General features: G+C 67.8%; 57 protein-coding genes (1 of these 57 running past the window's edge). 38 read left to right on the top strand and 19 right to left on the bottom strand.

The genetic code is table 11. From position 1 onward, the window contains the following. Positions 1–482, top strand: partial view of a GumC family protein gene (locus tag VOI27_RS07870; protein ID WP_323764768.1) — the end only. Its footprint begins 1,651 nt before the window's first position; 482 of the gene's 2,133 nt are visible here — the last part of the coding sequence; its start codon lies beyond the left edge, outside the window; its stop codon occupies positions 480–482. A gap of 49 nt (positions 483–531) precedes the next feature. Here VOI27_RS07870 and VOI27_RS07865 read toward each other — a convergent pair whose 3' ends face one another. Beyond that, positions 532–1,386: an SDR family oxidoreductase gene (locus VOI27_RS07865; RefSeq protein WP_323764767.1), complete on the bottom strand. Its 855-nt coding sequence runs from the start codon at positions 1,384–1,386 to the stop codon at positions 532–534. Between the two features lie 402 nt (positions 1,387–1,788). Here VOI27_RS07865 and VOI27_RS07860 point away from each other — a divergent pair, with 402 nt between their 5' ends. From VOI27_RS07860 to VOI27_RS07830, 7 genes are read left to right on the top strand one after another with little or no spacing between them, the layout of a single operon-like run. After that, the gene (locus VOI27_RS07860) at positions 1,789–3,258 is read left to right on the top strand and encodes a glycosyltransferase (protein ID WP_323764766.1); all 1,470 of its coding nucleotides are present in this window, start codon (positions 1,789–1,791) and stop codon (positions 3,256–3,258) included. Continuing rightward, positions 3,255–4,196, top strand: a complete 942-nt coding sequence (locus tag VOI27_RS07855) for a glycosyltransferase family 2 protein (protein ID WP_323764765.1) — start codon at positions 3,255–3,257, stop codon at positions 4,194–4,196. Before VOI27_RS07860 ends, VOI27_RS07855 begins: the two co-directional genes overlap by 4 nt. After that, entirely contained in the window at positions 4,193–5,230 is a 1,038-nt protein-coding gene (locus tag VOI27_RS07850) for a glycosyltransferase (protein ID WP_323764764.1), read from the top strand. The genes VOI27_RS07855 and VOI27_RS07850 overlap by 4 nt, the downstream gene beginning before the upstream one ends. 59 nt (positions 5,231–5,289) lie before the next feature. Continuing rightward, positions 5,290–6,129 (top strand): UTP--glucose-1-phosphate uridylyltransferase, encoded by an 840-nt coding sequence (locus tag VOI27_RS07845; protein ID WP_323764763.1) that lies wholly within the window; start codon positions 5,290–5,292, stop codon positions 6,127–6,129. Between the two features lie 59 nt (positions 6,130–6,188). Next, positions 6,189–7,343: a glycosyltransferase family 4 protein gene (locus VOI27_RS07840; RefSeq protein ID WP_323764762.1), complete on the top strand. Its 1,155-nt coding sequence runs from the start codon at positions 6,189–6,191 to the stop codon at positions 7,341–7,343. Beyond that, a complete protein-coding gene (locus VOI27_RS07835) occupies positions 7,343–9,538 on the top strand; it encodes a glycogen debranching N-terminal domain-containing protein (protein WP_323764761.1) in 2,196 nt (731 codons plus the stop codon). Before VOI27_RS07840 ends, VOI27_RS07835 begins: the two co-directional genes overlap by 1 nt. A gap of 24 nt (positions 9,539–9,562) precedes the next feature. Continuing rightward, entirely contained in the window at positions 9,563–9,829 is a 267-nt protein-coding gene (locus tag VOI27_RS07830) for a hypothetical protein (RefSeq protein ID WP_323764760.1), read from the top strand. A 3-nt stretch (positions 9,830–9,832) separates the two neighbouring features. Here VOI27_RS07830 and VOI27_RS07825 read toward each other — a convergent pair whose 3' ends face one another. Further along, a complete protein-coding gene (locus VOI27_RS07825) occupies positions 9,833–10,522 on the bottom strand; it encodes a zinc transporter (protein ID WP_323764759.1) in 690 nt (229 codons plus the stop codon). 7 nt (positions 10,523–10,529) lie between these two features. Beyond that, the gene (locus tag VOI27_RS07820) at positions 10,530–11,267 is read right to left on the bottom strand and encodes a hypothetical protein (protein WP_323764758.1); all 738 of its coding nucleotides are present in this window, start codon (positions 11,265–11,267) and stop codon (positions 10,530–10,532) included. 169 nt (positions 11,268–11,436) lie between these two features. Between VOI27_RS07820 and VOI27_RS07815 the strand changes: the two genes are divergently transcribed. Then, on the top strand, positions 11,437–11,847 hold the full coding sequence (locus tag VOI27_RS07815; RefSeq protein WP_323764757.1) for a CBS domain-containing protein: 411 nt from the start codon (positions 11,437–11,439) through the stop codon (positions 11,845–11,847). Between the two features lie 66 nt (positions 11,848–11,913). Here VOI27_RS07815 and VOI27_RS07810 read toward each other — a convergent pair whose 3' ends face one another. Next, entirely contained in the window at positions 11,914–12,360 is a 447-nt protein-coding gene (locus tag VOI27_RS07810) for an A24 family peptidase (RefSeq protein WP_323764756.1), read from the bottom strand. A gap of 133 nt (positions 12,361–12,493) precedes the next feature. Here VOI27_RS07810 and VOI27_RS07805 point away from each other — a divergent pair, with 133 nt between their 5' ends. Continuing rightward, positions 12,494–14,065 carry a DUF4331 domain-containing protein gene (locus VOI27_RS07805; protein WP_323764755.1) on the top strand — a complete coding sequence of 524 codons (1,572 nt, stop codon included), beginning with the start codon at positions 12,494–12,496 and terminating at the stop codon, positions 14,063–14,065. 15 nt (positions 14,066–14,080) lie between these two features. Further along, entirely contained in the window at positions 14,081–14,290 is a 210-nt protein-coding gene (locus tag VOI27_RS07800; protein WP_323764754.1) for a hypothetical protein, read from the top strand. 151 nt (positions 14,291–14,441) lie between these two features. Here the strand turns inward: VOI27_RS07800 and VOI27_RS07795 are convergent, their stop codons facing one another. The 7 genes from VOI27_RS07795 to gspL form a co-directional block, all read right to left on the bottom strand. Continuing rightward, positions 14,442–15,302, bottom strand: coding sequence for a hypothetical protein (locus tag VOI27_RS07795; RefSeq protein WP_323764753.1), 861 nt, complete (start codon positions 15,300–15,302; stop codon positions 14,442–14,444). Beyond that, positions 15,299–15,838, bottom strand: a complete 540-nt coding sequence (locus tag VOI27_RS07790; protein ID WP_323764752.1) for a type II secretion system protein GspJ — start codon at positions 15,836–15,838, stop codon at positions 15,299–15,301. The genes VOI27_RS07795 and VOI27_RS07790 overlap by 4 nt, the downstream gene beginning before the upstream one ends. Next, positions 15,835–16,899 (bottom strand): ABC transporter substrate-binding protein, encoded by a 1,065-nt coding sequence (locus VOI27_RS07785; RefSeq protein WP_323764751.1) that lies wholly within the window; start codon positions 16,897–16,899, stop codon positions 15,835–15,837. Before VOI27_RS07785 ends, VOI27_RS07790 begins: the two co-directional genes overlap by 4 nt. A 67-nt stretch (positions 16,900–16,966) precedes the next feature. Beyond that, positions 16,967–18,175 (bottom strand): type II secretion system F family protein, encoded by a 1,209-nt coding sequence (locus VOI27_RS07780; protein ID WP_323764750.1) that lies wholly within the window; start codon positions 18,173–18,175, stop codon positions 16,967–16,969. Between the two features lie 3 nt (positions 18,176–18,178). Continuing rightward, positions 18,179–19,645 (bottom strand): GspE/PulE family protein, encoded by a 1,467-nt coding sequence (locus VOI27_RS07775; protein ID WP_323764749.1) that lies wholly within the window; start codon positions 19,643–19,645, stop codon positions 18,179–18,181. Beyond that, a complete protein-coding gene (gspM, locus tag VOI27_RS07770) occupies positions 19,642–20,100 on the bottom strand; it encodes a type II secretion system protein GspM (RefSeq protein ID WP_323764748.1) in 459 nt (152 codons plus the stop codon). Before gspM ends, VOI27_RS07775 begins: the two co-directional genes overlap by 4 nt. Further along, the gene (gspL, locus tag VOI27_RS07765; protein WP_323764747.1) at positions 20,097–21,173 is read right to left on the bottom strand and encodes a type II secretion system protein GspL; all 1,077 of its coding nucleotides are present in this window, start codon (positions 21,171–21,173) and stop codon (positions 20,097–20,099) included. Before gspL ends, gspM begins: the two co-directional genes overlap by 4 nt. Positions 21,174–21,339: 166 nt before the next feature. On the opposite strand from gspL, the gene gspG reads away from it, so the two are divergent. From gspG to gspD, 5 genes are read left to right on the top strand one after another with little or no spacing between them, the layout of a single operon-like run. Further along, entirely contained in the window at positions 21,340–21,825 is a 486-nt protein-coding gene (gene gspG, locus VOI27_RS07760; protein ID WP_416374657.1) for a type II secretion system major pseudopilin GspG, read from the top strand. Further along, entirely contained in the window at positions 21,822–22,283 is a 462-nt protein-coding gene (locus tag VOI27_RS07755; protein ID WP_323764746.1) for a prepilin-type N-terminal cleavage/methylation domain-containing protein, read from the top strand. Before gspG ends, VOI27_RS07755 begins: the two co-directional genes overlap by 4 nt. Beyond that, entirely contained in the window at positions 22,280–22,627 is a 348-nt protein-coding gene (gene gspI, locus VOI27_RS07750) for a type II secretion system minor pseudopilin GspI (protein ID WP_323764745.1), read from the top strand. The genes VOI27_RS07755 and gspI overlap by 4 nt, the downstream gene beginning before the upstream one ends. Before the next feature lie 13 nt (positions 22,628–22,640). Next, complete coding sequence (locus VOI27_RS07745; protein ID WP_323764744.1) at positions 22,641–23,543, top strand: type II secretion system protein N; 903 nt, start codon at positions 22,641–22,643, stop codon at positions 23,541–23,543. 9 nt (positions 23,544–23,552) lie between these two features. Continuing rightward, a complete protein-coding gene (gene gspD / locus VOI27_RS07740; RefSeq protein ID WP_323764743.1) occupies positions 23,553–25,472 on the top strand; it encodes a type II secretion system secretin GspD in 1,920 nt (639 codons plus the stop codon). 18 nt (positions 25,473–25,490) lie between these two features. On the opposite strand, the gene VOI27_RS07735 is transcribed toward gspD, so the two are convergent. Beyond that, positions 25,491–27,020, bottom strand: a complete 1,530-nt coding sequence (locus tag VOI27_RS07735; protein ID WP_323764742.1) for a sulfatase — start codon at positions 27,018–27,020, stop codon at positions 25,491–25,493. Between the two features lie 129 nt (positions 27,021–27,149). On the opposite strand from VOI27_RS07735, the gene VOI27_RS07730 reads away from it, so the two are divergent. The 5 genes from VOI27_RS07730 (at position 27,150) to VOI27_RS07710 (ending at position 32,019) form a co-directional block, all read left to right on the top strand. Continuing rightward, positions 27,150–28,370 carry an ABC transporter substrate-binding protein gene (locus tag VOI27_RS07730; RefSeq protein ID WP_323764741.1) on the top strand — a complete coding sequence of 407 codons (1,221 nt, stop codon included), beginning with the start codon at positions 27,150–27,152 and terminating at the stop codon, positions 28,368–28,370. A gap of 68 nt (positions 28,371–28,438) precedes the next feature. After that, entirely contained in the window at positions 28,439–29,308 is an 870-nt protein-coding gene (locus VOI27_RS07725) for a sugar ABC transporter permease (RefSeq protein WP_323764740.1), read from the top strand. Continuing rightward, the gene (locus VOI27_RS07720; protein ID WP_323764739.1) at positions 29,305–30,186 is read left to right on the top strand and encodes a carbohydrate ABC transporter permease; all 882 of its coding nucleotides are present in this window, start codon (positions 29,305–29,307) and stop codon (positions 30,184–30,186) included. Before VOI27_RS07725 ends, VOI27_RS07720 begins: the two co-directional genes overlap by 4 nt. Beyond that, positions 30,183–30,941: an SDR family oxidoreductase gene (locus VOI27_RS07715; RefSeq protein WP_323764738.1), complete on the top strand. Its 759-nt coding sequence runs from the start codon at positions 30,183–30,185 to the stop codon at positions 30,939–30,941. The genes VOI27_RS07720 and VOI27_RS07715 overlap by 4 nt, the downstream gene beginning before the upstream one ends. 1 nt (position 30,942) lies before the next feature. Beyond that, entirely contained in the window at positions 30,943–32,019 is a 1,077-nt protein-coding gene (locus VOI27_RS07710) for a sn-glycerol-3-phosphate ABC transporter ATP-binding protein UgpC (RefSeq protein WP_323764737.1), read from the top strand. A gap of 255 nt (positions 32,020–32,274) precedes the next feature. On the opposite strand, the gene VOI27_RS07705 is transcribed toward VOI27_RS07710, so the two are convergent. Further along, entirely contained in the window at positions 32,275–33,126 is an 852-nt protein-coding gene (locus VOI27_RS07705; RefSeq protein WP_323764736.1) for an SMP-30/gluconolactonase/LRE family protein, read from the bottom strand. A gap of 96 nt (positions 33,127–33,222) precedes the next feature. On the opposite strand from VOI27_RS07705, the gene VOI27_RS07700 reads away from it, so the two are divergent. From VOI27_RS07700 to VOI27_RS07685, 4 genes are all read left to right on the top strand, one after another. Further along, entirely contained in the window at positions 33,223–33,924 is a 702-nt protein-coding gene (locus tag VOI27_RS07700; RefSeq protein ID WP_323764735.1) for a GntR family transcriptional regulator, read from the top strand. A gap of 167 nt (positions 33,925–34,091) precedes the next feature. Continuing rightward, positions 34,092–34,796: an ABC transporter permease gene (locus VOI27_RS07695; protein ID WP_323764734.1), complete on the top strand. Its 705-nt coding sequence runs from the start codon at positions 34,092–34,094 to the stop codon at positions 34,794–34,796. Further along, entirely contained in the window at positions 34,793–35,506 is a 714-nt protein-coding gene (locus tag VOI27_RS07690; RefSeq protein ID WP_323764733.1) for an ATP-binding cassette domain-containing protein, read from the top strand. Before VOI27_RS07695 ends, VOI27_RS07690 begins: the two co-directional genes overlap by 4 nt. Further along, positions 35,503–36,324 carry a substrate-binding domain-containing protein gene (locus tag VOI27_RS07685; RefSeq protein WP_323764732.1) on the top strand — a complete coding sequence of 274 codons (822 nt, stop codon included), beginning with the start codon at positions 35,503–35,505 and terminating at the stop codon, positions 36,322–36,324. The genes VOI27_RS07690 and VOI27_RS07685 overlap by 4 nt, the downstream gene beginning before the upstream one ends. Before the next feature lie 180 nt (positions 36,325–36,504). Here VOI27_RS07685 and VOI27_RS07680 read toward each other — a convergent pair whose 3' ends face one another. The 4 genes from VOI27_RS07680 to VOI27_RS07665 are packed head-to-tail and all read right to left on the bottom strand — an operon-like array spanning position 36,505 to position 38,947. After that, positions 36,505–36,999, bottom strand: coding sequence for a DUF6505 family protein (locus VOI27_RS07680; RefSeq protein WP_323764731.1), 495 nt, complete (start codon positions 36,997–36,999; stop codon positions 36,505–36,507). Continuing rightward, entirely contained in the window at positions 36,996–37,700 is a 705-nt protein-coding gene (locus tag VOI27_RS07675) for a biotin/lipoate--protein ligase family protein (RefSeq protein WP_323764730.1), read from the bottom strand. The genes VOI27_RS07680 and VOI27_RS07675 overlap by 4 nt, the downstream gene beginning before the upstream one ends. After that, positions 37,697–38,752 (bottom strand): iron-sulfur cluster carrier protein ApbC, encoded by a 1,056-nt coding sequence (gene apbC / locus VOI27_RS07670; RefSeq protein ID WP_323764729.1) that lies wholly within the window; start codon positions 38,750–38,752, stop codon positions 37,697–37,699. Before apbC ends, VOI27_RS07675 begins: the two co-directional genes overlap by 4 nt. Positions 38,753–38,755: 3 nt before the next feature. Then, a complete protein-coding gene (locus VOI27_RS07665) occupies positions 38,756–38,947 on the bottom strand; it encodes a DUF6494 family protein (protein ID WP_323764728.1) in 192 nt (63 codons plus the stop codon). A gap of 49 nt (positions 38,948–38,996) precedes the next feature. Between VOI27_RS07665 and VOI27_RS07660 the strand changes: the two genes are divergently transcribed. Then, positions 38,997–39,734 (top strand): hypothetical protein, encoded by a 738-nt coding sequence (locus VOI27_RS07660; protein WP_323764727.1) that lies wholly within the window; start codon positions 38,997–38,999, stop codon positions 39,732–39,734. Here VOI27_RS07660 and VOI27_RS07655 read toward each other — a convergent pair. Continuing rightward, positions 39,728–41,671, bottom strand: a complete 1,944-nt coding sequence (locus VOI27_RS07655; RefSeq protein WP_323764726.1) for a 4Fe-4S binding protein — start codon at positions 41,669–41,671, stop codon at positions 39,728–39,730. The genes VOI27_RS07660 and VOI27_RS07655 overlap by 7 nt on opposite strands. 373 nt (positions 41,672–42,044) lie before the next feature. Between VOI27_RS07655 and VOI27_RS07650 the strand changes: the two genes are divergently transcribed. The 12 genes from VOI27_RS07650 to preA all read left to right on the top strand — a co-directional run bounded on the left by VOI27_RS07650 (position 42,045) and on the right by preA (position 55,302). Then, on the top strand, positions 42,045–42,578 hold the full coding sequence (locus VOI27_RS07650; protein ID WP_323764871.1) for a DUF3305 domain-containing protein: 534 nt from the start codon (positions 42,045–42,047) through the stop codon (positions 42,576–42,578). Then, positions 42,575–43,222 (top strand): DUF3306 domain-containing protein, encoded by a 648-nt coding sequence (locus tag VOI27_RS07645; RefSeq protein ID WP_323764725.1) that lies wholly within the window; start codon positions 42,575–42,577, stop codon positions 43,220–43,222. Before VOI27_RS07650 ends, VOI27_RS07645 begins: the two co-directional genes overlap by 4 nt. Next, positions 43,223–43,822 (top strand): molecular chaperone TorD family protein, encoded by a 600-nt coding sequence (locus tag VOI27_RS07640; protein ID WP_323764724.1) that lies wholly within the window; start codon positions 43,223–43,225, stop codon positions 43,820–43,822. Between the two features lie 64 nt (positions 43,823–43,886). Then, the gene (locus tag VOI27_RS07635) at positions 43,887–44,072 is read left to right on the top strand and encodes a twin-arginine translocation pathway signal protein (protein ID WP_416374656.1); all 186 of its coding nucleotides are present in this window, start codon (positions 43,887–43,889) and stop codon (positions 44,070–44,072) included. Between the two features lie 147 nt (positions 44,073–44,219). Then, a complete protein-coding gene (locus tag VOI27_RS07630; protein ID WP_323764722.1) occupies positions 44,220–47,336 on the top strand; it encodes a formate dehydrogenase subunit alpha in 3,117 nt (1,038 codons plus the stop codon). A gap of 12 nt (positions 47,337–47,348) precedes the next feature. Beyond that, on the top strand, positions 47,349–47,942 hold the full coding sequence (gene fdh3B / locus VOI27_RS07625; protein WP_323764721.1) for a formate dehydrogenase FDH3 subunit beta: 594 nt from the start codon (positions 47,349–47,351) through the stop codon (positions 47,940–47,942). A gap of 125 nt (positions 47,943–48,067) precedes the next feature. Beyond that, positions 48,068–49,297: a formate dehydrogenase subunit gamma gene (locus tag VOI27_RS07620; protein WP_323764720.1), complete on the top strand. Its 1,230-nt coding sequence runs from the start codon at positions 48,068–48,070 to the stop codon at positions 49,295–49,297. A 2-nt stretch (positions 49,298–49,299) separates the two neighbouring features. Continuing rightward, a complete protein-coding gene (locus tag VOI27_RS07615) occupies positions 49,300–50,649 on the top strand; it encodes a c-type cytochrome (RefSeq protein WP_323764719.1) in 1,350 nt (449 codons plus the stop codon). Beyond that, positions 50,646–50,771 (top strand): hypothetical protein, encoded by a 126-nt coding sequence (locus tag VOI27_RS07610; protein ID WP_323764718.1) that lies wholly within the window; start codon positions 50,646–50,648, stop codon positions 50,769–50,771. Before VOI27_RS07615 ends, VOI27_RS07610 begins: the two co-directional genes overlap by 4 nt. A 7-nt stretch (positions 50,772–50,778) precedes the next feature. Next, positions 50,779–52,119 carry a sigma-54-dependent transcriptional regulator gene (locus VOI27_RS07605; RefSeq protein ID WP_416374655.1) on the top strand — a complete coding sequence of 447 codons (1,341 nt, stop codon included), beginning with the start codon at positions 50,779–50,781 and terminating at the stop codon, positions 52,117–52,119. 429 nt (positions 52,120–52,548) lie between these two features. Next, on the top strand, positions 52,549–53,859 hold the full coding sequence (locus VOI27_RS07600) for an NAD(P)-dependent oxidoreductase (protein ID WP_323764716.1): 1,311 nt from the start codon (positions 52,549–52,551) through the stop codon (positions 53,857–53,859). A 135-nt stretch (positions 53,860–53,994) separates the two neighbouring features. Beyond that, positions 53,995–55,302 carry an NAD-dependent dihydropyrimidine dehydrogenase subunit PreA gene (gene preA / locus VOI27_RS07595; RefSeq protein ID WP_323764715.1) on the top strand — a complete coding sequence of 436 codons (1,308 nt, stop codon included), beginning with the start codon at positions 53,995–53,997 and terminating at the stop codon, positions 55,300–55,302. A gap of 10 nt (positions 55,303–55,312) precedes the next feature. On the opposite strand, the gene VOI27_RS07590 is transcribed toward preA, so the two are convergent. Continuing rightward, on the bottom strand, positions 55,313–55,724 hold a 412-nt coding region (locus VOI27_RS07590), incomplete at its 5' end, for a TetR family transcriptional regulator C-terminal domain-containing protein (RefSeq protein ID WP_323764714.1).

The raw sequence follows: 55,724 nt of genomic DNA, 5'->3' as shown, positions 1-55,724 counted from the left end.
GGACCTTTGCCGAGTATTTCGATTTCGGCGCCAGCCCCGGCGGGCTGGTCACCGCGCTCACCGAAGGCCGGCCGCTGTCGGAACTGGTGGTGCGGGCACCCGGCATGGATGTCGATGTTCTTCGCGGCGAAAAAGCCAGCATCAACGCCGCCGACCTGTTTTCCTCGGACCGCTTTCAGGAGTTCCTGCAGGAGCTGCGCCAGGCTTATGACTACATCGTCATCGACACGCCGCCGGTGCTGGTGGTGCCGGATGCGCGGGTCATCGGTCAGTTCGTCGATGCGGTGATCTTTTCGGTCGCCTGGGACCGCACCAGCAAGACCCAGGTTACTGAGGCGCTGCGTCAGTTCCAGTCGGTCGGCATCCGTGTGCACGGTCTGGTCATGGCACAGATCGATCCCAGAGGGATGAAGCGCTACGGCTATGGCGGCAAATACGGCGCCTATTCCTCCTACGGCAAGGGCTACTACGACGCCAGCTGAGCCCCGCGTTCAGGCCCCGGGGTCGCCCCCGAAGCCCGCTGGCCGAAGCCTACATCATCGCCTGGCCGCCGATCACCGCCACGGTGGCGCCGGCGGTATAGCTCGACAGCGGATCGGCCAGCATCACGTAGGCGGTGGCCAGTTCCGCCGGCTGCGCCGGGCGGCCGATCGGATAGTTTTCGCCGAAATGGCTGACCGAGTCCTCCGGCAGGGTTGCCGGGATCAGCGGCGTCCAGACCGGACCGGGCGCGACGCAATTGACCCGGATCCCGCGCGGCGCCAGCATCTGCGCCAGCCCGACGGTGAAATTCTGGATCGCGCCCTTGGTGGTGGCATAGGCCAGCAGCCCGGGGTTCGGCTTGTCCGAGTTGATCGAGGCGGTGTTGATGATCGCGCCGCCGTCTTCCATCCGCGGCGCGGCGGCCTTTGACAGGTAGAACATGGCGTGGATGTTGGTGCGGAAGGTGCGCTCCCACTCCTCGTCCGGGATCTCTTCGAAGCTGTCGAAATGCATCTGGTGCGCGGCATTGTTCACCAGGATGTCGAGCCGGCCGAAGGTCTCATGCGCCTCGCGCACCAGCGCGCGACAGTGCTCGGCATCCTGCAGGTCTCCGGGTTTGACCAGCGCGGTCTGACCGGCCTCCTCGACCAGACGTTTGGTTTCCTCCGCCTCCTCGTGCTCATCGAGGTAGGAAATCATCACGTCGGCCCCCTCGCGCGCATAGGCCAGAGCCACGGCCCGGCCAATGCCGCTGTCGCCGCCGGTGATCAGCGCGGCCATGCCCTTGAGTTTCTCCGAGCCGCGATAGCTCTCTTCGCCGTGGTCGGGGCGGGGCTGCATCTTGTCGGTGCGGCCCGGAACCGGCTGGCTCTGCTTGGGGAAGGGGGGTTTTGGAAAGGTCATCTGACGAGCTCCTGTTGCCGTTCAGAGGGGGAAACACGGGCGCTGCCGGGAAGTTCCTGACCGTCCCTGTCGGCCGCCGGCCACGGTCGCGAAGGCGAGCGCCGTGGAACCTTTCAGGATTTGTGCTGTTTACTTTTCGCGAGCCAGGGGAGTTTGCCCCGTCGATCCCTCGCCCCTTTTCGAAAGTACGAGGTATCCTTCCATGTTCTCAGTCACCCGACACACGACCGCTGGCGCGGCGCGCCTGGCGGGCGGATCGCTGCTGACCGCAACACCCGATGTCCGCCCATGAGAGACACCAGCTTTGACCCCGAGGATCGCGATGCCGGTTTTTTTCCGCCCGACTGCGCCGCCTTCTCTCCGGCCCCCGCATCCCGGGCCTCCGCGCTCCCGACGTCTCCGGTGCCGTCCGACCGCCGCCGCCTCTGGCTGGCAGCGTTCTGGGCCGGTTGGCTGATCGCTGCCGCGTTCCTCGGCAACCTTGCGCTCGCCGCCGCTGCCGCGGTCTTCCTGCTGGCGCAGATCGCGGTGACGGTGATGCAGTTCATCTGCTCTGCCAGATTGCAGCCCGCCACACCCCCGGCCGCGCGCCGCATCGTGCCGCGCGCTGAATTTATCTCGGTGCAGGTCGCCACCCACGCCGAGCCGCCGGAGCTGGTGATCCGAACCCTCGAGGCGCTCCTGAACCAGAAGGACGCGCCCCCCTACGAGATCATCGTGATCGACAACAATACCGACGACGAGGCGCTCTGGCGTCCGGTCGAGGCCTTTGCCAACCGCCATCCTCTGGCCCTGAGGTTCGTCCATGCGATGGGCGTCAAGGGGGCCAAGGCCGGGGCGCTGCGGATTGCCCGCCAGATGGCCGATCCGCGCACCACGCATATCGCGGTGGTGGATGCCGATTATGTCACCACCCCGGATTTCCTTGCCCGCGCGGCCGAGCGGCTCAGCGCGCAGTCGCTGGATTTCGTGCAGTTTCCGCAGGCCTATCGCGGTGAAGGCGCCGCCGCCGGCCCGGCACAGGACCTCTCCGATTACTTCTGCCGTCACGCCTGCATGGCCGATGGCGCCCGGGCGATGCTGCTGACCGGCACGCTCAGCGTGATCAGCCTGCGCGCGCTCGATGCCGCCGGCGGCTGGCAGCACACCAGCTCGACCGAAGATGCCGAGCTGGGCGTGCGCCTGCAGATGGCAGGCTTTGACGGCGGCTATGTCGATGCGCGGGTCGGCGAGGGGCTGCTGCCGCTCTCGGTTCGGGCACTGGGACAACAACGGGCGCGCTGGGCTGCCGGAAACTTCCGCACGCTGCTGCTGCATGCGCCGTTCAAAGGGCTCGGACTGCGCCGCCGGATCGCTGTCGCGGCACAACTCAGCGCCTGGCTCAATTTCGCGGTGCCGGCCGTGGCGGGCCTGCTCTGGGGGCTGGCTGCACTCTGGCTCGACGCGCCCCTGGCCGGGGTGATCCTTGGCCTGTCGCTTGCAACCTTGGGCTTTGCGCTGCTCTCGGCGGTGCTGCCGGTCGGGCGCAACGCGCTGACCCGGGGCCTCAGCTCGCGCGCCGCGGCGCAGGCGGTGCTGTCGCGGCTTTCGGTGCTGCCGGCGGCGGGTTTTGGCACCTTGTCGGCGCTGATGCCGCTGCCGCAGGGGTTCACCGTCACCCCCAAGACATGGCGCCGGCCCAGTGGGCCCGGCACCGAGGCGAGCCTGACCATCCTCGCCTCCTTCGGCCTTGCGGGCCTCGCGGCCCTCTCGGGCCTGCCACTGGTGGCCATCGCCGCCGCGCTTGCCGCGCTCGCCATGAGCGCCGCCAGCTTCGCCACCGCGCAGGCGCTGCGCAGCTATCGTATTGCACTGAAGGATAACGCAAAATGACCACTGTCTCGATTGTCATCCCGACCTACAACCGCGCCGCTCAGATCGTCGCCGCTGTGAAATCCGCCCTCGCGCAGTCGCATCCCCACACCACCGTCATGGTGATCGACGACGGCTCCAGCGATGGCACCCGCAAAGCGCTGTCGCGCTTCTTCGATGACGAACGGTTCGTCTATGTCCGGCTGGCGCGCAACATGGGCACTGCGGCGGCCAAGAATGTCGGCATCCTGCTGTCTGAATCCGACGCCGTCACCTTTCACGACAGCGACGACATCCCGCACCGCGACAAGGTAATGATGCAGGCGCGTGTGATCGGCAACCCGCAGATCGAAGCGCATCCCATCCTCAACTGGAAGATGAGCGGACGCGAGCCCGGCACCAAGATCCAGGTCGGCGCCGTGCTCACCCATCACGAGCTGATCCTGCCCGATGGCTGCCGCGTCGAGATCCGCCGCGCGCTGTCGCTGGTGGATGACTTCTTCCCCAATCTGCAAATGGCGGCCGGCGTGCCGGGCGACTGGACTCATGTGAATTCCGGCCTGTTCCACCGCGGCGTCTTTGAGCGTCTGGGCGGGTTTTCCGACTGCATCGAAGAGGACCGCGAGTTCCGCAACCGGCTGATCATGGCCGGCGAGGTGCTCTGGGTGATCCCCGAGATCCTGCTGACCAAGATCGAGACCACGGATTCGCTCACCCAGTCGGTCAGCACCGATTACGACAGCGCCCGCCGCAAGGCCGACCGCCGCCGGGTCTGGCAGGCGGCCGAGCGCTGGATGAAGGACCGCACCGTCGATCCCGAGCCCATCGACATGCCCGACCTCGAGATTGCCGAGATCACCAACCCCGGGCTTTGTGGCGTTTCCGGCGCGCTGGCCAGCCCCGCCACCCGCGACCGGTTGATGGCCGCACTCTCGCGCGAGGTCGAGCAGGTCGCATGAAGGTCGTCCGTCACACCCCCGAGGTCTGTTTCGTCGACCCCTGCGCCCCGCGCCCCTATACCACGCAAGCCTCCAGCCTCGCCGGGCTGGGCGGCACCGAAATGACCCTGGCGGCCTTGGCAGGCGAACTGTCGCGCCGGGTGGGGGTCGAGGTGCGGCAAAGCGCCCGCCGCGGCCGGATCCATGAATCCCACGTGCGGTTTGCGCCCTTCGACGTCAACGACCGGATCGCCGCGCCGGTGATCGTGGTGATCAACTCCTACAAGGTCGCGCTCAAGCTCGCGCGGACCCACCCCGAGGCGCGAATCTTCCTCTGGTTGCATGTGGTTCCAGGCAAGCACTGCCGCAAGATGGGCCGGCTGCTGCATGACGCGGGCGTCACAGTGGTCTGCGTCTCGCAGGCCCATGCCGACATTCTGAGGTGCTATCTGCACGCGCCCCTGCCGCGGCTCGAGGTGGTCTACAACATGATCCCGGACATGCTGCGCCCGGACGACACACCGCGCGATCTGGACCGGCTGTTCTTTGCCAGCGCGCCGCACAAGGGGCTCGATCAGGTCTACGAGGCCTTTGCCGAGATGCGCCGGCGCATCGCCACGCTCACCCTCTGCGTGGCCGATCCCGGCTACCTGCGCTGGGACAGCGGGCGGGTGCCCGAAGGCGTCACCGTTCTCGGCCGACTCGACCGGCAGCGGGTCTGGCATCACATGCGCCGCAGCCTCTGCCTGTTCTATCCGCAACGCCGCTTTGCCGAGACCTTCGGCATCGTTCTGGCCGAGGCCAACGCGGTGGGCTGCCCGGTGCTGGTGCAACAGGGGCTCGGCGCCAATGACGAGGTGGTCTCGACCGCCGACCAATGCATCGACAGCACCGACATGGACCTGCTCGAGGCCCGCCTGCGGACCTGGCGCGAGACACCGCCCGACATCACCGGGCGGCGCGACTTCAGGTTGTCGATGGTCACCGAACGCTGGCTGTCGCTGCTCGAGGCCGCAGGCCGGGCCGAGCCGGTGCGCCAAGTCGCCGAAGCCTGACCGGGAGGCGGCAGTTTCCGCCCGTGATTCTGGAACTTCGGAGGACGTCCGTTGTTCAGATGATGACACGACGACGACCTAACAGGAGAGAGACATTTAACATGATGGGAATTGATACAGTGGTGCTTCCGGTTGCAGGCAATGGGTCGCGGATGCGCCCTGCGACCGACGCGATCGCCAAGGAAATGCTGCCGATCTACGACACGCCGCTGTTGCAGTTCGCGCTGTCAGAGGCGGCCGCGGCCGGAGCCCGGCGCATCGTGCTGGTGACCCGCGCCTCCAAGCCGGGGTTCGACAAGTACATCGACCATCTTGCGGCGCAGCCCGACTCCTTTCTGGCCGGTGTCGACGTGCAGTTCGTCGAGCAGGACGAGCCGCTGGGTCTGGGCCATGCGGTACTTTGCGCCCGCCGGTGCACGTTGCCCGGGGCCATCGGCGTGATCCTGCCAGACGACCTGATCCTCGGCGAGCCGGCCTTGGCGGAAATGGCCGCCTCTTTCGATCCGCGGCGGATGAAATCCCTGGTCGCGGCGCAAAAGGTCGACCGTGCCAGCGTCGGCAGCTACGGCATCTTTGACATCGACGGCGACGACTCGATTGCCCGCGTCATGCCGGCGCATGATCTGGTGGAAAAGCCCGATCCTGAAAAGGCGCCGTCGCAATATGCCGCCGTCGGTCGCTACGTGTTGGCCGAGGAAATCTGGGACCAGCTCGAGCGCACCGGCCCCGGTGCGGGCGACGAGATCCAGCTGACCGATGCGATCACGGCACTGGGCGGCATTCATGGCTTCCGGTTCTCCGGCCGGCGCTATGACTGCGGCAACAAGGAGGGTTGGTTCGCGGCGACCGAAGCCTATCGCCGCAGCTGCCTGCAGTCCGAACTGACCGCGGCGGAATAAGCCTCTCTCCCGGCGGGTCGCCCACCGGCCCGCCGTCGTTCAAGGAAAGGGACACGACAATGAAGATTGCACAGGTTGCGCCGCTGTTCGAAAGCGTGCCGCCCCAGCGCTATGGCGGCACCGAACGGGTGATTTCCACCCTGACCCAGGAGCTCAGCTTCATGGGCCACGAAGTCACCGTCTTTGCCACCGCCGACAGCGCCGTGCATGGCGAATTGGTGGCCTGCCGGCAGACCCCGCTGACCGCCGGTTCCGGCGACGACATCGAAGCGGCCGAGCACGTTCTGGCGCTCGACAAGGTGTTCCGCCTGTTCGGTGAATTCGACATCGTGCATTTTCACACCCGGTTCCTGCATTTTCCGATGTTCGAGGATGTCGCCCGGCGCACCGTCACCACCTGCCACATGCGGGTCGACACGCCCGAGCTGTCACGGTTCTACGACCGCTACCGCGACTTCCCCCTGATTGCCCTGTCGGAGGCGCAGAAACGCACCCGCCCCGGTGCCAACTGGGCCGGGGTGATCCCGCATGGCTTTCCGCGCGATCACCTGCCGGCCTACAACCGCCCGGAGGCCCGCGACGGCTACCTCGCCTTCCTTGGCCGCATCTGTCCCGACAAGGGCGTGCTTGACGCGATCCGCATCGCCAAAGCCACCGGCAAGCAGCTGAAGATCGCGGCGCGGATCAACAAGGTCGACCAGGAATACTGGGAGGCGCGGGTCGAGCGTGAGATCGACGGCGACCAGATTCAGTATGTCGGCGAGATTGCCGATCCCCAGAAGCCCGAATTCCTCAACGGCGCCGCGGCGCTGGTCTTTCCGATCCAGTGGCCAGAGCCTTTCGGGCTGGTGATGATCGAGGCGATGGCCTGCGGCACGCCGGTGATCGGCTATGACTGCGGCTCGGTGCCGGAGGTCATCGAGGAAGGTCGCAGCGGGTTCGTGGTCAACGATGTCGACAGCGCCGCCGCTGCCGTGGCGCGGCTCGGCACGCTCGACCGCACCGAGGTGCGCGCCAGCTTCGAGGAGCGCTTCTCCTCGCGGGTGATGGCCGAACGCCACCTCAGGCTCTACAGCGAAATCATTCACGGCAGGCTCAACCGCAAGCTGGGCACGATGATGCGCCCGCGCAGCCAGCCGCGGCCCAGCGGCGCCCGCAGCCTGCCGGATCGTACATCGCCGACCACCGGCGGCGCCATGGCGAAACCTGTCTGATGCCAGCCGAGACCCGCAAAGCCATCCCCAACGATTTCGGTCCCGACACCAGGGACGATTTCCACGTGCTCAAGTACCAGAGCGCTTTTGCCGTCTTTCCCGCCACCGGCTGCATGAACGGTGGCGAGGCCGGCGTGCCAGAACTCAACTGCAAGGACGGGCTCTTTGTCGGCGACACCCGCGCCCTGTCGCGTTTCATCCTCCGGCTCAACCGGACCCGGGTGACCTCGATGGGCGCTGTGGTGGGCGAGGGGGCCTCGGTGTTCTCGGCCAGCATGGCCAACCGCCGGCTGCATGACAGCGCCGGGCGTGAGGTCGGCGCCTACGGTATCCATATCGACCGAGAGCGTTTTCTGCGCCATTCGCTGCATGATCGTCTGCGGATCACCAACTACAGCGCCGGCCCGGTCGATCTTGATGTGACGCTCGATTGCTGGGCTGATTTCCGTGACATCTTCGAGGTGCGCGGCGTCGAGCGGCCGAAACGCGGCCAGTTGCACGCGCCGCAGCTTGAGGGCCGCAACCTGATCTTCGGCTACCGCACGCTCGACGACGTCGAAATGCGCACGACCATCGCCTTTGACCGCGATTTCGACACCGAGGGCGGCCATGCGCATTTCCGCGTTCAGCTCGCGCCCGGCGCAGGCGACCAGTTCGGCGCCCGCATCCATGTCGAGGCCGAGGGTCCGGCGGTGGCCCTGCCGCGCCCCGGCGAAGTCGACGCCGATTACGAGGCCTGCAAGCAGCAGACCGTCAGCGAGTACCGCGCCCGGCGCGACCGGTTGAACCTGCTGCGGACCAACCGGCCGGCGTTTGACGAATGGCTGGGCGATTCCGCCTCCGATCTGGCGCTGCTGATCACCGAACTCGACACCGGTCCCTATCCCTTTGCCGGCCTGCCGTGGTTCGCGGCGCCCTTCGGCCGCGATGCGATCATCACCGCGATGCAGGTCTCCTGGCTCTACCCCGACCTGGCGCGCGGCGTGCTCGACTACCTCGCCGCAACCCAGGCCGACCGGATGGACGTCGTGAACGAGAGCGCGCCGGGCAAGATCATCCACGAGGCCCGCGAGGGCGAGATGGCGCGGCTGGGCGAGGTGCCCTTTCACCGGTATTACGGCGGCATCGACCAGACGTTGCTGTTTGTCATGCTGGCCGAGGAATACTATCGCCGGGTCGGCGATCTCGACTGGCTCAAGCGGTTCCGGCCGGCGATCGACCGGGCGCTGACCTGGGCTGACAGTTTTGGCGACCGCGACGGCGACGGGCTGCTCGAGTACCTGCAATCGACCGAGAAGGGCCTGCGCAATCAGGGTTGGAAAGACAGCGGCAACGCCGTGTTTCATGCCGACGGCTCGCTGGGCGAAGGCGCCATCGCGCTGGTCGAGGTGCAGGCCTACAGCTATGCCGCCCGCCGTTCCGCGGCGACGCTCTACCGCGCGCTCGGCGACGAGACCGCGGCCGCGCTCTGCGACAGCAAGGCCAAGCAGATCTTCTCCAAGCTTGAGACCGCCTTCTGGGATGATGGCCTTGGCGCCTGGGTTCTCGGGCTCGACGGCGCGAAGGCGCCAATGCGGGTGCTGTCGTCGAACGCCGGCCACGTGCTGTTTGCCGGAGCCGCCTCGAACCACCGCGCCGATACCTTTGCCGCTCGGTTCGACGGGCCGGATTTCCTCGTCGACTGGGGGCTCAGGACAATCGCGGCGGGCACGCTGCAGTACAATCCGATGGGCTATCACACCGGCAGCATCTGGCCGCATGACAACTCCATCGTCGCCGCCGGCCTCTGCCGCTACGGCCAGAAACCCCGCGCCGCCCGTCTGCTCGAGGGGCTGTTCGCCGCCTCGCATGATGTCCACAAGCGCGGCCTGCCGGAGCTTTACTGCGGTTTCGACGCCTCGGGCATTCCGCACCTGGTCTCCTACCCCTCGGCCTGTTCGCCGCAGGCCTGGGCCGCAGGCAGCCCCTTTCTTTGCCTCAAGGCGCTGGCCGGCGTCGAAATCGACATGACCCGCGAGGGCGACAAGATCACCCTGACCGATCCCTACCTGCCCAAGGCGCTCGATCGGCTGGTGATCGAAAACATCCCGGTTGGCCGCGAATGGGCCACCGTCCATGTGGAGCGGCGCGGCGAAGACGCCTTTGAGGGCCATATCGACCTGTCGGACGGCCAGCGCCGCCGCGCCGCATCCTGACCCCACCGACCAAAGGAGCACGTGATGAGCGAAGCCAGCACCACCACCGACCACGAGGTGATCCGGAAATGGGTCGAGGCGCGCGACGGCAAGCCGGCGCGGGTCAAGGACGCCAAAGGGTCAGGCGACCTGCTGCGGATCGACTTCGACCCGCCGGAAGACAGCCTGGAAGAGATCAGCTGGGAGCAGTTCTTCGAAACCTTCGAGGCGGAAAAGCTGGCCTTTCTGCACCAGGACCTCACCGAGGACGGCCAGCCCAGCCGGTTCAACAAGCTGATCGACCGCGACTAGGCGTCATTGGCTGAGCAGCGCCGCGCCGACCACCCCAAGGGCGCTGCTGACGCCGGTCAGATCGTCATCGCCGCGATAGGCCTCGGGGAAAAGCTCGGTCACCAGCGCGGCGGTGATCGCCCCGGCGGTGAAGGCGCGGATCAGCCCCAATGTCTCGGCCCCGGCGCCGTCGAGCAGCAGATTGCCGGCCAGCGTCACCGCCGAGAGCAGCAAGGCCGCGCAACTCCAGATCGACAGAATTTTGCGGTTCGACCAGCCGCTGGCCGCCATTCTCTGCGCGCCGCCGGCCGCCTCTGGCAGGTTCGACAGGAAGATGGCCGCCGCCAGCGCCAGAACCTCGCGCAGAGAGGCGCCGATCAGCTCGACCCCCAGAACCAGATTTTCCGGCAGGCCGTCGAGTGAGACCGCCACCAGCAACCCGACGCCGCTGCGCGCGCCCCAGACCTCATCGACGCAATGGTCGACCAGCGCAAAGATCACCGCCCCGGCCAGAAGCGCCAGTGCTGCAGGCCCCGCCCCGGTGATGTCGATCGCCGGCTGGAACAGCTCGAGGATCAGCGAGGACAGCAACGCCCCGCCGCCAAAGGCCAGACCATTGGCCTTGAGACGGGCGGGCAGCGGCAGGTAGAGGCTCCAGGCCGCGCCGACCACCAGCGACAGCGCGACGGCCGCGACAACCAGCAGGACGGTCATCCCCGGCTCATGGCAGCAGACCGTCGTCCCAATGCTCCACACCCTCGGGCGCATCACCGCGGATCAGCGCTGCCACCGTCCGGGTCGCCTGTCGGGCGCTGCCGATCGGCAGGCCGAACCGGTCCCAGTTGTCGTGTCCCTCACCATCGTGCAGCGGCACCACATGGTCGAAGCGGCAGGCCTGCTGACACTCGCCATAGGCCGCTGTCGCACGGGTCTCGATGTTTTCCAGATCGCCCAGCGACATCGTGCCTTCCTCCTGCGAGGTGCGATGCAGCAGCTTGCGGCGCTGCACCTGCGCAAAGAGCTCAGGCAGATCACTCCCCAGTGCCTTGGCCGCGCAGATCTCCTCGCGGCTCAACGGCGTCAGGAAGATCGACAGGCTGTCATGCCGGTCGAGCACACCCGCGTCGCGCAGCCGCGCCGGCAGGCCCGGGTTGCCCTCGTAGAGCGCATGGCTTCCGCTCTCCAGGATGCGGTCGATCTCGGCCAGCTCCAGCGCCTGAAGATCGCCGCGGTTGTCCACCAGAACGACCCCCTCCTGCTCACCCAGTTTCTCGATCTCGGCGCGCTCGCGGAAATGATAGTCTACGCCATCCTTTTCGTCGGGCCGCATCTCGCGGTCGTTGAACAGCACCAGCTCCTCGATGTCCTGCCCCAGTTCGGGGTCGACCTGCGCCAAGGCCCGGGCCAGCGGGCTCTTGCCGATGCCCGAGGGGCCGGAGATGAGGATCAGTTTCGGCATGGGGCGGGTCCTCCCTGACGTGGCGTTCCCTTGGCCAACCGGCAGCCGGCAGAGATGTTCCGGACCGGCAGCGCGGCGACGACTTTGGAACATCTGGGCGAGGCGCGTGGTTGCAGGGGGAGAGGGGCGGCAACCGACGTGCCGCGCCCCAACCCGTCAGGAGGATACCATGCAAGTCAGCCAAGTGATGACAGCCCACCCCGTGACCGTGACACCGGACCAGAGCCTCCGCGAGGTGGCCGAGATCATGAAGCGCATCGACACCGGCTTCGTCCCGGTCGGCGACAATGACCGGCTAGTCGGGATGATCACCGACCGCGACATCGTGATAAATGGCCTGGCCTGCGGCAAGGATGCCGACTGCGCCGTCTCGGAGGTGATGACCCGCGAAGTGCTCTATTGCCGGCAGGACGAGGAGGTTGCCGCCGTGGCCCGCAACATGGGCGCAAACCAGGTGCGCCGCCTGCCGGTGGTCGACGCTGACAAGCGGCTGGTGGGCATCGTCTCTCTCGGCGATCTCTCGACCGATGGCGACCCCTCGGCCGCCGGTGTCGCGCTCGAGCAGATCTCGGAAGAGTAAACGCCCACGCGCCGGCCTTGTCGCCGGCGCACTGACTTGCGGTCGCGGATGTCCGCGGCCGCGCCATCAGCCCGCCAGCCGCAGACCGGCAAACCCCAGGCACAGCCAGAGACCAAAGGCGATGCGATCTTCGCGGCCATGGCGCGTGAGCAGGGCAAACAGCAGCGCCGGCAGGCTGGCCGCCAGCACCAGCCAGGGCAGCATCTGCCAGCCCAGCCAGGCCCCGGCCGCCGCCAGCAATTTGGCGTCGCCCATCCCCAGCCCCTCGACCCGGCGCAGCCGGAAATGCACTGCCCCAAGGGTCCAGAACACCGCAAAGCCGATGACTGCGCCAAGCGCCGCGTCCAGCGGCGGCGGCCCGTGACCGGCCAGCGCCAGCCCGAGGCCGATGACGATCAGCGGCAGGGTCAGCGCATCGGGCAGTCGGAACTGCCGCAGGTCGACCCAAGCCAGCGCCCCAAGAAAGCCCAGCAGGACGGCGTCGGCGATCAGGTCGACGGAAATAATCGGCATGATCTGAGAATAATCTCCATCTTTTGTGAAACTATCTGTCCGCGCGCTACGTAGCCTTAGATGCGCGACGAAAATTTTCACGCGCACCCGCCCGTGCCTGCCGCGGCGGACCATAGCCAAAAGGGAGTGAATTATGAAGATCAATACTCTGACGATGCGCACGGGGGCTGCTGTCAGCCTTCTCGCCGTCGCTGCCACCGGCGCGATGGGCGCATCACACCGCGAAGCGCCGGCGATTGCCCATACGCCCAAGATCGACGGCACCGATTTTTACATGTTCCGCAGCTACGAGCCCGGCCGCCAGGGCTATGTGACCTTCATCGCCAATTACCAGCCGCTCCAGGCGCCCTATGGCGGCCCGAATTATTTCACCATGGACGAGGATGCGATCTACGAGATCCACATCGACAGCGATGGTGACGCGGTCGAGGACCTGACCTTCCAGTTCGACTTCGACAACACGCTGGCCAATGACGGCAAGGGTGTCGCGCTCAATATCGGCGGCGTCGACGTGGCGATCCCGCTCAAGACCGCGGGCCAGGTCAGTGGCGCCGCCGATGCCACGATCAACGAGATGGAGCATTACGCGCTCAACGTCGTCACCGGCGACCGCCGCAGCGGCGAAATCCGCCAGATCACCTCGGGGGGCAACGACCGGTTCGTCAAGCCGCTCGATTACATCGGCGAAAAGACCTTCCCTGACTACGAGGCCTATGCCAACAGCTTCGTCTATGACATCGACATTCCCGGCTGCGCCACCCCGGGCCGTGCCTTTGCGGGCCAGCGCGAAGAGGCCTTCGCCGTCAACCTCGGCGAGATCTTCGACCTGGTGAACCTGGTGCCGCTGGCAGGCTCGATCCCCAACGATCGCAGCAACGACGACCTGGTCGACCAGTTCAACGTCACCTCCTTGGCGCTGGAAGTGCCGATCGACTGCCTGGTCGGGTCCGGCAATGGCGTGATCGGCGCCTGGACCACTGCCAGCCTGCCGCAGGCCGAGATCGAGGATCCCTCGCCCACCTACGAAGACCCTTCGGTCTATGGCGGGGCCTGGGTGCAGCAGTCGCGGCTCTCCAACCCGCTGGTCAACGAAGTGGTGATCGGCCTGCCCGACAAGGACCTGTTCAACGCCGCAGAGCCGACCCAGGACAGCGCACTGGCGGTCTATGTCACCAACCCGACCCTGCCGGCGCTGATCGACATCCTGTTCCGCCAGGCCCTCGGCGCCACCGACAATATCGCGCCCTCGAACATCCCGCGCGATGATCTGGTCGCGGTCTTCCTGACCGGTCTGGCCGGGCCGAACGGCACCTTCACCCAGCAATCCACCGTCACCGCCTCGGAGATGCTGCGTCTGAACACTGCCGTGCCGCCGACCCCGCGGGCCACCCAGCACCCTTACGGTGTCGTGGCCGAAGACCTTGCCGGCTTCCCCAATGGCCGTCGCCCCGGCGATGACGTGGTCGACGTCGCGCTGCGCGTCGTCATGGGCGCGCTCTGCCACAACGTGCCGCTCGGCGCCGAACTGGGCATCCAGGGCGCGGTCGAGGACACGGCGAGCGATTTCGTCAACCTCGGGTTCTGCGTGCCGGCCGATGCGCCGGTGGGAGACGAACCCTTCATCGATGGTGCCCCGATCGACGCACGCGAGATGGGCGATGCCTTCCCCTATCTCAACACGCCGCTTCCCGGCTCAGAACTGTAAGCGGGAGGAATGATGATGAGACGTAAACTCACTGGCGTGGCGATGGGTGCGGTGCTGCTGCTCTCGGCCTGCGAAGGCGACGGAGGCGGCAACAGCGTCAACGGCATCGCGACCCTGGGCCAGGCCTTCGTCAGGGCCTTCAACCAGGCGCGCAACTCGACGCCGATCAACGCCCAGAGCGCAAACCTGAAGCTGACCCCGACCAAGACCCCCTTCAACCCCTGATCGGGCCGCTCACAGCAACGAAAAAAGCCCCCCGCGTCCAACCGCGGGGGGCTTTCTGAAAAGAGACCCTGCTCAAACTTCATCTTGCCAAATAAACCTCCGGGGGGCGCCGAAGGCGGGGGGCAGAGCCCCCATCTGACGCGCCGCCGGCTCAGGGCCGCTCGGTCTCTTTCATCGGCGCCACCGGCGCCACGATCCGGCGCGAGATCAGCCGGATGGTCTTTTGCCCCAGCTCTGATTTGCGGTAGATCACGGTTCTGAGCCGGACCTGCGCCGCGCCGCTTTCGGCCAGGATGTCGACCTCCCAGTTGTCAGAGGCAAAGTCGGTCAGACCCGGCCGCAGCGCGCCCATCGCCGACAGCATCTCGCGGGTCACCCGGCCTTCCGCTTCGCGCCGGAACAACACCTGCGAGGTGATGCCGGGGTTTTGGAACAGCACCCCGAGCAGCAGCGGCCCGACGGTGTTGAGATTGATTGTCGCCGGCAGCGGCAGCGCGGTGACATGTGGCTCTAGCAACGCCAGGGTCTCCGGCGCCGTGCCGCCGCGTTCCAGCGCCTGCAGGCTGTCGATCCGGCCAGACAGCAGCAGCGTCTCGACGATGCGCCGTGCCTCGGCCTCCTCGATCCCCAGCCGGGCGGTCAACCGCAGGAACAGCGTCTGCGGCCCGACCGCTGGGGCGATCAGCAGGTTGATGTCGAACTTCGCCTGACGGTCGCGCACCGAGACCGAGAACCGCCCGTCCGGCAGCGCAACCTCGTCCTGGATCACCCCGGCCCAGGGTTCGGCGAAATGGTCCTCGTCCGGGGCGGTGTCGAGATCGCTGCGCAGCGCTGCCAGCACCGAGGCCTCGGCGCCAAGCGCGATCTGCTCGGCCTGGGCCAGTGCGGCGGCACGGCCGATGCTGTCCTGCCCCGCCTCCTGCTGGCGCAGCAGCAGCACCACCAACCCCGAGGTGATCGCCAGCACCACCAGCACGTTGATCAGCGTCACCCCGGCGTCACGACCTCTCATGGGGTGGCCCCGGCGGGCATCGGGAACAGCCGCGTCAGCTCGGCCACCGCGTTCTGTTCCGGCAGCTCCAGCCGCAGGGTCAGCTCGGCCGCCCGCGGCACCTGTTCGGCATCGGGCCAGGCGGTCTGCCAGCGCCGCCCGCCGTCAAGCAGTCGCCAGCGCGCCGCGCGCACCCCGGTCAGCAACTGTTGCGGCTCGGGCGGCGCGCTCTGGCGGCCCTGCTGCACAAGCCGGGTCAGCCGGCCGTCGTCAAGCCCGATGCGCAGGCCCAGCGGCGCGTCCTCGGCGGCCCGCAAAAAGCTCAGCCCGGTCTCGTCCAGCGCGGTGAACCCCGGCGCGGCGGTGGCCAGGTCGCGGCGCAGCACGGTCAGCGCGCGGTCAATCTCCGCCACCCGGTCAAGCCGCCCCTCGGTGCGGCGCTGCACGTTCAGCGTGGTGTCGAGCATGGTGAGCCCGGCAAGGCCGATCACCGACAGGATCGCCAGCGCCACCAGCATCTCGACAAGCGTCATGCCGGCCTCGGCGCGGCGTCTCATATCGAGGTGGAGCCGATCAGGTTGATGTCGCCGGCGCCGACTTCGAGCACCGCCAACCCGCGTTCGACCAGACCCGAGGCGAGGAAGCGGTAGGGGCCGAGGACGCCGGTGAAGCTCTCCTTGCGGGTCAGCCCGCGGCGGCTTTGCCGGCCGGTCTGGCCCAGCACCCGCATCAGCTCGGCGCCGTCATAGGCCAGCCCGGCGATGATCCCGGCGGGCTGGCCGGTCTGCTCTTCATAGGCGCGGGTAAAGGCGGCGAAGCGCAGCGGATCGGGGGCGGCGAACCAGGCGCCACGCAGGGCGCGCACCGCCTCGAGATCGCGGGCAGCCCATTGGGTGGAGCCGAGGATCTGCGTCTCCCGCCCCGCGAGCGCCTCGGCAAACGGGATCAGGCTGGCGCCGGCCGAGGGCAGGTAGACGCCGGCCGGGATGCCGCCGCCGGCCTCGAGCTCTGCGATCACTGCGCCCGGCGTGTCGGTGATCACCGGCGCCCGCAGGGTGATCCCCAGCGCCTGGGCGACCGGTGCCGCCTCGGCGGCGCTGCGGGCACCAAGCGCGCCGGGCGGCGCCACGATCGCCACCTCGCGGATGTTGCGCTGCGCCGCCAGGGCCAGGACCGCGCGGGCCGATTGCGCCGGGGTGACGCCGAAGACAAAGGTGTCGCGCCCGGCCAAGGTGGTGTCATTCGACAGGGTGACAACGGGGATGTTGACGGCCGCGGCGACCGCCCTGGTCTGGGCCGAGAACACCGGGCCGATAAGGATTCTTGCCCCGGCCGCCTCGGCTGCCTTGGCGGCAAGGACGGCGGTGTCCGGCGAAGAGCCGCTGTCGCGGATCTCGATGCCGATGCCGGGGCCGCCGCCCAGCCGCACCGCGGCCTCGAGCGTCCGGCCCAGCTGCGCCTGCTCGCCGGTCAGCGGCAACAGGATCGCGGATTGGCCGGGCCCGGCGCTGCCACCGATCTCGCCCAGGCCCTCGAGCGAGGCACAGCCCGCCAGCCCGGCAAAGCCCGAGGCGGTGAGCAGGAAGCGGCGGCGGGAGGGGCGAAGCAATGCGGACATTCGGGGCCTTCCTGAAAGGGGTTGCTGTCTTGCTATCAGGTCGCGGGGAAGGGGGCCATGCACCGCCTCATCCGACCAGCGAATTGAGCTGCATGATCGGCATCAGGATCGCCAGCACCAAGAGCATCACGATCCCGCCCATCACCAGCAGCACCCCGGGTTCGACCAGCGCCACAAGGGTGGCCACCGAGGCCTTGAGCTCGCGCGCCTGGTCGCCGGCGGCGCGGTCGAGGCTGGCACCCAGGGTGCCGCCGGCTTCGCCGCTGGCGATCATCGCGATCAGCATGGGCGAGAAGATGCCGGCGCGTTTCGCGGCCGAGGACAGCGCGGCGCCATCCTCGATTTCGCGGGTCATGGTGGCGATGCGGGCGCGCAGGTGCAGGTTCGACACGGTGCCGGCGGCGGCGCGCAGCGCCTCGGCCAGCGGCACGCCGCTTTGCAGCAGCATCGCCAGCGTGCCGGTGAACTGCGCCGCATTGACCCGCTGCACCAGCCGGCGGGTCAGCCGCCCGGTCGCCAGCATCCGGTGCCAGGTGGCGCGCGGCCCCGGCCGGCGCAGCAGCGCCATCGTCCCCAGCACCAGCGGCAGGGCCGCGGCGGCGGCGATCGGACCAAAGCGCTGCAGCGCGTCCGACAGGGTGATCAGATAGCGCGTCAGCGCCGGCAGATCGGCGCCGCGGGCGGTAAAGACCCGCACGATATCGGGCACCACGAAGCCCAGAAGTGCCAGGATCACCCCGATCGAGACCACTGCCAGCAGCGACGGATAGATCAGCGCCAGCTGGATGCTCTGGCGATTGCGAGACTGCGCCTCGATGTGGTCGGCCAGCTGGTTCATCACGTCGGACAGCCGCCCGGCGCGTTCACCGGCGCGCACCGACGCACGGTAGGCCGGGCTGAAACTGCCCGGTTCGGCATCGAGCGCATCGGCGAGGCTCTGGCCGTCCTGCACCGCGCTGCGCAGGTTCAGCAGGAACGAGGCGTCGCGCGGTTTGACCTGCTGGTCTGCGACGATGCGCAACGCGTCGTCGATCCGCACCGAGGCACCGATCAGCGTCGCCAGCTGCCGGGTCACCAGTGTCAGCCGCCGAAGCGAGAGCTTGTAGCGAAACAGCGAGGTCCGCACACCGGGGCGGGCGCGCGTCGCCTCGACACTCAGCGGCAGCAGCGCGCGGGCGCGCAGCTGGGCCCGGGCCTCAGCCGCGCTGGCGGCGTCCAGCAGGCCCTTGGTCCGCTTGCCGCTCTGGTCGACGGCGGTATAGAGAAAGGCCGACATCGGTTACGTCCGGTCCCGCACCGCGCGGGCGACGTCTTCGGCGCTGGTCAGACCGGCGCGTATCTTGGCAATGCCGTCGTCGAGGATGCTGCTGGTGGCGCGCCGCGCCTCGGCGAGCAGTTCGGCCTCTGAGGCGCCATCGTGGATCATGTGTTCCAGCGCCGTCGTGCCGGCGACCACCTCGTAGATCGGCAGCCGCCCGCGATAGCCCTCCTGCGCGCAGGCCTCGCAGCCCGGCGCGTGATAGGCCGGCGCGCCTTCCTTCATCGCGTGGCCCAAAAGCGCCGCGTCGCGGGCGCTGAGCGGGCGCGGCTCGCGGCAACTCTGGCAGAGCCGGCGCACCAGCCGCTGCGCCACCAGCCCGCGCAGCATCGGCGCCAGCAGGTAGCGCTCGACCCCCATGTCGAGCAGCCGCGACACCGCGCCAACAGCGGTGTTGGTGTGCAGGGTCGACAGCACGAGGTGGCCGGTCATGGCGCTTTCCACCGCGATCTTGGCGGTCTCGGCGTCGCGGATCTCGCCCACCATGATGACATCCGGATCCTGCCGCAGCAGCGCGCGCAGCCCGCGGGCAAAGGTCAGCCCGGTCTTGGCCTCGACCTGCATCTGCCCGACACCGTCCATGGCATATTCGATCGGGTCCTCGACCGTCAGGATATTGCGCGCCCGGTCGTTCAGGTGCGACAGCGCGGCATAAAGCGTCGTGGTCTTGCCCGAACCGGTCGGCCCGGTCACCAGCACCAGCCCCTCGGGCGACGAGATCATTCGCTCGAACCGCGCGCGATCCTCGTCGGACAGGCCCAACGCCGGGATCCCCAGCCGGGTCTGACCCCGATCCAGCAGCCGCAGCACCACCCGTTCGCCATATTGCGACGGCAGGGTCGAGATCCGCACGTCGAGCGCATAGCCGCCGACCTTGAGCGAGACCCGGCCATCCTGCGGCAGGCGCTTCTCGGCGATGTCGAGCTTGCCCATGATCTTGAGCCGGCTGGTCAGCAGCGGCGCCAGCGCCCGGCGCGGCTCGAGCACCTCGCGCAGGCTGCCGTCGATCCGCAGCCGCACCACGAGGCGGTTTTCTTCCAGCTCGATATGCACGTCAGAGGCGTTTTCCTTGACCGCCTCGAGCAGCAGCGCATTGATCAGCCGCACCACCGGGGCGTCGTCCTTCTGGTCGAGCAGGTCGTCGACCGAGGCGGCGGTCTCGGCCAGTGCGCTCAGGTCGGTGTCATCCTCGGCGGCGATCTGCGCGGCTTGGGTGGCGGAATTGCTGTAGAGCCCCGAGAGCGCGGTGTCGAAGGCATTGGCGTCGATCTGGCGAAAGCTGATCGCGCCCGAAGTGCAGCGCTGCGCCTCGAGTAGCGCCGAAAGCGGCGCCTTGGCGAGATGGGCGCATTCCGGCGCGCCGTCGTCGCCGGGCTGCAGGATCACCCCGTGGCGGCGGGCGAAACCATAGTCGAGACGGGCGGTCATGGCAGCGGCTCCAGCGCAAGGGTCAGGGTGACGGCGCCGGGGGTGAGGCGGCGGGCCATGTCGAGCTCGGCCACCTTCAGGCCGTGGTCGGCGCGCAGCGCAGCGATCCATTGCAGGGCGGCGTCGAACTGCAGCTCCGAGACCGCGACGCGGAACTGGCGGCCCTCGGGCTCCAGCCGGGTGAGGGCGATGCCGGCGGCGGCGGCGCTTTGCGAGATGCGTTGGCTGGCCGGGCGCGGATCGACCGCGGCCATGGCCGGGCGCTCGGCGCTGCCGGCCTGGGCCGCCACATGGATCAGCGCGTCGAGCCTGGCGATCTCGGTCAGGGTGGCGGTGCGCTCGGCCTCGAGCGGTTTCCAGGCGAACTGCCAGATCAGCGCGGCCGGCAGCACCAAGGCGGCCAGCCCGATCAGCAGCTGTTCGCGACGGGTGAGGGCGGTGAAGGCGGCGATCATCGACCGGCCCTCACGGTCAGCGTCATCCGCGCGCTGCCACCGCCGGCGGTCACCGCACCGGCCGCGACCTCGAGCCCCTCGGCGCGCAGTGCGGCCTCGGCGGCCTGCAGCTGGTCGATGCCCGGCGCCTCGGCCTCGAGCGTCAGGGTGCCCTCGCGACCCGACCAGCCGAGGTTCGACAGTTGCACCGGTGTGTCGGCCAGCGCGCCGGAGGCCCGCGACAGCACCGCAAGGAAACCCGGTGCCTCCTGGGCGCCCGCCGACAGCCGACGATAAAGCAGGCGCGGATCGTCGGTGACACTGGCGCCGGGAAGGTTGCTGGCCAGCAGCGCGGTGGCCTCGGCGCGGAGCGCCTCGGCGGTGGCGCGCTGGCGCTGCAGATCGGCAAAGGCCAGCCCGAGATGGCCGCCAAGCGCCAGCAGCAGGGTGACGACCAGCGCAATGGCCGGCGCGCGCAGCCGTTGCGGCGGCGCAAAGGCGCCTTGGCGCAGGTCGGGCAGCGGGCCGGTCGGTGCCAGACGCACGTCCTCGCGCGCCTCGGCCGGAAACCCGGAGGGCAGGGCAGCGCCGTGGCTGTCGAGGCCGGGGCGTCCGGCGGCAGCCCAGAGATGTGCCAGCATGTCGACCCGCGCGCCGAAGCCGGTGCCGTCAGACGCCCGCACCAGCGCCCGGTCGCCGTGGCGCCAGACGGCCCAGCGCACGGTTTCGCCCTCGGCCGGCCGGGGGACCGGCAGCAGAAATTGTTCCGGCGTCACCGGTTGCGGGCCGGCGACTGCGGCCATTGCCGCGCGAGACAGGGTGGCGGCCAGCGCGCCGCCATCTGGCGCCTCGCCGCAGAGCGCATGGTGGGTCTCGCCCACCGGCTGGCCCAGGTCTTCTTCGAGCGCATAGGGCAGGGCGGCCAGTTTCTGCGCCAGCCCGCGCACCGGAAGCTGCACCGAATGCAACGTAACGCTGAGCGCCGGCAGGACCGACACAGCCTTGCCTTGCAACCGCTGAGAAATCACTGACTCCGGCAGGATCAGCGGTGGCAGGTTTCCGCCATCGGCGTCGGCCGGACGGGTCGCAGGCACAGCTTCATCCCCCGTCGAAACGGCGGCGATATCAGGAATAACGTCCTGTGAAGCTTGCATTTTTCGTTTCTCTCCGGCCATGGAGCGTGCTATGCTCCTGTATATCTCCTCCGCACGGTTTTTCTAACACCCAATTACAGATACGCTACCCGGGGAGAAAAGTTGCATGGGAACACTGCTCAATATGCGCCGCCGTAGGCCGCGGCGCAAATCACGCCGCAGCGGCGAGGCCGGCGTCACCCTGATCGAGATGATGGTGGTTTTGGTGATCATCGCGGTGGTCGCCGCCATGGTGGTGCCCAACGTCATCGGTCGTCCCGACGAGGCCCGCGTCACTGTCGCCGAAACCGACATCCGCTCGATCGCCAGCGCGCTTGAGCTTTATCGGCTCGACAATCGCCTCTATCCGTCGACCGAACAGGGCTTGCGGGCGCTGGTGGAACGGCCGACCGCCGCGCCGGTGCCGCAGAACTGGGCACAGGGCGGTTACCTGGCGGCGATGCCGGCCGACCCTTGGGGCAACGACTACCTCTATCGCTCGCCGGGCGAGACCGGCGCCTATGATCTCGTCAGCCTCGGCGCCGACGGTCAGAGCGGCGGCGAGGGGGTGAATGCCGATATTGCACACGGGGTGCAAGTGAGCGCGAAATGACCGCCGCAACCCGCAGCCGGGAGGCCGGCGTGACGCTGATCGAGACGCTGGTGGTGCTGGCAATCCTCGGCACGGCGGTGGGCGCGGCGATGCTGGCACTGCCGCAGCGCAACAGCGCCCCCACCGCGGCGCGCGAGGCGCAGCTGTTGCAGGCGCGGCTGACCCGTGCGGTCGAGGCCAGCCTCGGCGCGCTCGCCCCGCTGCGGATGCGCTGGGACGCGCGCGGCTACAGCTTCGAGCAGTGGGACGAGACCGACTGGCAGGCGCTCGCGGTGCCGATACTCTCGGCGCGGCATGAGTTCACCGGCGGGGTGACGCTCGAGGGCGAGGGCGAACTGCGGATCACCCCGGAGCTGCTGCCGCCGGAGGGCGGGCCGCTGCGGCTGACCCTGCAGGGCGGGGGGGCGGCGGTGCTGCGCTTCGATGGCTACGCCGCGACCCTGGAGACGGGCACATGAGCCGCCAGCCCCAAGACCGCGAGGCCGGCTTCACCCTGATCGAGACTTTGGTGGCGCTGGCGGTACTGGCCACCGGGGCGGTGGCGCTGATGGGCGTGGTCGAGGATCACGCCGGCCGCATCGGCGGGCTCGAGGAACGCGTCACCCTGCGCTGGGTGGCCGAGAACCGGCTGGCGGCGCGGCACCTCGGGCTCGAGCCGCAGCCCGAATGGGACCGGGTCTTCGGCACCCGCCCGGCGGTGCAGGAGGCCCGGCGTCAGCTGACCGAGGCCGGGCTGACCGAAGAGATCGTAACCGTCACCGGCGCGCGGGGCGGCGTCGTGCTGCGGGGCTACACGTGGTAGAAAGGAGAGAGCGATGACCGCAAGACAGCTCTGGGCGCTCACTGTCCTGGCCTTTGCCGCCACCCTGGCCAGCCTTGCCTGGCAGGCCGAGGAGCGCGGCTGGCTGCGCCTTGCGCGGGTCTCGACCCTGCCGCCGGACATCCTGCGCCCGCTCGATACCGGCCGCGCCGCGGCACCCGATCTGGGGGCGATCCACGCCTTCGCGCCCTTTGGCCGCCCCGACAGGGTTGTGGCCCAGGGCGACACGCCGGAAAAACCGGCGCCGACCAAGGTCAATTTCGTCCTGCGGGGCGTCCTGGCCTTCGATGACGCAAAGGTCTCGCGCGCCTTCATCTATAACGGCACCACCACCGACACCTATCACCTCGGCGACAGCATCGAGGAGGGCGTGGTGCTGGTCGACGTGCGCGCCGCCTCGGTGATACTCGAGATCGACGGGATCGAACACGAGCTGGGCTTTGACGGCTTCATCCGCGACGACCCGGCGGTGGCCCAGGCCGATCTGCCTTTGCCGGGTCCGGACCAGGCGGTGCCCGCCGACAGCCCGCTCGACCGGCTGGCCGCGGCGCTTACTGTCGGGCGTGGCTCGCTCGATCTGCGCCAGGCGCCGCCGGAAACCGTCGACGACTACATCTCGAAATGGCGCGGCCGGATCCAGGCCGACCCGGCCGAGGTGATGGAGACCATTGGCCTCGAGCGCACCGACCGCGGCTACCGGATCAAGCCCGATCCGGACATCGGCGTCACCCTCGCGGGGTTGCAGCCGGGTGACATTGTCACACGGTTGAACGGCCAGGAGGTCGGAAACATTGACAGGGACCGCGAACTCTATGACCAAGTAGCAGCAGCGGGAGTGGCACGGTTGGAAGTCGAGCGTTCGGGAGAAACGCTGCTGATGACCTTCTCGCTGAGATAAGGGACGGTGATGCGGGCAATCTGGCAGGTCTTTCACGCGGTGGCGCTCGTCTGGGCGCTGCTGACCGGCGGGCCGCTGCTGGCGCTCGAGGACGATGGCGAGACCTTCGTCGTCAACCTGCGCAGCACCGAGATCACCGTGCTGGCCGAACAGGTGTCGGAAATCACCGGCCGGACTCTGGTGATCGATCCTGGGTTGCAAGGCCCGGTGACCGTGGTCTCGGCCGAACCGCTCAGCCGCCCCGAGGTCTGGTCGCTGTTTCAGTCGATCCTGCGGGTGCGCGGCTTTACCGCCGTCGAGAGCGGCGTGATCTGGGAAATCATCCCCGAAGCCGAGGCCCGCGCCAAGGGCGGCACCCTGACCGGCGCCGTCGAGGCCGGATCGCAGGACGTGGTGACCCGCCTGCTGGCGCTCGAGCGTCTGCCCTCGGGGGAAGCGGTGCGGGTGCTGCGGCCGCTGGTGGCCGAGAGCGGCTATATCGAGGCGCTCACCGATCCCAATGCGATTATCGTCTCGGATACCCGCGCCAATGTCGACCGGATCGCCGCCATCGCCGCCACCTTCGACAGCCCCGAAAGCCGCAAGACCGAGGTCATCCGCTTCACCTATGCCGATGCCTCTGCCGTGGCCACCGCGATCACCGAGGTGCTGGGTTCGGCCGGCACCGGCGCGCGGGTGTCGGTCGATCCGCAGGCCAACGCGCTTCTGGTGCGCGGCAGCGACACCGACCTGACCGAGATCCGCCTGCTGGCACAGAGCCTCGACCGGGCGCCGCGCGCCAGCCCGCAGGCGGTGCTGCGCACCCATATCTACCAGTTGAAATATGCCGACGCCGAAACCGTGGCCGAGATCGTCAGCAACACCCTGCAGGGCGGGGCCGATCTGGCCAACCCGGTGGCCGATGCCGAGGCGACCGGCACCCCGGTGCTTTCGGGCCCGGCCACCGAGGTCTCGGTGCAGCCTTCGCCGGAGACCAATGCGGTGGTGATCCGCGGCACCGAGCGCCAAGTCACCGAGGTCACCCAGCTGGTTGCCGCACTCGACAAGCGCCGGGCGCAGGTGGTGATCGAGGCGGCCATCGTCGAGGTGTCCGGCGAGGTCGCCGACCGGATCGGTACCCAGCTCGGCATCGGGCCGGACCTGCCGCAGGGGGTATTTGCCGCCTCGTCCTTTGACAGCGGCGGCGCGCCGCTCTCGGCGGTGCTGACCGCGCTTGGCGTGGCGCCGGCCGGGGCGCTGGCCTCCGGGCTGACGCTGGCCGGCACGATCGATGATTTCGCCATCCTGGTGCAGGCGCTGTCGCAATCCTCGCGTGCCAACCTGCTGTCGACGCCCTCGATCACCACGATGGACAACCGCGCCGCCTCGATCGTCGTCGGCCAGAACGTGCCGTTCCGCACCGGTTCGTTTGCCACCGACGGCAACACCGCCGAGCCCTTCACCACCATCGAGCGCCGCGATGTCGGCATCACCATGGAGGTGCTGCCACGGGTCACCGCCGGCGGCATCGTCAGGCTCGACATCACCCAGGAGGTCTCGTCGCTGGTCAATACCAACGTCCAGGGCGCGGCCGACCTGATCACCAACCGCCGGGTGATCGAGACCACGGTGCAGGCCCGCGACGGCGGCACGGTGGTTCTGGGCGGGCTGATCACCGACGACAGCCAGGCGCTCGACAGCAAGGTGCCGGGCCTCGGCGACGCGCCGCTGATCGGCAAGCTCTTCCGCTCGAAGAGCCGCCAGCAGACCCGGCGCACGCTGTTCGTGTTCATGCGTCCGACGGTGATCGACAGCGAGCACAAGATGGAGGGGGTGGCGCAAAGGCGTTATCAGCGGCTGCGTCAGGCCGATGCCGACGAGCTGCCGCGCAACCTTTTGAAATCGCGCAAGGTCAAGCGCATCCCGCTGGAGATCGACGGGCTCTATTGAGCCCGCTCTGCGCGCCCCTCAGTGCCAGCCGACCCGCGGCGCCACCGGGATCGTGTCGTCCGGCCGGGCACGGATCATATCGCGATGCTCTGCGCGGATGCGGCGGTAGTCGGGATCATCGAACCGGTTGATCCTCTCTTCCGGGTCCTCTTGCATGTCATAGAGCTCGCCGGTCTCGGTGCGGGTGTCGACCGACATCCGGTAGCGGCCGCTGCGCACCGTCATCAGGTCCATGTCGACCGCCGAGCGCTGGCTGTCGACCTCGTATTCCGACAGCGCGAAGTCGCGGCTTTCGGTCCCGTCCCAGAGTCCGCGCCAGGACCGTCCGTGCCCCTCGGGCGCGGCCAGCCCGGCCATGTCGCAGGCGGTGGCAAGGACATCGACGGTGTTGACCGGGTCGTCGATCACCCGGCCCGCCGGCACCTCCGGCCCGCGAATCAGGCAGGGCACCCGCAGCAGCCCGTCATAGAGCATCGGCCCCTTTAGCAGCAGGCCGTGATCGCCCAGCCATTCGCCGTGATCGCTGATGAAGATCACATAGGTGTTGTCGAGCTCGCCGGCCTGCCGCAGCGCCTCGAGAATGCGGCCAACCTCGTGATCGACCGAAGAGATCATGCCGAAGTAGATTGCGGTGATGTCGCGCAGCGCCTGCTCGGTCAGCTCGCCCTTCTGCCCCCAGTCGACGCCGCCGGCGTTGTGTTCCGAGCCCTGCTTGATCGGCTTGGCGCGGTCTTCGACAAAGGCGCGGTGCCACCACGGGCGGCTGTCCAGGTCGAGCTCCAGATGTTTCGCGATGGTCACCTCGTCCGGGCCATACATGTCGCACCAGGGCTTCGGTGACAGGAACGGCGGGTGCGGATCGGGAAAGGAGACCCAGGCCATCAGCGGCCTGTCGCCGTTGGCTTCGATCATCTCGACCGCGCGGTCGCCGATCCAGGGCGAGGAATGCCACTCGGCCTCGAGCCCCGAGCGCCAGGCCTGAAAATGCGCCGTCTCCGGCGCCAGCCGGTCCTTGGCGCGGTCCCAGCGCTCTTGCCCGCGGCCGTCCTGATCGAGCCAGTATTCATAGTGCAGCGCCTCGTCAGGGGCATACCACTGGGTGTGGTGATGCGGCCGCAGCATCATCTGCACGTTGTCGAAGCCCATGTAGCGGCCCGAACAGTCCGGCGCGAAATCCTTGGCGCTCTTGTAGCACTCGGGCCGGCCGGTTGGCGCAAAGGTCTGCTGGCTGGAGAGATGCGCCTTGCCGATAAAATGCGTGTCATAGCCGGCGCGGCTGAAGGTGCCGCCCAGCCCCGCCTCGGCCAGCGCCTCATCCAGATCGCGGCCGTTGTCGCGGACACCGTGGCTGTAGGGCAGCTTGCCGGTGAGGATCGAGCCGCGCGCCGCCTGGCACATCGGGTGCGGGGTGATGCACGTCGAAAAGCGCACGCCATTGGCGCCGATGCTGTCGATATGCGGCGTGCGGACGCCACGGCCCTCGGGGCCGATGCAATCGCCGCGCTGCTGATCGGTGGAAATCAGGATGATGTTCGGTGTCTTGCGCATACGGGGGGCCCCTTCAGTGTCTGGATTCGCCACGGCGGGCGGTGCGGAAAATATGCCGGTACAAATGAGGATGTACAATAAGAAACGAATAATGTACGATTTTGAAGGGAAGAGAGGAGCATCCTGAAAATGATTCGTAGCCTTTTCATCACCCTGACCGCGGCCCTGCTGGCCTCGACCGCCGGCGCGCAGACTGTGCTTGACGTCGTTGCCTGGAAGGGCAACGAGGCCGAGCCGGCGGGCCTGCCAGAGCTGATCGAGAAGTTCGAAGCCGCAAACCCCGACATCGACGTCGATCTGACCTATGTGGCGCGCAAGGACGTGGACAAGGTGATCCCGCCGCGACTGCAGGGCGGCAACCCGCCGGATGTGACCATGGTCGACAGCGCGCTGGTCGATCTCTGGGGCAATGCCGGGTTCCTCACCGATCTGGGCACCGACACCGAATGGTACGACCGCATGGTGCCGGCGGTGCGCGAGGTGATGACCTCGGAAGGCGAGATGCGGGTGTTTCCGCTGGAAGTCATCGGCATGGGCAATTTCGTCAACATGGACCTGCTGGCCAAGGCGGGCATCGACACCGCGCCGGTGACCCTCGACGCGTTGAAGACGGCCTGCCAGGCACTGGCCGCCGAGGGCATCGCGCCGATGATCTTTGCCGGCGGCTTCCCGGCGATGCTGTTTGTCGGCGCCAACGGCATCGACCCCGACGGCACCTCGCCGGCCGAGTTCGGCACCGGCGCGCGGACCTTCGTCGACGACGAGAACTTCAACGCCTCGCTCGACGCGGTGCGCGATCTGGTGGCGGCAGAGTGTTTTGATCCCGAGCTTCAGGCCGGGCTCGACCCTTGGGCCACCGCGCCGCAGGAGTTTCGGTCTGGCAATGTCGCCATCCTGCCGCAGGGCGCCTGGAACATCGGCAATTTCTCGGCCGTCGAGGGGCTGAACTACCAATTCGCGCCGATGCCCTCGCTCTATACAGAGCAGGGTCTGGCGCTCGACCTCGTCGGCCCCGGCTGGGCCATTCCGCGGGATGCCGAACACAAGGAGGCGGCGCGCAAATGGGTCGACTTCTTTGCCGAGGAGGAAAACCTCAATGTCTTCCTCACCGCCGAGGGCGCCTATAGCCCCTATACCGGCGGCGTCTCGACCATGCCGGACCTGGCCCGGCCCTATACCGAGGCGCGCGAGCAAGGCAGCCTGATCCTCTGGCCGTTCTCGACGCTGGAATTCCCCAAGCCGCTGCAATCGGAGTGGGAAGACAGCCTCACCGGCTTCCTGCTGAACATCGACAAGCCCAACGAAGACACGCTGCAGCGCTGGGATGACGTGGTCGAAGACAACCTCTGACACCGTCCTGACACCGCGAGGCCCGGCACGGCCCGGGCCTCTTCACGCCGCAACCGACGGGGGAGACCATGCGCGCGAGATATTCACTCTACTGGTTCACGCTGCCGGCGCTGGCGGTGATCGGGCTGTTCTTTATCCATCCGATCGTCCTGACCTTCGACATGAGCCTGACCAGCTTCAAGGGCATCGGCGAGGCCAAGGAGGTGGGCTGGCGCAACTACGAGCGCATCTTCAGCCGCGAGCGGTACCTGCGCGAGATCTGGCTGACCCTGTGGTACACGGTGATCGTGGTCTCGGCGCTGACCGTCACCGGCCTGTTCTTTGCCGCGATGCTGCACCGGCTGCCGCTGATCCGCAACTTCAGCCGCGCCGCGCTCTATACGCCTGCGATGATGTCTTTCGTGGTGGTGGGCTATGTCTGGCAATTCCTCTATTCACCGCTCAACGGCGGCATCAACGTGGCGCTGCGCGATCTGGGCCTTGGCGCGTTCGAGCAGAACTGGCTCGGCGACCCGGCGCTGGCGCTCTATTCCGTGGCCTTCACCCAGATCTGGATGTTCACCGGCTTTACCTGCGCCATCTTCCTGGCGGGCTTTGCCGGCATCCCCGAGGAGATCGGCGAGGCCGGCCGGCTCGAGGGCGCGACGTCGTGGCAGCGCTTCCGCTATCTTGAACTGCCGCTGCTGGGGCCGTCGATCACCGTCTCGGTGATGCTCACCACCATCGGCACGCTCAAGACCTTCGAACTGCCCTTCATCCTGACCAAGGGCGGGCCTGACGGCGCCACCCGGCTTTTGTCCATCGACATCATCGACAACCTCTTCGGCCAGTACAAGTTCGGCTTTGCCAGCGCCTTGTCGATCGTGATGCTGGTGATCGTGCTGGGCGTGGCCTTCCTGCAGAACAAGGTCCTCCGCGACCGGGAGAATGCATCATGAGCCTCTCTGACGCACAGACCGCGACCCGCGCAGGCACCGGCCCCGACTGGGACCTGCTCCGCCGCCGCGGCAAATCCCTCCTCGTGCATGGCGTGGTGCTGGCGCTGGTCGCCATCATGCTGCTGCCGCTGGTTTATATGGTCATGATGTCGTTCAAGACCTCGACCGAGATCGCGCAGGATCCGCTGGGCCTGCCCGACAGTCTCTACTGGGGCAACTACATGGCGGCGCTGTCGTCGATGGGCTACGTCCGCTCGGTGCTCAACTCGATGGGCATCACCATCTCGGTGATCGTGGTGGTGGTGTTTGCCGGCGCCATGGCGGCCTATCCGCTGGCCCGCCTGCAGAACCGCATCAGCCGGCTGATCGTCATGGTCATGGCGCTGGGGCTGGCGACGCCGAATTTCGTCACCATCACGCCGATCTACGTGATCTTCCGCGACCTCGGGCTGCTCGACAGCTACCTTGGCATCGTGCTGGCCTTTGCGGCGCTGAAACTGCCGCTGGCGGTGTTCTTCTACACCAGCTTCATCGCTGCCATCCCGATCGAGCTGGAAGAGGCTGCGCGGCTCGACAATTGCAACAACTGGCAGATCTTCTGGCACGTGATCCGGCCCTTGCTGGCACCGGTGACGGCGACCCTGTCGCTGTTCGTGATGATCATGGTGTGGAACGACTTCATCTATCCGCTGCTGCTTCTGACCGACAAGGACAAGCTGACGGTGATGATCGCGGTCTACAAGTTCGTCGGCAACACCGGCATCGACCCGACCAAGCTGTTCCCGGCCGCTGTCCTCGGCTCGCTGCCGCTGCTCATCATGTTCGCGGTGTTCCAGCGCAAGATCATGGCCGGGGCCACAGCAGGAGCGGTGAAATGACCCTGAACGGAAAACACATCATCGTCACCGGCGCCGGTGCGGGCATCGGCCTCGGGATCGCGCGGGCCTGCCGCGCGGCGGGGGCCGAGGTTACCGGCTTCGACGTCAAACCCGACGGTCAGGCCCGGCTTGAAGAGACCGGCGCGCGCTTTGTGCAGGTCGATGTCACCGACCTTGACGGTTTCGAGGCGGCGATCGCCGCGGCGCATGACCAGTCAGGCCGGCTCGACGGCATGGTCAACAACGCCGGCGTCACCATCAAGGTGCCGTTTCTCGAGATGACCCGCGATCAGATGGAGACGCTCTGGACGGTCAACCAGCGCTCGGTTCTGGTCGGCTGCCAGGCGGCGGGGCGGATCATGAAGCGGGCGGGGGGCGGGGCGATCGTCAACCTCTCGTCGGTGCATGCCTGCGCCACCAATCCCGGGCATGAGGCCTACGCCGGCACCAAGGCCGCCATCGCCGCCATGACCCGCGCCATGGCCTGGTCGCTCGGGCCCCATGGCATCCGCGTCAACGCGATCTGCCCGGGCCTGGTGCGCACCGAGATCGTCGATGCGGCGATGCAGGACCCGGCGTTGGCGGCACAGTTCCGGGGCTACACCCCCGAGCGCAAGGTCACCACGGTGGCAGAGATCGGCGCGCTGGCGGTGTTCCTGCTGTCGGACGCCGGCTCGGCGCTGAACGGGTCCGAGGTGATGGCCGACAGGGGCGTCTCGGCTCTGCTGGATGTATTCGATATGAGGAGAACCTGAGATGGCCGAACTGGCGCTCAACAACGCGATCAAGCGCTACGGCGCGACGCAGGTCATCCACGGCGTGGACCTGCAGGTTGATGACGGCGATTTCTGCGTCTTCGTCGGTCCCTCGGGCTGCGGCAAGTCCACGCTCTTGCGGATGATCGCCGGGCTCGAGGAGACGTCCGACGGCCGCATGACCATTGGCGGGCGTGACGTGACCCATGCCGACCCCGCCAGGCGTGGCGTGGCGATGGTGTTTCAGACCTATGCGCTCTATCCGCACATGACGGTGCGCGAGAACATGAGCTTCGGCCTCAGGATCGGCGGCACCGAGAAGAGCGAGATCACCCGCAAGGTCGATGCGGCGGCACAGATCCTCAAGCTCGGCGATTACATGGACCGCAAGCCCAAGGCGCTCTCTGGCGGTCAGCGCCAGCGGGTGGCCATCGGCCGCGCCATCGTGCGCCAGCCCGACGTGTTCCTGTTCGACGAGCCGCTGTCGAACCTTGATGCCGAGCTGCGCGTCGAGATGCGGGTCGAGATCGCCAAGCTGCACAAGCAGCTGGGCGCGACGATGATCTATGTGACGCATGATCAGGTCGAGGCGATGACCATGGCCGACAAGATCGTCGTGCTGCGCGATGGCCGGATCGAACAGGCCGGCCCGCCGGTCAGGCTTTACGAAGACCCCGACAACCTGTTTGTCGCGGGCTTCATCGGCTCGCCGCGGATGAACTTCTTCGACGGCACGGTGGTTCGCGGTGGCAGCCATGTCGCCCTGCCGCGGCTCGGCGGGGTGGAGGTGCCGGTGACGGTCTCGGCGGCGCTGCGCGACGGGCACTCGGTCAGGCTCGGCCTGCGCCCCGAGCATTTCGAGCCCGAGGCCCCCTTGCGCGCCGAACTGGCGATCGACGTGATCGAGAACCTCGGCGGTGTGTCCTATGCCTATTCCTCGGCCGAGGGCGATGCCCATCCGGTGATCGTCGAGCTGCGCGGCAAGTCCCGGCCCAATGCCGGCGGGATGCTGCAGGTGGGCTTCGACCCGGCCTCGGTGCTGCTGTTCGACAGCGAGAGCGGCCAGCGGATCCGTTGAGCCCCCGGTGGTGGGTTTTCAACCCACCGCCCCACCCGCGGAGCCCCCGGCGCGTAGGGTGAGTTTTCGACCCGACGCAACACGCCCGGGGCCGAAGGTGGGTTCCAAACCCACCCTACACCCGAGAAGCCACGGACCCCCGTAGGGTGGGTTTACCAACCCACCGTCCCCACGGGAGGACGTAGCGCCACGGGCGGGTGGGTTTCTCGACCCATCGCAACACGCCCGAGGCCAAAGGTGGGTTGCAAACCCACCCTACGGCCATCTCGCCGCATGGGGCAGCATCCCCGGCACCGCCATGTCCACCGCAAACAGCCCGCCGGCCAGCGGATTGGCGGCCTTCTCGGCCTCGCTCATCGAGAACGTCCCGGTGGTGATGTAAAGCGTCCTCAGGTCCGCGCCCCCGAAACAGCAATTGGTGACGATCTCGCAGGGCAGGTCGATCTGCGCCACGATCTCGCCGTCGGGGCGCAGGCCCAGCACCCGGCCGCGGTCGCAGATCGCCACCCAGAGCGTGCCCTCGGCATCGACGGTCAGCCCGTCGGGCTTGCCGGTGGTCTCGTCGAACCGTCGCAGCGCGCGCCAGCGGCCCTCCTCACGGACATGCAGCACCCCCGGCACGCTGTCGATGAAGTAGAGCCGCGCGCCATCCGGGCTCCACCCCAGCCCGTTCGAGATGGTGGTGCCGCGCATCTGTACCTGCGGGCCGTCACCGTCATAGCGGTAGAGCGCCCCGGTCGGCCCCTGTGCGCCCTCCGACATGGTGCCGACCCAGAGCGCACCGTCCGGCCCGGCGATCATGTCATTGAGCCGGTTGCCGGGGCTCTCGGGCTCAGGGTCATGCAGCGTCTCGATCTCGCCGGTCCCGGGAGCGACGAGCCCCAGCCCCCGCGCGGTGGCGATCAACAGCGCGCCGTCGTCACGCAGCGCCAATGCGGCGATCAGGCAGGGCAGGGGCTGGCGCGTACTGGCGCCGGTCGCCGGGTCGAACCCGTGCAGCGCCTCGCCCGAGATATCGACCCACCACACCCGGCCGCGCCCGGCATCCCACAACAGGCCTTCACCACAGCCGGCTTTGGCGGCATCAACGCAACGGGGCGATTCCATTTCTCTCTCCTCTGGAAATAATGTATGATGTTGTTTAGATGATGGATGAAGAGACGGAAAGTCTTGACGTCCGCACAGTCCCGGGAAGGTTTCACAATGAGCGCGCACGGCCCGATCTCCCTCGCCGCCGACAAGGACAACGGGTCCTCGTCGTCTTCGATCTATGACGCGATCCGCCATGACATCCTGTCGGGCGTGCTCGAGGCCAATGCGCGGCTGAAGATCTCGGAGCTGGCGAAACGCCACAACAGCTCGACCAACCCGGTGCGCGAAGCCTTGCAGCAGCTGCGCGGCGAGGGTCTGGTGCTGTTCACCCCCAACCAGGGCGCGCGGGTGCGGCCGATCGATACCGAGTTCGTGCGCGACGTGGCCGAGGTGGGTTATCAGCTCGAGCCCTACCTGCTGAAGCTCTTTGTCGAGACCGCCAGCGCCGAGGACGTCGCCGAGCTCGAGCGCATCCAGTCCGAGATCGAGGCACTGAACTTCGAGGACAAGACGCGCCACACCGACCTCAACCACGCGTTTCACGAAACCATGTACGAGCGGCATTACAACCGCGTCGCCTTTGGCGTCTGGAAGCAGCACCGCGAGATCCTCGGCTCGATCAGCACCCGCGTGCCGATCGCCATCGGCCGACAGGAGGCAATCCTGCGCGAGCACCGCGCCCTGATCGAGGCGGTGCGCGCGCAGGACGTGGACCAGGCGGTCAAGGTGCTCGACCAGCACATCGGCGACGCCGGACGGCATGTGGTCGACCAGTTGCGCATCGCCCAGGCCCGGCGGCACCGCGGCAGCTGAGCCCGCCGCCAGGGCGCGGCAGGCGGCCGGTCAATCTGACCACCGCGCGCCCGCGTCGCGGCGCCCTCGGGGCCGATCTGACCCAATGCCTTTGAGCACTGCAAAACCGGCTGGCATCCCCCTGCCGGGAATGCCAGTTTGCCCCGAAACGGGAGGGGCATCGGGGGATGGTGGATATCTGGAGCGGTCTGGTCCAGGCGTTCTGGCTGGTGGCGACGCTGGACGCGGAGCTGCTGGAGATCGCCCTGCGCTCGCTCGAGGTGACGCTCTCGGCGCTGGTCATCGCCAGCCTGATCGCCCTGCCTCTGGCGGCCTTTCTCGCGGTCCGCCGGTTCCGCTTTCGCCGCACGGTGATCGCCGTGCTCAACGCGCTGATGGGGTTGCCGCCGGTGGTGGTGGGCCTCGTGGTCTATGTGCTGTTGTCGCGGGCCGGGCCGCTGGGCGTGCTGGGGCTGCTGTTCACGCCGACCGCCATGGTGATCGCCCAGGTGATCATCCTCGTGCCGCTGATCGCCTCGGTGGCGCATCAATCGATCCGCGATCTCTGGCAGGAGTACCACGACCTTCTGATCTCGATGAATGTCACCCAAGGCCAGAAGATCCGCACCCTGCTTTGGGACAGCCGCCGCGCGCTTCTGACCGCGGCGCTGGCGGGCTTTGGCCGCGGCATTGGCGAGGTCGGCGCGATCATGATCGTCGGTGGCAATATCGACCATGCGACCCGGGTGCTGACAACCGCAATCGCGCTTGAGACCGGCAAGGGCAATTTCGCCCTGGCGCTGGCGCTGGGCTTCGTGCTGATCGCGCTGGCCATCGCCGTCAACCTGGCGATCCACGCGCTCAGCCGCACCGAGCGGGAGGGCCGCTGGTGAGCGCGCTGTTTCCCGTCCGGCTCGAGGCCGCCCGCGCCACCCGCCGCGGCAAGACCCTCGTCGGCCCGATCGACCTCGAACTGGCCGGCCAGGGCACCACCGTGGTGATCGGGCCGAACGGTGCCGGCAAGACCACCTTCCTGAGCCTGCTGCATGGCACCGCCCGGCTGGGTGGCGGTCGCATCCGCTGGAACTGCCCGACCGAGGAGGCGCGCCATCACCAGTGCTTTGTCTTTCAGCAGCCGGTGATGCTGCGCCGCACGGTGCTGCAGAACCTGACCTTCCCGCTGCGCATGCGCGGCATGGCCCGCGGCCCGGCGGAAGACAAGGCGCGCACCTGGGCCGCGCGGGTGGGTCTTGGCGGCATGCTGACCCGGCAGGCGCCGGTGCTGTCGGGGGGCGAGCGGCAGAAGCTGGCGCTGGCGCGGGCGATGATCACCGAGCCGCAGCTGATGTTTCTCGACGAGCCCTGCGCCTCGCTCGACGGCCGCGCCATGCGCGAGATCGAGGAAATATTGCAGGAGGCGCGCGCCGGTGGCATGCGGCTGATCCTGTCGACCCACGACATGGGCCAGGCCCGCCGGCTGGCCGACGAGGTGCTGTTCCTGCTGCATGGCAAGCTGCATGAGCACGGCCGCACGCCGGAGTTTTTCACCAGTCCCGAGACGCCGCAGGCGCGGGCTTTTTTGCAAGGAGACATCGTCGAATGAAACATCTGGCCCTGACACTGGCGCTGGCCGCCATCGGCACCGCCGCCACCGCCGCCACCGCCGCCGAGACGATGAAGATGGCGGTCACCACCTCGTTTCACAATTCCGGTCTGGCCGATGTGCTGCTGCCGCAGATCGCCGCGGATCTGGACCTCGAGGTGCAGCTCCTGGTGGTCGGCACCGGCCAGGCGATCCGGCTGGGCGAGGCCGGCGACGTCGACGCCATCCTGGTGCATTCGCGCAGCGCCGAGGAGACCTTCGTTGCCGCCGGCCACGGCACCCACCGGCGCGAGATCATGTACAATGATTTCGTCTTCATCGGTCCCGACACGGACCCGGCCAACATCGCCGAGGCCCCGAGCGCGGTCGAGGCGCTGCAGCGCATCGCCGCCACCGAGGCGCCCTTCGTGTCGCGCGGCGATGACAGCGGCACCCACAAGAAGGAGCTGAGCCTCTGGGCCGAGGCCGGCCGGGACCCGGCGGTGCTGCATGACTGGTACAAGCCCGTCGGCGCCGGCATGGGCGCGGCACTGAACACCGCCGCCGGCATGGGCGCCTATATCATGTCGGACCGCGCCAGCTGGCTGAACTTCGGCAACACGGACGGCTTGGCGCTGCTGTTCTCCGGTGATCCGGTGCTGTTCAACCAGTATGCCTATCTCCCGGTCGACCCCGCGCGGCACGCTCACGTCAAGCACGCCCTGGCGCTGAAGCTGGAAGACTGGCTGGTGTCGGCGACGGCGAAAGAACTGATCGACGGCTACGAGATCGGCGGCGAGGCGCTGTTCGTGTTCAACGCCGAAGAGCAGGCGCAATAGCCGCCCTCAGGGGAGATCACGCAACGCCGTCCCGGGCTTGATCCGGGACCTCCCCGCCTGCCAAACCTCCCCGCCCGCCCGAGGCAGGCTCCCGAACCACGTCCGAGGCGCGGGCGGGGAATGACCGGTCCAAAAAACCAGAGATCCCGGGTCAGGCCCGGGATGCCGGGGGTCTCTGCCTCAGCTCTCGTCGAGCGCGCCATGGACGGCGAATTGCTCGATCCCGGCCTCCTGCGCCTCGATCACTCGAAAGGCCTCGCGCACGCCGGCGTCGGTCAGCTCGCGCGCGACGGTGAGCAGGGTGTTGGCGTCGTGATCCTCGCAGAGCGTCGCCATGTGGGCGATCTCCTCGGCGGCGACGGGACGGGCGGCCTCGGCCGAGGGCGCGCCGTAGTAGGTGACGAAGTGCTGCGCCAGCGCGTCGGTGAGCGCCTCGACCTCCTCGGGCTGAGCCTCGGTGACCGCGACGAAGGTGACACGGCCGAAAGTCTCCAGCCCCAGCCAGCCGTTGGCGAAGGCCTGCCGCGCCTTGCCGGTCAGGTCGCCCTCGGACCAGTTGGAGAATTCGAACCCGCCCGACACGCACCATTCCCCGGTGCGGGCGGGCGAGGCATAGACGCGGGAGTCGCTTTCGTCGAAATGGATGGCACGCGCCAATCTTAAACCGGTCTTCATGGGGCTTCCTCCAGCAAGGCGGTCAGGGGGATGATGCGGGTGTTCTCGCCCGAGCGGATAAGCGCGCCGAAGTCCTCGTCCGCGCCGAGGAAGGTGCCGGTCTCACCACAGAGCGTGGCCTCTTCGCCGATGCCATGCACCAGCCCGCGCCATTCGGCGTGCAGGCTGCTCGGCCCGTCGGACTCCCACCGCGTGACCCAGTTGAGGGTGTGCCGCGCCCAGGCTTCCAGCAAGGCAGGGGGCGTGACATCGGCGCAGCCCTCTGCATAAAGCGCGGTGGCGTCGGGGGCCTCGCCCATGTCCGGGACGCCGGGCATCAGCGGCAGGTCGAAGCCCACCACCAGCCAGTCGGGGGTCTGTTCGGGGTCCTGCGTCGACGCCATGACCCGGAAGCTGCCGCAAGCGGCGCCATTGACCCGGATGCCGCCGTCCCAGTCGAGGTGCACGGCGACCTCGGGCGGGGCGAGCGCACCCAAAGCGTTCTGCAGGCCCACCGCGCAGGCGGGCAGCATGGCCATGGCCTTGGGCAGCACCACCTCGGGGGCGAAGACCAGCGCGGCCTGCATCGCCTCGGGGCGCAGCCGGTGCGCGATCAGCCCCGCGTCGCACCCCGTCACCGCCCGCATCACCGCGTGGTCGAAGGCCGGTCCATTGGCGGCCTCGTCCCACATCAGCGGCGGAAAGGTGAGGGTTTCCGTCATGCCACGCCCTCGGCCACCAGCGCGTTGGCCACGTCGCGGAAGGCGCGGGCCTGAGCGCTGTCGGGCTGGCTGACCACGATCGGCGCGCCGCCGTCCGAGGCCAGCCGGATATCGATGTGCAAAGGCACTTCGGCCAGCAGCGGCACACCCAGCTTGCGCGCTTCCTCGGCAACGCCGCCATGGCCGAAAACGTGCTCTTCGTGGCCGCAGGATGAGCAGATGTGCGTCGACATGTTCTCGATCATCCCGAGGATCGGCACCTTCAACTGGTTGAACATGTCGATCCCCTTGCGGGCATCCAGCAGCGCCACGTCCTGCGGGGTCGAGACGATCAGCGCGCCGTCGACCATGGTCTTCTGCGCCAGAGTCATCTGGACGTCGCCGGTGCCGGGGGGCAGGTCGACGATGAGGCAATCCAGAGCGCCCCATTGCACCTGGAACAGCATCTGCTGCAGCGCGCCCATCAGCATCGGTCCGCGCCAGACCACCGCCTGATCGTCGTTGGTCATCAGGCCGAGCGACATCAGCGTGACGCCGTGATTGCGCAAGGGCAGGATGGTCTTGCCGTCGGGCGAGGCCGGCCGCCCCGAGACCCCCAGCATCCGCGGCTGCGACGGCCCGTAGACGTCGGCGTCCAAGAGCCCCACCTTGCGGCCCTGCTGCGCCAGCGCGCAGGCGAGGTTGGCGGCGACGGTGGACTTGCCCACGCCACCCTTGCCCGAGGCCACGGCGATGATATGCGCCACGCCCGGCACCCGTTCGGGACCTTGCGCCTTGGGCGCTTGCGGTTTGAGCTGCGGCGGGGCCTTTTCCTCATGCGCGGTCAGCACGATCGAGACATTCTCGGCCCCGGCGGATTTCAGCACCTGTTCGGCCTGGTCACGGGCCTTGGTGTAGGCGTCCGCGCGCGACGGCGGGATCTCCATGACGAAGCGCACCGCGCCGCCTTCGACGTTCAGCGCGCGCACCACGCCCGAGGCCATCAGGTCGCCGCCCGACACCGGATCGGAGACCTGCTTCAGCGCGGCCAGTACCTTTTCGCGATCCAGCAAGTCTTACTCCTGACCCTTGATCTGACCGGTGACCTCGTGGGTCAGGTCCAGCTCCTCGATGGTGACCACGGCTTTGACGGCATAGGTCTTGCCGGCGGTGTCTGCCTCGCGCATCGCCTCTTCGATGGCCTGCTGCGAGGTGACGCCCACCTGTTTGAGGAACTTGCGCATGGACATGTTGAAATCGTCGGACATCTGGTTTCCTTCGTTTGACTGACGGGCAGGGCTGACCCTAGCATGGGCCATGACCCGCCGCTTGCTGATAATGCTGCTCCTGTGCCTGCCCATGGGGGCCCTGGCCGAAGACCGGGTGCTGCGGCTCTATGCGCCGGAGGCTTTGGTGGAGACCGGCGTGCTCGACTACCTGCTGCCGCGGTTTTCGCTGAAGACGCAGGTCAAGGTCGAGCGGGTGTCGGATGCGGAGGCTGCCGACATGGTGCTGGGCGGTGACGGCCGGGCGCTGTTTGAAGGCGCGGGGCAAGTCTGGCGCATGACCTTGGCGACCGACGACCCGGACGCCGCGCGGTTTGCGGATTGGCTGACCGGCGATGTCGGCCGGCGCACGGTTCTGTCCTATGCGCCGGACGGGGAGCCGCTGTTCACCGAGGCCAAGGTTGAAAAGGCCGAGGCGGTCGAGGTCAGCTTCGACGGTGATGCGGTACTGGGCCACGCGGTGTCGCGCGACAAGTGCCGGCGTTGCCACGCGGTGGACGAGGCCAGCCGGATGGGCACCATCGGATCGACCCCGTCGTTCGGCATCCTGCGCTCGCTCCCCGACTGGGATCAGCGCTTCGCCGCCTTCTACCTCCTCAACCCGCACCCGGCCTTCATGATCATCGCCGGCGTCACCGAACCCTTCGACGAGGCCCGCCCGCCGCCCATCGTGCCCATCGAGATGAGCCTCGACGAGCTGGACGCCATGCTCGCCTATGTCTCGGCGATGCAGGCAAAGGACCTCGGCGCGCCGATCCAGCATCAGTGATCGCGCCGTTTCGACAGGTAATCGTCGGTGGTGCGCACTTTCGGCCGCTCGCCGCCCTGGAAGGGGTTGTCCTTGCTGTGGAACTGCGCGTTGACGCGGCAATCGTCGCACATCTGGATCATCCGCAGCTTGTCGCCGGTGAACATGGCGTGGCCTGAGAGCTTGTCCATGATCCGCTCGACCGAGGATTTCACCCCGAACAGCGACCCGCATTCGATGCAGGCGAAGGGCTCTTCCTCGTTCAGCACCTGCTGTGACAGGGCCGCGTCGGTCAGGTTCAGGCGCGGCTCGTAGGTGATCGCGTCCTCGGGGCAGATATTGGCGCAGAGGCCGCATTGCAGGCAGGCATCCTCCTGGAAGCGCAGTTGCGGCAGGTCGGGGTTGTCGCCCAAGGCGCCAGAGGGGCAGAGCGAGACGCAGGACAGGCAGAGCGTGCAGGCGTCGGTATCGACCAACACGGCGCCATAGGGAGCGCCATCGGGCAAGGCGAGCGCTTCGGTGCCTGGGTTCAGCGCGCGGGCCGACTGGCGGGCGATCTGGCGGCGAGTTCCCATGGGACGGACCGGGGTGTCGATCGGCGCGGCCGGATCGCCGTCATATAGCGCATCGGACATGGCGTCGGGGTCGGTGGTGTCGAGGATTGTCACGGTGTCGCCGGCCATGGCGCGGGCCAGCAGGACCTGAGCTTCCATCGCGGGACGCTCGGTTTTCGGACTAGGCAGCAGGGTGACGTCGGCGAAACCGGCGGCCAGCGCCGCCACCGCCTCGGCATGGCCGAAGGCGTTGAGTTCCGGCAGCTCCAGCGGGATCACGTTGGCGGGCAGGCCACCCCCGTGACGCGCCGAGAGGCGGATCATCTCGGCGCCGTGGGCGTCGTGGACCAGCAGGCGCGGGGTATCTCCGCCGGCCTCGCGGTAGGCTTTTGCCAGCGTCTGGATGCGCGACATGATCAGGTCCACGGGCGGCGCGTCATAGCTGATCGCGCCCGAGGGGCAGACGGCCGAGCAGGCGCCGCAGCCGGCGCAGATCATCGGATCGACGGTGACGAACTCGCCCGCCGGGCTGATCGCGCCGGTGGGGCAGAGATCGAGGCAACGGGTGCAGCCGGTCTGCTCGGCGCGGGAATGGGCGCAGAGCAGCGGCTCGGTGCGGACGTGCAGGATCTTCTCGAAGATGCCTGTCAGGTGCGAGGCGGCCATGACGGCGGCGGCGACCGAAGGCGGATGCGCGGGATCGGCGCGGAGGTAGCCTTCTCGCTTGTCGTGGGCGGAGAAAAGCGGCTGTGCGCCGCGCAGGTCGAGCAGGATGTCGCAGGCGCTGGTGCCGCCGTCGCGGGGTTCGGTGAAGCGCAGCGGGCCGCGCCCGGTGGGGTCGATCATGCGCAAGCCGTCGATGGTGACCGAGAACTGACCGAGCGCGCCGGTGGCTTTGCGCAGGCGGCCGGCGATGACGTCGAAGTCGGGACGATCGGGCAGGTCGGGGGTGTCCTCGAGCAGCACGGTCACACCGAGATACGGGCTGAGGTGTGCGGCGGCGGCGAGCGCCACCCCGGCAGGGCCGAGGATCAGGCAGAGACCTTCGGAGGTCACGTCAAGGGTCCGGTCGGGGCGCGCGGGGAGCAGGGCCTCGGCCAGCAGGGCGGACATTTTGGGCAGTTTCGGGGCCTCGTCGGCGCTCCACCCGGCCCGGTCGCGGAGGTCGAGCAGGGCGGGTGCGTCCACCCCCAGCTCCTCGGCCAAAGCGCTAAAGCTGCGACCCTCCTGAGTGCAGCAGAAAATCGTATCACCTTTTGTCAAGGCCTCGGCGGCGCGGTCGATCTGGCCGGTGCAGAGCGCCGAACAGGGCGCCGCAGCCGTCACGCCGGCGTGATCGGCTAACGCCAGCGAATCGATCTGCATCGATCCCTGACAGTCACATGTTATCAAAGTCTTGACCATGGTTTCCCCCTCCGAAACCGCGCCGTCTCCCCGCCTCTTTCGAGGCCCGGCGCGGACTTACGCTAATCGCGTTCGCCGAAGGACCACAACCGGTTTTCTGCCGACGGGTCCGCTACGCAGGGTGCCGCAAAGCAGCATTTTCCCCGGTGATTCGCCGCGCCTGCGAAACGGCGAAATCAGACAGAAACCGTCAGGTTGGACAAATCGTCCAAAGCCCCCGAATTCGCCCCGGTGCACCGGTCAATTTGACCGAAGTCCGGGGAAATGTGGGGAAGATCACAGAAACCGCTTGGTGGTCGCGACGCCGGCATTTCAATCTGGGTCCAGGGAGAGACGAGCCAAAGTGATCCACAATCCGGAGATGTATCGCACGCTGCCGATCGGCGTGGTCCTGCGCAAGACGCCTGGCGCAACCCGCTGGGCGGCCTGGCACTGGACGGCCAGCGCGGTGCTGCCGGGCGCCGGGCCGGCCGACTGGCGGGTGATGCGCGAGGAGGGCGCGGCGGTGGAATACCACGCTGCGACCCTGATGCTGGAACTGCACGGCGCCGAAACCGAGGCCTACCTGCACGGGATCAGCGCACGGGTGCCGAGTGTCTACGTGGTGATGCGCGAGGCGGTGGGCGAAGCGCCGCTCGAGGTCGTGCTGGTCACGGCCTCGCCCTACGAGGCGCAGGATTACACCGACAGCGGCGAGGAGATCGTCGAGAAGGTGCCGATGCCGCATGGCCTTGTCGCCTGGGTGCGCGAATTTGTCGAAGAGTTCCACGAGGACGAGGTTTTCGTGAAACGCCGGCGTGACAGGAAGCGGGTGGACCTTGTGGAGGACGGCATCGGCGACCCGAGGATCGGCAAGGCGGCGGATATCTATGCCTCGCCGGCATTGAAGCGGAGACGGTTGTCATGAGCTTGTGGGCGAAGCGTCGGGCGGCGGTGGCTGCCGAGGCGCAGGCGGAGGCCGAGGCGCGCCGGGCGGCCGTGCGGCAGGCCGAGGAGCAGGCGCTGGCGGAGCGGACCGATGCGGAGCTGCTGGCCGAGGCCGGGGTGAAAGACCCCGACGCGTTGGTCAGTGCCGAGGAGGTGCGGGCGTTTCTCAAGCACGCTTTGCCGGAGCGGCTGAAGCGGCGGGCCTTGCGGCGGCTTTGGGGGCTGAACCCGGTGCTCGCGAATGTCGACGGGCTGGTCGATTACGGCGAGGATTTTACCGACAAGGCGGTCTGCGTGGAGAACATGCAGACGCTCTACACCGTCGGGAAGGGGATGCTGGAGCAGTTCAAGGGGCTCGAGGCAGAGCCGGAGGATGTGGCGGGGGAGGATGAGGCCGTCGCGTCCCGGACTTGCTCCGGGACCTCCGCGTTCGAGGCTGACGAGGAGGCCCCGGATCAGGTCCGGGGCGCGGAGATTGATGAGACTGAGGACGACGCTGACCAAGAGGTCCCGGGTCAGGTCCGGGACGGCGGCGTCTCGGAGCCGGCGCCGGTGGTTTTAGATGAGCCGGACGCGGTTGCGCTCAACCAGCGACGGATGCGTTTCACGTTTGAGGGAGTTTGAATGACCACTGCGACTGCACCAGCGATTGCCGAAGAGGACCGTTTGCGGGCGGATCTGTACAACTTTCTCGGCGTGATCCTGTCGGGGCCGCCGGACGAGATGCTGTTGGCGCAGACGGCGAGCCTTTCCGGCGATGACAGCGACCTCGGGCAGGCGATCTCGACACTGGCGAAGCTGGCCAAGGTGTCGAAGCCCAAGGGGGTGGAAGCCGAGTACAACAAGCTGTTCATCGGGCTGGGGCGCGGGGAATTGCTGCCCTATGCGTCCTATTACCTGACCGGCTTCCTGAACGAAAAACCGCTCGCGCTGCTGCGGCAGGACATGCACCGGCTGGGGCTGGAGCGGGCGGACAACGTGTTCGAGCCGGAGGACAATATTGCCAGCCTGATGGAGATGATGGGCGCGATCATTGCCGGGCGGTTCCGCGATCCGGCCAATCTGGACGCGCAGAAGCAGTTCTTCGCGAAACACATCGCACCCTGGGCCGGGCATTTCTTTGCCGACCTCGAGGGGGCGAAGAACAGCGTCTTTTACGCGCCGGTCGGCACCGTCGGCAGGACGTTCATGGAGATCGAGGCGGAGGCGTTCCGTCTTGGCTAGATCGGGGCCGCGCGGTCCCACAACGAGCGGCGGGCGACCGTCGGAACACATGGGGAGAGAGACCATGGCAGAGGAAAAGGGCGCCAGCCGCCGCGATTTCCTGAAGATGGCCGGGACCACGGCGCCGCTTGCGGCGGTTGCAGTGGCTGCCGGCGGGACGGAGGCCGAGGCCGCCGAGCCCGACCTGACATCGGAGAAGATGCAGGACACCGCCCACACCCGGGCCTACTTCGCCAGCGCGAAGTTCTGAGGAGAGGCGGCTCGGGGGCGACCCGGGGCCGAGGGACAGGCCAGGAGCGACCGGTTGCGTGACGCCCGACTGCATCAAGGCCACACACAGTACCAAGCGCGCGGTCGGAGCAAGGCTTACGGACCGCAAGCAAGGGAGGGAAACGACATGTTGAGGAAAAAGACCAACGGGGTTGCGCGACGCCCCCAGCGGAGCTCGATCCTGTCTGACGTGGCAAAGGCCTCGGTGGACCGCCGCGCGTTCCTGCGCGGATCGGGTCTGGCGATCGGCGGCATGGCCGCGATTGCCGCGACCGGCGGCACCGTCAAGCCCGCGTCGGCGCAGACCGCGCCGATGGGCAAGGTCGACATCAGGAAATCCGTCTGCACCCACTGCTCGGTCGGCTGTACCGTGGTGGCCGAGGTCAGCGATGGGGTCTGGGTGGGTCAGGAGCCCGGCTGGGATTCTCCCTTCAACCTCGGTGCGCATTGTGCCAAGGGCGCCTCGGTGCGCGAGCATGCGCATGGCGAGCGGCGGCTCAAGTACCCGATGAAAAAGGTCGGTGGCGAATGGGTCCGGCTGTCCTGGGAAGAGGCGATCAACGAGATCGGCGACAAGATGATGTCGATCCGCGAAGAGAGCGGACCCGACAGCGTCTACTGGCTGGGGTCGGCCAAGCATTCCAACGAACAGGCCTACCTGTTCCGCAAGTTCGCGGCCTATTGGGGCACCAACAACGTCGATCACCAGGCGCGGATCTGCCACTCGACGACGGTGGCCGGTGTGGCGAACACATGGGGCTACGGCGCCATGACCAACAGCTACAACGACATTCACAATTCCCGCGCGATCTTCATCATCGGCGGCAACCCGGCCGAGGCGCACCCGGTGTCTCTGCTGCACGTGCTGAAGGCGAAAGAGCAGAACAACGCGCCGCTGATCGTCTGCGATCCGCGCTTTACCCGCACCGCGGCGCATGCCGATGAATACGTCCGCTTCCGGCCCGGCACCGACGTGGCGCTGGTCTGGGGCATCCTGTGGCACATCTTCGACAACGGCTGGGAGGACAAGGAGTTCATCCGCACCCGGGTCTGGGGCATGGACCAGATCCGCGAGGAAGTGGCCAAGTGGACGCCCGAGGAAGTCGAGCGGGTCACCGGCACGCCGGGCTCGCAGCTGCGCCGCGTGGCGATGACGCTGGCCAACAATCGTCCCGGTACGGTGATCTGGTGCATGGGCGGCACCCAGCACACCAACGGCAACAACAACACCCGCGCCTATTGCATCCTTCAGCTTGCGCTGGGGAACATGGGCACCGAGGGCGGCGGCACCAATATCTTCCGCGGCCACGACAACGTGCAAGGCGCGACGGATCTGGGCGTACTCAGCCACACCTTGCCGGGCTACTACGGCCTGTCGGCCGGGGCCTGGGCGCATTTCGCGCGGGTCTGGGAGGAGGATCCCGAGTGGCTCGCCGCGCAGTTCGCCAAGGTCACCGGTGCCGACGGCAAGGAGAAGTCGCTGCAGAACCTCACCGGCATCCCGGTGTCGCGCTGGATCGACGGGGTGCTGGAAGACCCCGAGAACATGGACAACCCCAACAAGGTGCGTGCCATGGTGCTCTGGGGCCACGCGCCCAACTCTCAGACCCGCATGACCGAGATGAAGAAGGCGATGGAGATGCTCGACATGCTTGTCGTCATCGACCCCTATCCCACGGTCTCGGCGGTGCTGCATGACCGCACCGATGGCGTCTACCTGCTGCCGGCGGCGACGCAGTTCGAGACCTACGGCTCGGTGACCGCCTCCAACCGGTCGCTGCAATGGCGCGAGAAGGTGGTCGATCCGCTGTTCGAGAGCAAGCCCGACCAGGAAATCATCGGGTTGTTTTCCAGGAAGTTCGGCTTCCACGACCGGATCTTCCGCAATATCGCGCTGGAAGACGATGGCGTGACACCCAACGTCGAGGACACCCTGCGCGAGATCAACCGCGGCATGTGGACGATCGGCTATACCGGGCAGTCCCCGGAGCGGCTGAAGCTGCATATGGCAAACCAGCACACCTTTGACCGCACGACGCTCAAGGCCAACGGCGGGCCGGCGGACGGCGATTACTACGGTCTGCCATGGCCAAGCTGGGGCACGCCCGAGATGAACCACCCGGGCACGCCGAACCTCTATGACATGTCGAAACCGGTGGCCGAGGGCGGCCTGTGCTTCCGCGCCCGCTTTGGCGTCGAGCGCAATGGTGACAACCTGCTGGCGGAAGGCGTGTCAAACCCCGGGGCCGAGATCCAGGATGGCTATCCGGAGTTCACCTACCAGATGCTCGTCGATCTCGGGTGGGATGGTGACCTGACCGAGGAGGAGAAGCGTGTCATGGGCCGCGTCGCGGGGGTCGAGGGGCTGGAGGACAGCGCCGTCGGCAACCAGGACGACGGCGAGGCCACAGCCAATGCCACCGAGGGCGTGACGCCCGAGGCCGGTCAGGCCGGCGAGGTGCAGGATGTGGCCGAGGGCCAGAACCTGACCGAGCCCAACGGCGCACAGGGGGCCAACGAGGAGGTCGGCGAACAGGCGATGTCGCCCTTCCCGTCGGACTTCAACGAGAAGGTCAGCAAGATCAACTGGAAGACCGACCTGTCGGGCGGCATCCAGCGGGTCGCGATCAAGCATGGCTGCGCGCCCTTCGGCAATGCCAAGGCCCGCGCGGTGGTCTGGACCTTCCCCGACCCGGTGCCGATTCACCGCGAGCCGCTCTATACCCCGCGGCGCGACCTGGTGGCGGACTATCCGACCTACGAGGACCGCAAGTTCTACCGGTTGCCGACGATGTACGCCTCGATCCAGAAGCAGGACTTCAGCAAGGATTACCCGATGATCCTGACGTCCGGGCGCCTTGTGGAATACGAGGGCGGCGGCGACGAGACCCGGTCGAACCCCTGGCTGGCCGAGTTGCAGCAGGACATGTTCGTCGAGATCAACCCGCGCGACGCCAACAACCTTGGCGTCCGTGACGGCGCGCAGGTCTGGGTCGAAGGTCCGGAAGGCGGCAAGGTCAAGGTGATGGCGATGGTGACACCGCGGGTCGGCGAAGGCGTGGCCTTCATGCCGTTCCACTTCGGCGGCCATTTCCAGGGCGAGGACCAGCGGCACAAGTACCCCGACGGGGCCGATCCGTATGTCTTGGGTGAATCCACCAACACCGCCCAGACATATGGCTATGACAGCGTGACCCAGATGCAGGAGACCAAGTGTACTCTCTGCAAGATCATGCCAGCGTAAGGAGAAAGAGATATGGCTAGAGCAAAGTTTCTCTGCGACGCCGAGCGCTGCATCGAATGCAACGCCTGCGTCACGGCGTGCAAAAACGAACACGAGGTGCCTTGGGGGATCAACCGAAGGCGCGTCGTGACCATCCAGGACGGCTCGCCCGGCGAGCGGTCGATCTCGGTCGCCTGCATGCATTGCTCGGACGCGCCCTGCATGGCGGTCTGTCCGGTCGACTGCTTCTACCAGAACGAGGAAGGCGTCGTCCTGCACTCCAAGGACCTGTGCATCGGCTGCGGCTATTGCTTCTACGCCTGCCCGTTCGGCGCGCCGCAATATCCGCAGGCGGGCAACTTCGGATCGCGCGGCAAGATGGACAAGTGCACCTTCTGCGCCGGTGGCCCGGAAGAGACCCATTCGCAGGCCGAGTTCTCGAAGTACGGGCGCAACCGGATCGCGGAAGGCAAGTTGCCGATCTGCGCCGAGATGTGCTCGACCAAGGCTCTGCTGGCGGGGGACGGCGACGTGGTGTCGGCGATCTACCGCGAGCGCGTGGTGGCGCGCGGCTTCGGCTCTGGCGCCTGGGGCTGGGGCACCGCCTATGACCAGAAGGGCGGCTGACGGTGCGTGAGGATCACGCACCCCGCGGGGCTGTGTGATCCGCGCCTGACGTTCTGACACTCCTGACAGCGCGGCGGCCTTTCGGTCGCCGCCTGCGCGCCTGACACCGATCCCGGGAGACCGACATGCTGCGCCATCTGATGGCCGTTCTTTTCCTTGCCCTGCTGTCCGCCCCGCTGGCGGCGCAGGACACGCCCACCGATTTCGAGGTCCGGCCGCCGGTCGAGGGGCAAGCCCCGCCGATCGACCGCTCCGCCACTGGCGGCGCGCAGACGCTGGAGGATATCCTGCGCCGCCAGCAGGGGCTGGCGGTCGATGACAGCTTTCGCCGCGGCAACACGCTCGACGCGCCCGCCGGGGTGCCGCAGCTTGGCCCGCTCGGCGGCGCCTCCGACAGCGATTTCTGGCGCGCGCTGCGCTACAACGAGGCCAACGTCAGGGTGAGCACCCCACATCCGGCCGGCCGTGTGCTGGTGCAGGACAACGGCATGTGGTGGCTGCAATTCCGCGAAGGCCCGCTGCGCACCTATGGCGGCTGGCTGCTTCTGGGCATGATCGGCCTGCTGGCGGTCTTTTACCTGCTGCGCGGCACCGTCAGGGTCGAGGGCGGTCTGGCTGGCCGCACCATCACCCGCTTCAAGGCGATCGAGCGCTTTGCCCATTGGATGATGGCGGGGTCGTTCCTGCTGCTGGCCTTCACCGGGCTGTTCACGCTTTTCGGCCGCAAGTATTTCATCGGTTGGTTCGGCGCTGAGTTCAACTCGCAGCTCTTGATCGTGTCGAAGTTCATCCACAACAATGTGGCCTGGGCCTTCATGCTGGGGCTGGTGATGGTTTTCGTGATGTGGGTCTGGCACAACCTGCCCGACCGCACCGACCTGACCTGGTTCCGCTACGGTGGCGGCATCATCGGCAAGAAGCACCCGCCGGCCAAGAAGTTCAATGCCGGTCAGAAGATCGTCTTCTGGTCGGTAATCGTCTTTGGCGTCTCGGTCTCGGTCTCCGGGCTGTCGCTGCTGTTTCCCTTCGAGTTCAACATGTTCGGGCCGACGTTCGGGCATATGAACGACTGGGGCGTCAACGACTGGATGGGGCTGCAGCCCTTTCCGACCGCGCTCTCGCCGCAGGAAGAGATGCAATACGCCCAGCTCTGGCACGCCATCGTCGGCTTTTTACTGATGGCGGTGATCATCGGCCATATCTACATCGGCACGCTTGGCATGGAGGGCGCCTATGACGCCATGGGCTCTGGTCAGGTCGACGAGGCCTGGGCCGAGCAGCACCATTCGATCTGGTACGAGACGGTCAAGGACGGCGCGGCGCCAAGCGACGCCCGGGCCCATCCGGCGGAGTAGCCATGCGCGGGGCTCTGGCAGGTCTGGCGGTGGTCTGGGCGTCGGCCTTGGGCGCAGCGGAGTTCACCACCTTGAAGGGGCACGGCGGGCCGGTGATGGCGCTTGCGGTGTCGCCCGAGGGGCGCGTGGCGAGCGCCAGTTTCGACAATTCGGTCGGGGTCTGGCGCGGACGGGTGCCGGTGTGGCTCGAGGGGCATGAGGCGGCGGTGACCTCGGTGGCCTGGGGGCTTGACGGGATGTTGGCGTCGGGTGGCGATGACTTCGCGGTGCGGCTCTGGGAGGTTGGCCATGAGGTCCCCCCGGATCAGGTCCGGGGCAGGCCAAGTCAGGTCCGGGACGGGGTTGAAATCGTCGCGGACGTTGGACGTGAACTCGGGCGCCATCGCGGAAAGGTCGCGGCGCTGGCGTTTGCGCCTTCGGGGGATTGGCTGGCAAGCGGGAGCTGGGACGGCAGCGTCAGGCTCTGGTCTCTCGACGGTGATGAGACGCGGACTTTGGCAGCGCCGGGAACCGCGGTGAATGCGCTGGCCTGCGTCGGCGACGAAGTGCTGCTGGCCGGCACCGCCGCTGGCGAGATCCTGCGCTATGACCTGTCGACGGGCGAGGCTCTGCCGCTGGTCAGGCACGGCTTCGGGGTGAACACGCTGGTCGTGGGCGACGGCTGGATCGCCTATGGTGCGGTGGATGGCGGCACGCGGATCGTCGACATGGAGGGCCGCGAGATCGCCGATTTCACCCTCGACCGCCGCCCGATCCTCGCCATGGCCTGGCACGCAGAGACGCAGCAGCTTGCGGTGGGCGACGGCCAGGGCTTCATCATGATCGTCGACACGCAGGACTGGCAGATCGCGCGCGATTTCCGCGCCACCCGGGAAGGGCCGGTCTGGGCGCTGGATTTCGGGCCGGCGGGCGAGATGATCTATGCCAGCGGCATCGACGATCTGGCCTACGGCTGGCCGGTGGCGAGCCTCGATGCCTTCGCGCCGGGGATCACCGGCGACCGGTCGTTCCTGCGCGACGCCGCCACCATGCCCAATGGCGAGCGGCAGTTCATGCGCAAATGCTCGATCTGCCACGCGCTGGAGGCGGGCCCCTCGCGCAAGGCGGGGCCGAGCCTGTATGGTGTCTTTGGCCGGCCGGCGGGCAGTTTGCCGGGCTACGCCTATTCCGATAGGCTGCAGGGAGCGCCGATCGTCTGGGGAGAGGACACCATCGACGCCCTGTTCGACCAGGGCCCTGACCACTACATTCCGGGCTCGAAGATGCCGATGCAGGTGATCGCCGGGGCAGAGGATCGCGCCGACCTGATTGCCTTTCTGAAAACCGCCACTGCAAAGGAACCCGCCGAATGAAAGCCATGCTCGCCGGATTTGCCGCCATCGTCGTGATCGGCGTCGCGGCCTATTACGGACTCCATGAACTGGGGTTCTCGGCCGAGGAGGCCTATTCCGGCCCCAATGTCCGGGTGGAGTGAGCGGCCTGTGGCGGTGACCCCCACGGACGAATTCGGCGCCACGCTGGCCGGTACCCAGGTGCTGGTGATCGACGACGAGCCGGGGATGCGCAACTTCCTCGTCAAGATCCTCGAGCCGCGGGTCAAGCGGGTGGTGAGCGCGGGCTCCGCCACCGAAGCGACGCAGGCGCTCGACGCGCATCATTTCGACCTTGTGATCCTCGACAACATCATGCCCGGCGGCACCGGGCTCGACTGGGTGAGCGAACAGCGGCGGCGCGGGTTCTTTGCCGATACCATCCTGATCACCGCCTACGCTGACCTCGAGACGGCGATTGCGGCGCTGCGGGCCGGGGTGTCGGATTTCGTGCTGAAACCGTTCCGCGCCAACCAGATCCTCGGCGCCATGTCGCGCACGCTCGACCGCAAGAACCTGCGGCGCGACAACCTGCTGCTGCGCCGCGAGCTGCATGAGGGGGCAGGGCAGGGCAAGCTTCTGGGCACCTCGCCGGCGCTGACCGAGGTGCGCGCCCTGCTCGAGAGGCTGGCCCCGCTGCCAACGCCGGTGCTCTTCACCGGCGAGAGCGGCACCGGCAAGGAGCTGGCGGCGCGGCAGCTGCACGGCCTGTCGGACCGGGCCGAGAAGCCGTTCGTGGCGGTCAATTGTGCCGCCATCGCGACCGACCGGATCGTGCCCGAGCTCTTTGGCACGGTGGAGGGCGATGCGCGGCTGAAGCCCGGCCTGCTGCTGCTCGCCGATGGCGGCACGCTGTTTCTCGACGAGGTGGCGCAGATGCCCGAGGCGCTGCAGGCGGCGCTGTTGCGGGTGCTCGAGGATCAGAAGATCCGGCCAGGGGGGGCCGAGCGCGAGATCCCGCTGAACCTGCGGTTCCTGTTTGCCACCAACGCCGATCTCGAGGCCGCAGTGTCCGACGGGCGGTTCCGCGCCGATCTCTATCACCGGGTCAACGTGATGCGGATCGAGATGCCGCCGCTGCGCGACCGTTCCGAGGACATCACCGAGCTCGCGGCGCTCTTCATGCGCCAGTTTGCCACCACGCTGGGGATGCCCGGACTGGCGCTCGACGAGGAGACGCTGCTGAAGCTGCGGCGCTACGGCTGGCCGGGCAACGTGCGCGAGCTGAAGAACCTGATCGAGCGCTCGGTGATCCTCGGCGCCTTTCCGGACGAGTTCGCCGGTCATGGCGCGGTGACCGGCGCGCAGGCGATCGAGAACCTCGAGCTGGTGGTGCAGCGCCATGTGCTGCATGTGCTCGACCTCTGCGACGGTAACCGCGCCGAGGCCGCGCGGCGGCTCGGCGTGTCGCGCAAGACCATCGACAGGAAGGTCGCCGCCTGGGCGGAGTGACGGCCGGGCGATGGTTCCTGTCTCCGAGCCCTCCCTTGGGCGGGGGCCGCTCCGGTTGGGTGTCGCAGCTGCTGTCCCGGGCTCGACCCGGGACCTCATCGCCAACGCCCACGAGGCCCCGGAGCGGAGGCCGGGACGGGGTGCGCAGAACCTGTCCCTCACGGGGCCTCGCCTGCCCGGAACCTCCCGCGGTTAAGACACATTGCGTTGACACCCTTCCGGCCCACGTCCCGGACCTGATCCGGGACCTCACCCTTCGCCGCCATCGCCCCGTGAAGTATTGCCGACGAACCGCCACCGCCAATGACGCCCCGACACGCTGGCCTGCACGCCCCACCCCGCACGCGGAAATTTTCCGCATTCCAAAATTTTACCGTTTGATAAAATTTTGATCTGTGGCAGGCTGTGAAAAAAGAACAGGGAGACGACATGACCCACCCATTGACCCCAGGCGTGGCCGCAGGGCGGCTCACCACCGAGGAGATCGAGGCGAACTTCGCGGATCTGCATCCGCCGCTCGACCGGCACGAGGCGCATGTGGCGGCCGACCGCTGCTACTTCTGCCATGATGCGCCTTGCATCACCGCCTGCCCGACCGACATCGATATCCCCTTGTTCATTCGGCAGATCTCCACCGGCCAGCCCGAAGCGGCGGCGCGGACGATCTTCGAGCAGAACATCCTTGGCGGCATGTGCGGCCGGGTCTGCCCGACGGAAACGCTCTGCGAACAGGCCTGCGTGCGCGAGCTGGCCGAGGGCAAGCCGGTCGAGATCGGCCGGCTGCAGCGCCATGCCACCGATTCGATGATGGCGCGGCAGGGACATCCCTTCGTCCGCGCCGCCGAGACCGGACGCCACGTGGCGGTCGTCGGCGCCGGGCCGGCGGGGCTGGCCTGCGCGCACCGGCTGGCGATGAAGGGCCATAAGGTCACCATCTACGAGGCCAAGCCGAAGCCCGGCGGGCTCAATGAATACGGGCTCGCGGCCTACAAGACGACCGATGATTTCGCCGCCCGCGAGGTCGACTGGCTGCTCGGCATTGGCGGCATCGAGATCGAATATGGCCGGGTGCTGGGCGCCGACCTGCAGCTCGACGCGCTGCGCGAGAGCCATGACGCGGTGTTCCTCGGCATCGGGTTGGGCGCGGTCAATGCGCTGGGGATGACCGGCGACGAAGAGGCGGCCAACGCGGTCGATTTCATCGCCGCGCTGCGCCAGGCCGGCGATCTGCGCGAGGTGCCGGTGGGGCGCAACGTGGTGGTGATCGGCGGTGGCATGACGGCGGTGGATGCTGCGGTGCAGGCGCGGCTCTTGGGCGCCGAGAACGTGACCCTGGCCTATCGGCGCGGACGCGACCGGATGGGCGCCTCGCATTTCGAGCAGGACCTCGCGGCCTCCAAGGGGGTGCGGATCGTCAGCAATGTGATGCCGGTGGCGCTGGACGAGGGGACCATGGTGCTGGAGTACACCGCCGAGGTCGACGGCCGGCTGCAGGGGACCGGCGAGCGGCTCGCGCTGCCGGCCGACCAGGTGCTGCGGGCGATCGGGCAGATGCTGGTGCCGCTCGGCGATCTCGATTTCGAGCGCGGCAAGATCTCGGTTTCGGGCAGCGGCCGGACCGGGGTCGCCGGGGTCTGGGCCGGCGGCGACTGCACGCCGGGCGAGGACCTGACGGTGGTGGCCGTGGCCGAAGGGCGCGACGCGGCCGAGGATATCCACGCGACGCTGATGCCGGCGTGACCGCGTCCCGGACCTGATCCGGGACCTCCCGCCCAACGCGCCGACCGCGCCGATGCGGCCCCGGATCAAGCCCGGGACGCGGGCGCGGGAGAACCGGCGCCGCGGCGCAACATTTTTATTTCGGAGACCTGAAACATGGCTGATCTGACCACAAACTTCGTAGGCATCTCGTCGCCCAACCCGTTCTGGCTGGCCTCGGCGCCGCCGACCGACAAGGAATACAACGTCCGCCGCGCCTTCGAGGCCGGCTGGGGCGGTGTCGTCTGGAAGACCCTGGGCGAAGAGGGCCCGCCGGTCGTCAACGTCAACGGACCCCGCTACGGCGCGATCTACGGCGCCGACCGGCGGCTTCTCGGCCTCAACAACATCGAGCTGATCACCGACCGGCCGCTCGCGGTCAACCTCGAGGAAATGGCCCGCGTGAAGGCGGATTACCCCGACCACGCGCTGATCGCCTCGATCATGGTGCCTTGCGAAGAGGCCGCCTGGAAAGCGATCCTGCCGCGGGTGGCGGAAACCGGCGCCGATGGCATCGAGCTGAACTTCGGCTGCCCGCATGGCATGTCGGAGCGTGGCATGGGTTCCGCGGTCGGGCAGGTGCCGGAATACATCGAGATGGTCACCCGCTGGTGCAAGGAGAACTACGACCGCCCGGTGATCGTCAAGCTGACGCCCAATATCACCGACATCCGCAAGCCGGCGACCGCGGCGCGCAACGGCGGCGCCGATGCGGTGAGCCTGATCAATACGATCAACTCGATCACCTCGATCGACCTCGACACCTTCGCGCCGCAGCCCACCATCGACGGCAAGGGCAGCCACGGCGGCTATTGCGGCCCGGCGGTCAAGCCGATCGCCCTGTCGATGGTCTCCGAGATCGCCCGCAACCCCGAGACCCGCGGTCTGCCGATCAGCGGCATCGGCGGCATCACCACCTGGCGCGACGCGGCCGAGTTCATCGCCCTTGGCGCCGGCAACGTGCAGGTCTGTACCGCGGCGATGACCTATGGCTTCAAGATCGTCGAGGAAATGAAGCGCGGCCTCAGCGAATGGATGGACGAGAAGGGCTTTGCCAGGGTCGAGGATTTCGTCGGCATGGCGGTGCCCAACGTGACCGACTGGCAGTATCTCAACCTCAACTACGTTACCAAGGCGCGGATCGACCAGGACGCCTGCATCAAGTGCGGCCGTTGCTATGCTGCCTGCGAGGACACGTCGCACCAGGCGATTGCCATGTCGCCGGACCGCAAATTCGAGGTCATCGACGCGGAATGCGTCGCCTGCAACCTCTGTGTCGATGTTTGCCCGGTCGAGAACTGCATCACCATGGAAGAGCTGGCCGCCGGCACCGTCGATCCGCGCACCGGCAAGGTGGTGCAGGACGACTACGCCAACTGGACCAGCCATCCCAACAATCCGATGGCGCCGCAGGCGGCGGAGTGAGCGCGCGGCGTCAGACCGGTGTCAGCAGGCGGCGGAACAGCGTGTCGAGATGCGCCTCTGCCGCCTCGAAGGGGTCGCCCTGGTCCAGCACCGCGGTGACCTGCACCTGGAAATCGGCGTAATGCTGGGTCAGCGCCCAGATCGAGAAGATCAGGTGCACCGGGTCGACCGGCGCCAGCCGTCCGGCGGCGCACCAGCCTCGAACCGTCCCGGCGGTCTGGTCGACCAGCGCCCGCAGGTCGGTTTCCAGCGAGGGCAGGATACGCGGCGCGCCCTGCAGGATCTCATTGGCAAAGAGCCGGCTTTCGCGGGGGTAATCGCGCGCCAGCTGCAGCTTGCGCTGCACATAGGCCAGGATTTCCTCCAGCGGTTCGCCTTCGGGGTCAAGCGCGCGCAGCGGGTCGAGCCAGGTCTCGAGCAGC

Source organism: Marinovum sp. (genome assembly GCF_034669705.1).
GTDB lineage: Bacteria > Pseudomonadota > Alphaproteobacteria > Rhodobacterales > Rhodobacteraceae > Marinovum.
Note: the sequence above shows the minus strand (reverse complement) of the source record. Positions and strands in the feature narration are given on the sequence as shown.

Coding starts and splice junctions, on each gene's coding strand:
- VOI27_RS07865 (WP_323764767.1), bottom strand. CDS start 1,386: ATGACCTTTCCAAAACCCCCCTTCCCCAAGCAGAGCCAGCCGGTTCCG.
- VOI27_RS07855 (WP_323764765.1), top strand. CDS start 3,255: ATGACCACTGTCTCGATTGTCATCCCGACCTACAACCGCGCCGCTCAG.
- VOI27_RS07850 (WP_323764764.1), top strand. CDS start 4,193: ATGAAGGTCGTCCGTCACACCCCCGAGGTCTGTTTCGTCGACCCCTGC.
- VOI27_RS07845 (WP_323764763.1), top strand. CDS start 5,290: ATGATGACACGACGACGACCTAACAGGAGAGAGACATTTAACATGATG.
- VOI27_RS07840 (WP_323764762.1), top strand. CDS start 6,189: ATGAAGATTGCACAGGTTGCGCCGCTGTTCGAAAGCGTGCCGCCCCAG.
- VOI27_RS07835 (WP_323764761.1), top strand. CDS start 7,343: ATGCCAGCCGAGACCCGCAAAGCCATCCCCAACGATTTCGGTCCCGAC.
- VOI27_RS07830 (WP_323764760.1), top strand. CDS start 9,563: ATGAGCGAAGCCAGCACCACCACCGACCACGAGGTGATCCGGAAATGG.
- VOI27_RS07825 (WP_323764759.1), bottom strand. CDS start 10,522: ATGACCGTCCTGCTGGTTGTCGCGGCCGTCGCGCTGTCGCTGGTGGTC.
- VOI27_RS07820 (WP_323764758.1), bottom strand. CDS start 11,267: ATGCCGAAACTGATCCTCATCTCCGGCCCCTCGGGCATCGGCAAGAGC.
- VOI27_RS07815 (WP_323764757.1), top strand. CDS start 11,437: ATGCAAGTCAGCCAAGTGATGACAGCCCACCCCGTGACCGTGACACCG.
- VOI27_RS07810 (WP_323764756.1), bottom strand. CDS start 12,360: ATGCCGATTATTTCCGTCGACCTGATCGCCGACGCCGTCCTGCTGGGC.
- VOI27_RS07805 (WP_323764755.1), top strand. CDS start 12,494: ATGAAGATCAATACTCTGACGATGCGCACGGGGGCTGCTGTCAGCCTT.
- VOI27_RS07800 (WP_323764754.1), top strand. CDS start 14,081: ATGAGACGTAAACTCACTGGCGTGGCGATGGGTGCGGTGCTGCTGCTC.
- VOI27_RS07795 (WP_323764753.1), bottom strand. CDS start 15,302: ATGAGAGGTCGTGACGCCGGGGTGACGCTGATCAACGTGCTGGTGGTG.
- VOI27_RS07790 (WP_323764752.1), bottom strand. CDS start 15,838: ATGAGACGCCGCGCCGAGGCCGGCATGACGCTTGTCGAGATGCTGGTG.
- VOI27_RS07785 (WP_323764751.1), bottom strand. CDS start 16,899: ATGTCCGCATTGCTTCGCCCCTCCCGCCGCCGCTTCCTGCTCACCGCC.
- VOI27_RS07780 (WP_323764750.1), bottom strand. CDS start 18,175: ATGTCGGCCTTTCTCTATACCGCCGTCGACCAGAGCGGCAAGCGGACC.
- VOI27_RS07775 (WP_323764749.1), bottom strand. CDS start 19,645: ATGACCGCCCGTCTCGACTATGGTTTCGCCCGCCGCCACGGGGTGATC.
- gspM (WP_323764748.1), bottom strand. CDS start 20,100: ATGATCGCCGCCTTCACCGCCCTCACCCGTCGCGAACAGCTGCTGATC.
- gspG (WP_416374657.1), top strand. CDS start 21,340: ATGGGAACACTGCTCAATATGCGCCGCCGTAGGCCGCGGCGCAAATCA.
- VOI27_RS07755 (WP_323764746.1), top strand. CDS start 21,822: ATGACCGCCGCAACCCGCAGCCGGGAGGCCGGCGTGACGCTGATCGAG.
- gspI (WP_323764745.1), top strand. CDS start 22,280: ATGAGCCGCCAGCCCCAAGACCGCGAGGCCGGCTTCACCCTGATCGAG.
- VOI27_RS07745 (WP_323764744.1), top strand. CDS start 22,641: ATGACCGCAAGACAGCTCTGGGCGCTCACTGTCCTGGCCTTTGCCGCC.
- gspD (WP_323764743.1), top strand. CDS start 23,553: ATGCGGGCAATCTGGCAGGTCTTTCACGCGGTGGCGCTCGTCTGGGCG.
- VOI27_RS07735 (WP_323764742.1), bottom strand. CDS start 27,020: ATGCGCAAGACACCGAACATCATCCTGATTTCCACCGATCAGCAGCGC.
- VOI27_RS07730 (WP_323764741.1), top strand. CDS start 27,150: ATGATTCGTAGCCTTTTCATCACCCTGACCGCGGCCCTGCTGGCCTCG.
- VOI27_RS07725 (WP_323764740.1), top strand. CDS start 28,439: ATGCGCGCGAGATATTCACTCTACTGGTTCACGCTGCCGGCGCTGGCG.
- VOI27_RS07720 (WP_323764739.1), top strand. CDS start 29,305: ATGAGCCTCTCTGACGCACAGACCGCGACCCGCGCAGGCACCGGCCCC.
- VOI27_RS07715 (WP_323764738.1), top strand. CDS start 30,183: ATGACCCTGAACGGAAAACACATCATCGTCACCGGCGCCGGTGCGGGC.
- VOI27_RS07710 (WP_323764737.1), top strand. CDS start 30,943: ATGGCCGAACTGGCGCTCAACAACGCGATCAAGCGCTACGGCGCGACG.
- VOI27_RS07705 (WP_323764736.1), bottom strand. CDS start 33,126: ATGGAATCGCCCCGTTGCGTTGATGCCGCCAAAGCCGGCTGTGGTGAA.
- VOI27_RS07700 (WP_323764735.1), top strand. CDS start 33,223: ATGAGCGCGCACGGCCCGATCTCCCTCGCCGCCGACAAGGACAACGGG.
- VOI27_RS07695 (WP_323764734.1), top strand. CDS start 34,092: ATGGTGGATATCTGGAGCGGTCTGGTCCAGGCGTTCTGGCTGGTGGCG.
- VOI27_RS07685 (WP_323764732.1), top strand. CDS start 35,503: ATGAAACATCTGGCCCTGACACTGGCGCTGGCCGCCATCGGCACCGCC.
- VOI27_RS07680 (WP_323764731.1), bottom strand. CDS start 36,999: ATGAAGACCGGTTTAAGATTGGCGCGTGCCATCCATTTCGACGAAAGC.
- VOI27_RS07675 (WP_323764730.1), bottom strand. CDS start 37,700: ATGACGGAAACCCTCACCTTTCCGCCGCTGATGTGGGACGAGGCCGCC.
- VOI27_RS07665 (WP_323764728.1), bottom strand. CDS start 38,947: ATGTCCGACGATTTCAACATGTCCATGCGCAAGTTCCTCAAACAGGTG.
- VOI27_RS07660 (WP_323764727.1), top strand. CDS start 38,997: ATGACCCGCCGCTTGCTGATAATGCTGCTCCTGTGCCTGCCCATGGGG.
- VOI27_RS07655 (WP_323764726.1), bottom strand. CDS start 41,671: ATGGTCAAGACTTTGATAACATGTGACTGTCAGGGATCGATGCAGATC.
- VOI27_RS07645 (WP_323764725.1), top strand. CDS start 42,575: ATGAGCTTGTGGGCGAAGCGTCGGGCGGCGGTGGCTGCCGAGGCGCAG.
- VOI27_RS07640 (WP_323764724.1), top strand. CDS start 43,223: ATGACCACTGCGACTGCACCAGCGATTGCCGAAGAGGACCGTTTGCGG.
- VOI27_RS07635 (WP_416374656.1), top strand. CDS start 43,887: ATGGCAGAGGAAAAGGGCGCCAGCCGCCGCGATTTCCTGAAGATGGCC.
- VOI27_RS07630 (WP_323764722.1), top strand. CDS start 44,220: ATGTTGAGGAAAAAGACCAACGGGGTTGCGCGACGCCCCCAGCGGAGC.
- fdh3B (WP_323764721.1), top strand. CDS start 47,349: ATGGCTAGAGCAAAGTTTCTCTGCGACGCCGAGCGCTGCATCGAATGC.
- VOI27_RS07620 (WP_323764720.1), top strand. CDS start 48,068: ATGCTGCGCCATCTGATGGCCGTTCTTTTCCTTGCCCTGCTGTCCGCC.
- VOI27_RS07615 (WP_323764719.1), top strand. CDS start 49,300: ATGCGCGGGGCTCTGGCAGGTCTGGCGGTGGTCTGGGCGTCGGCCTTG.
- VOI27_RS07610 (WP_323764718.1), top strand. CDS start 50,646: ATGAAAGCCATGCTCGCCGGATTTGCCGCCATCGTCGTGATCGGCGTC.
- VOI27_RS07600 (WP_323764716.1), top strand. CDS start 52,549: ATGACCCACCCATTGACCCCAGGCGTGGCCGCAGGGCGGCTCACCACC.
- preA (WP_323764715.1), top strand. CDS start 53,995: ATGGCTGATCTGACCACAAACTTCGTAGGCATCTCGTCGCCCAACCCG.